The organism is Hydrogenophaga sp. A37 (assembly GCF_002001205.1).
In the GTDB taxonomy this organism is placed as follows: Bacteria; Pseudomonadota; Gammaproteobacteria; order Burkholderiales; family Burkholderiaceae_C; genus Hydrogenophaga.
In genome coordinates this window covers 1-45,698 of the sequence record NZ_MUNZ01000051.1, presented here as the reverse complement: position 1 = coordinate 45,698, position 45,698 = coordinate 1, and the positions used below count along the sequence as shown (strand labels likewise).

The 45,698-nt window shown below is 66.8% G+C and carries 44 protein-coding genes; 25 read left to right on the top strand and 19 right to left on the bottom strand.

Annotated elements, in window-relative coordinates; genetic code table 11:
* Positions 1-2: 2 nt before the first annotated feature.
* The 7 genes from B0E41_RS01600 to B0E41_RS01570 form a co-directional block, all read right to left on the bottom strand.
* Positions 3-203 carry a hypothetical protein gene (locus tag B0E41_RS01600; protein ID WP_143433611.1) on the bottom strand — a complete coding sequence of 67 codons (201 nt, stop codon included), beginning with the start codon at positions 201-203 and terminating at the stop codon, positions 3-5.
* A gap of 92 nt (positions 204-295) precedes the next feature.
* Positions 296-1,249: a LysR substrate-binding domain-containing protein gene (locus tag B0E41_RS01595; RefSeq protein ID WP_077328111.1), complete on the bottom strand. Its 954-nt coding sequence runs from the start codon at positions 1,247-1,249 to the stop codon at positions 296-298.
* A 174-nt stretch (positions 1,250-1,423) separates the two neighbouring features.
* A complete protein-coding gene (locus B0E41_RS01590) occupies positions 1,424-1,726 on the bottom strand; it encodes a hypothetical protein (protein WP_077328109.1) in 303 nt (100 codons plus the stop codon).
* 6 nt (positions 1,727-1,732) lie between these two features.
* Positions 1,733-1,987, bottom strand: a complete 255-nt coding sequence (locus B0E41_RS01585; protein WP_077328107.1) for a MoaD/ThiS family protein — start codon at positions 1,985-1,987, stop codon at positions 1,733-1,735.
* A gap of 103 nt (positions 1,988-2,090) precedes the next feature.
* Positions 2,091-3,446: an FAD-dependent oxidoreductase gene (locus B0E41_RS01580; RefSeq protein WP_077328105.1), complete on the bottom strand. Its 1,356-nt coding sequence runs from the start codon at positions 3,444-3,446 to the stop codon at positions 2,091-2,093.
* Between the two features lie 73 nt (positions 3,447-3,519).
* Entirely contained in the window at positions 3,520-5,367 is a 1,848-nt protein-coding gene (locus tag B0E41_RS01575; protein ID WP_077328103.1) for an aldehyde ferredoxin oxidoreductase family protein, read from the bottom strand.
* 28 nt (positions 5,368-5,395) lie between these two features.
* The gene (locus B0E41_RS01570; protein WP_077328101.1) at positions 5,396-5,872 is read right to left on the bottom strand and encodes a 4Fe-4S dicluster domain-containing protein; all 477 of its coding nucleotides are present in this window, start codon (positions 5,870-5,872) and stop codon (positions 5,396-5,398) included.
* 440 nt (positions 5,873-6,312) lie between these two features.
* On the opposite strand from B0E41_RS01570, the gene B0E41_RS01565 reads away from it, so the two are divergent.
* The 8 genes from B0E41_RS01565 (at position 6,313) to B0E41_RS01530 (ending at position 15,465) form a co-directional block, all read left to right on the top strand.
* A complete protein-coding gene (locus B0E41_RS01565; RefSeq protein WP_077328099.1) occupies positions 6,313-6,783 on the top strand; it encodes a (2Fe-2S)-binding protein in 471 nt (156 codons plus the stop codon).
* A gap of 12 nt (positions 6,784-6,795) precedes the next feature.
* Positions 6,796-9,168, top strand: coding sequence for a xanthine dehydrogenase family protein molybdopterin-binding subunit (locus B0E41_RS01560; RefSeq protein ID WP_077328097.1), 2,373 nt, complete (start codon positions 6,796-6,798; stop codon positions 9,166-9,168).
* Positions 9,169-9,182: 14 nt separating this feature from the next.
* Positions 9,183-9,974, top strand: a complete 792-nt coding sequence (locus tag B0E41_RS01555) for a xanthine dehydrogenase family protein subunit M (protein WP_077328095.1) — start codon at positions 9,183-9,185, stop codon at positions 9,972-9,974.
* Between the two features lie 87 nt (positions 9,975-10,061).
* Positions 10,062-10,985 carry a MoxR family ATPase gene (locus tag B0E41_RS01550; RefSeq protein ID WP_077328093.1) on the top strand — a complete coding sequence of 308 codons (924 nt, stop codon included), beginning with the start codon at positions 10,062-10,064 and terminating at the stop codon, positions 10,983-10,985.
* Positions 10,986-11,131: 146 nt separating this feature from the next.
* Entirely contained in the window at positions 11,132-12,325 is a 1,194-nt protein-coding gene (locus B0E41_RS01545; protein ID WP_077328091.1) for a VWA domain-containing protein, read from the top strand.
* 32 nt (positions 12,326-12,357) lie between these two features.
* Positions 12,358-12,969 carry a carbon monoxide dehydrogenase subunit G gene (locus B0E41_RS01540; RefSeq protein WP_077328089.1) on the top strand — a complete coding sequence of 204 codons (612 nt, stop codon included), beginning with the start codon at positions 12,358-12,360 and terminating at the stop codon, positions 12,967-12,969.
* Between the two features lie 39 nt (positions 12,970-13,008).
* The gene (locus B0E41_RS01535; RefSeq protein ID WP_077328087.1) at positions 13,009-14,052 is read left to right on the top strand and encodes an XdhC family protein; all 1,044 of its coding nucleotides are present in this window, start codon (positions 13,009-13,011) and stop codon (positions 14,050-14,052) included.
* 306 nt (positions 14,053-14,358) lie between these two features.
* A complete protein-coding gene (locus B0E41_RS01530) occupies positions 14,359-15,465 on the top strand; it encodes a helix-turn-helix domain-containing protein (RefSeq protein ID WP_077328123.1) in 1,107 nt (368 codons plus the stop codon).
* A gap of 343 nt (positions 15,466-15,808) precedes the next feature.
* On the opposite strand, the gene B0E41_RS01525 is transcribed toward B0E41_RS01530, so the two are convergent.
* Both B0E41_RS01525 and pedF read right to left on the bottom strand, forming a co-directional pair.
* Positions 15,809-16,708 (bottom strand): transporter substrate-binding domain-containing protein, encoded by a 900-nt coding sequence (locus B0E41_RS01525; RefSeq protein WP_171984633.1) that lies wholly within the window; start codon positions 16,706-16,708, stop codon positions 15,809-15,811.
* A 67-nt stretch (positions 16,709-16,775) separates the two neighbouring features.
* Complete coding sequence (gene pedF, locus B0E41_RS01520) at positions 16,776-17,273, bottom strand: cytochrome c-550 PedF (protein WP_077328083.1); 498 nt, start codon at positions 17,271-17,273, stop codon at positions 16,776-16,778.
* 308 nt (positions 17,274-17,581) lie between these two features.
* On the opposite strand from pedF, the gene B0E41_RS01515 reads away from it, so the two are divergent.
* Positions 17,582-19,750, top strand: coding sequence for a sigma-54-dependent Fis family transcriptional regulator (locus tag B0E41_RS01515; RefSeq protein ID WP_253194533.1), 2,169 nt, complete (start codon positions 17,582-17,584; stop codon positions 19,748-19,750).
* A 29-nt stretch (positions 19,751-19,779) separates the two neighbouring features.
* Here the strand turns inward: B0E41_RS01515 and B0E41_RS01510 are convergent, their stop codons facing one another.
* Both B0E41_RS01510 and B0E41_RS01505 read right to left on the bottom strand, forming a co-directional pair.
* Entirely contained in the window at positions 19,780-21,159 is a 1,380-nt protein-coding gene (locus B0E41_RS01510) for a sensor histidine kinase (RefSeq protein WP_077328081.1), read from the bottom strand.
* Positions 21,143-21,823: a response regulator gene (locus B0E41_RS01505; protein ID WP_077328119.1), complete on the bottom strand. Its 681-nt coding sequence runs from the start codon at positions 21,821-21,823 to the stop codon at positions 21,143-21,145. Before B0E41_RS01505 ends, B0E41_RS01510 begins: the two co-directional genes overlap by 17 nt.
* 106 nt (positions 21,824-21,929) lie before the next feature.
* Here B0E41_RS01505 and B0E41_RS01500 point away from each other — a divergent pair, with 106 nt between their 5' ends.
* Positions 21,930-22,982: an ABC transporter substrate-binding protein gene (locus B0E41_RS01500; RefSeq protein ID WP_077328079.1), complete on the top strand. Its 1,053-nt coding sequence runs from the start codon at positions 21,930-21,932 to the stop codon at positions 22,980-22,982.
* A 93-nt stretch (positions 22,983-23,075) separates the two neighbouring features.
* Here B0E41_RS01500 and B0E41_RS01495 read toward each other — a convergent pair whose 3' ends face one another.
* From B0E41_RS01495 to B0E41_RS01480, 4 genes are all read right to left on the bottom strand, one after another.
* Positions 23,076-23,822, bottom strand: coding sequence for a TerC family protein (locus tag B0E41_RS01495; RefSeq protein ID WP_077328076.1), 747 nt, complete (start codon positions 23,820-23,822; stop codon positions 23,076-23,078).
* 74 nt (positions 23,823-23,896) lie between these two features.
* Complete coding sequence (locus B0E41_RS01490) at positions 23,897-25,411, bottom strand: tripartite tricarboxylate transporter permease (protein ID WP_077328074.1); 1,515 nt, start codon at positions 25,409-25,411, stop codon at positions 23,897-23,899.
* A 3-nt stretch (positions 25,412-25,414) separates the two neighbouring features.
* Positions 25,415-25,927, bottom strand: a complete 513-nt coding sequence (locus tag B0E41_RS01485) for a tripartite tricarboxylate transporter TctB family protein (RefSeq protein ID WP_077328072.1) — start codon at positions 25,925-25,927, stop codon at positions 25,415-25,417.
* 22 nt (positions 25,928-25,949) lie between these two features.
* On the bottom strand, positions 25,950-26,930 hold the full coding sequence (locus tag B0E41_RS01480; RefSeq protein WP_253194531.1) for a tripartite tricarboxylate transporter substrate binding protein: 981 nt from the start codon (positions 26,928-26,930) through the stop codon (positions 25,950-25,952).
* A gap of 215 nt (positions 26,931-27,145) precedes the next feature.
* On the opposite strand from B0E41_RS01480, the gene B0E41_RS01475 reads away from it, so the two are divergent.
* The 5 genes from B0E41_RS01475 to phbB are packed head-to-tail and all read left to right on the top strand — an operon-like array spanning position 27,146 to position 35,515.
* Entirely contained in the window at positions 27,146-28,420 is a 1,275-nt protein-coding gene (locus B0E41_RS01475; protein WP_077328070.1) for an ATP citrate lyase citrate-binding domain-containing protein, read from the top strand.
* 10 nt (positions 28,421-28,430) lie between these two features.
* Positions 28,431-31,133, top strand: coding sequence for a CoA-binding protein (locus tag B0E41_RS01470; RefSeq protein WP_077328115.1), 2,703 nt, complete (start codon positions 28,431-28,433; stop codon positions 31,131-31,133).
* 47 nt (positions 31,134-31,180) lie between these two features.
* Positions 31,181-33,499 (top strand): NADP-dependent malic enzyme, encoded by a 2,319-nt coding sequence (locus B0E41_RS01465; RefSeq protein WP_077328068.1) that lies wholly within the window; start codon positions 31,181-31,183, stop codon positions 33,497-33,499.
* A gap of 52 nt (positions 33,500-33,551) precedes the next feature.
* Positions 33,552-34,733 carry an acetyl-CoA C-acetyltransferase gene (locus B0E41_RS01460; protein ID WP_077328052.1) on the top strand — a complete coding sequence of 394 codons (1,182 nt, stop codon included), beginning with the start codon at positions 33,552-33,554 and terminating at the stop codon, positions 34,731-34,733.
* A gap of 29 nt (positions 34,734-34,762) precedes the next feature.
* Complete coding sequence (gene phbB, locus B0E41_RS01455) at positions 34,763-35,515, top strand: acetoacetyl-CoA reductase (protein ID WP_077328050.1); 753 nt, start codon at positions 34,763-34,765, stop codon at positions 35,513-35,515.
* A 56-nt stretch (positions 35,516-35,571) separates the two neighbouring features.
* On the opposite strand, the gene B0E41_RS01450 is transcribed toward phbB, so the two are convergent.
* Both B0E41_RS01450 and B0E41_RS01445 read right to left on the bottom strand, forming a co-directional pair.
* Entirely contained in the window at positions 35,572-36,594 is a 1,023-nt protein-coding gene (locus tag B0E41_RS01450; protein WP_077328048.1) for an MBL fold metallo-hydrolase, read from the bottom strand.
* Positions 36,591-37,703, bottom strand: coding sequence for an alpha/beta fold hydrolase (locus tag B0E41_RS01445; protein WP_171984632.1), 1,113 nt, complete (start codon positions 37,701-37,703; stop codon positions 36,591-36,593). Before B0E41_RS01445 ends, B0E41_RS01450 begins: the two co-directional genes overlap by 4 nt.
* 78 nt (positions 37,704-37,781) lie before the next feature.
* Here B0E41_RS01445 and pqqA point away from each other — a divergent pair, with 78 nt between their 5' ends.
* From pqqA to B0E41_RS01400, 9 genes are all read left to right on the top strand, one after another.
* Complete coding sequence (gene pqqA / locus B0E41_RS01440) at positions 37,782-37,856, top strand: pyrroloquinoline quinone precursor peptide PqqA (protein WP_068167214.1); 75 nt, start codon at positions 37,782-37,784, stop codon at positions 37,854-37,856.
* A 97-nt stretch (positions 37,857-37,953) separates the two neighbouring features.
* Positions 37,954-38,871, top strand: coding sequence for a pyrroloquinoline quinone biosynthesis protein PqqB (pqqB, locus tag B0E41_RS01435; protein ID WP_077328043.1), 918 nt, complete (start codon positions 37,954-37,956; stop codon positions 38,869-38,871).
* Between the two features lie 10 nt (positions 38,872-38,881).
* Positions 38,882-39,613 (top strand): pyrroloquinoline-quinone synthase PqqC, encoded by a 732-nt coding sequence (gene pqqC, locus B0E41_RS01430; RefSeq protein ID WP_077328041.1) that lies wholly within the window; start codon positions 38,882-38,884, stop codon positions 39,611-39,613.
* Positions 39,610-39,876 carry a pyrroloquinoline quinone biosynthesis peptide chaperone PqqD gene (gene pqqD, locus B0E41_RS01425; protein ID WP_077328038.1) on the top strand — a complete coding sequence of 89 codons (267 nt, stop codon included), beginning with the start codon at positions 39,610-39,612 and terminating at the stop codon, positions 39,874-39,876. The genes pqqC and pqqD overlap by 4 nt, the downstream gene beginning before the upstream one ends.
* A gap of 132 nt (positions 39,877-40,008) precedes the next feature.
* Positions 40,009-41,145 (top strand): pyrroloquinoline quinone biosynthesis protein PqqE, encoded by a 1,137-nt coding sequence (gene pqqE / locus B0E41_RS01420; protein ID WP_143433610.1) that lies wholly within the window; start codon positions 40,009-40,011, stop codon positions 41,143-41,145.
* A 1-nt stretch (position 41,146) separates the two neighbouring features.
* The gene (locus tag B0E41_RS01415) at positions 41,147-41,908 is read left to right on the top strand and encodes a MotA/TolQ/ExbB proton channel family protein (RefSeq protein WP_216350718.1); all 762 of its coding nucleotides are present in this window, start codon (positions 41,147-41,149) and stop codon (positions 41,906-41,908) included.
* On the top strand, positions 41,883-42,494 hold the full coding sequence (locus tag B0E41_RS01410) for a hypothetical protein (RefSeq protein WP_077328034.1): 612 nt from the start codon (positions 41,883-41,885) through the stop codon (positions 42,492-42,494). Before B0E41_RS01415 ends, B0E41_RS01410 begins: the two co-directional genes overlap by 26 nt.
* A gap of 23 nt (positions 42,495-42,517) precedes the next feature.
* A complete protein-coding gene (locus tag B0E41_RS01405; RefSeq protein WP_077328032.1) occupies positions 42,518-43,042 on the top strand; it encodes a hypothetical protein in 525 nt (174 codons plus the stop codon).
* A gap of 80 nt (positions 43,043-43,122) precedes the next feature.
* Positions 43,123-43,809, top strand: coding sequence for a hypothetical protein (locus B0E41_RS01400; RefSeq protein ID WP_077328030.1), 687 nt, complete (start codon positions 43,123-43,125; stop codon positions 43,807-43,809).
* A gap of 150 nt (positions 43,810-43,959) precedes the next feature.
* Here the strand turns inward: B0E41_RS01400 and B0E41_RS01395 are convergent, their stop codons facing one another.
* Both B0E41_RS01395 and B0E41_RS01390 read right to left on the bottom strand, forming a co-directional pair.
* Positions 43,960-45,216: a type II toxin-antitoxin system HipA family toxin gene (locus B0E41_RS01395; protein ID WP_077328029.1), complete on the bottom strand. Its 1,257-nt coding sequence runs from the start codon at positions 45,214-45,216 to the stop codon at positions 43,960-43,962.
* Positions 45,216-45,488, bottom strand: a complete 273-nt coding sequence (locus B0E41_RS01390) for a helix-turn-helix domain-containing protein (protein WP_077328027.1) — start codon at positions 45,486-45,488, stop codon at positions 45,216-45,218. Before B0E41_RS01390 ends, B0E41_RS01395 begins: the two co-directional genes overlap by 1 nt.
* Between B0E41_RS01390 and B0E41_RS27305 the strand changes: the two genes are divergently transcribed.
* On the top strand, positions 45,487-45,698 hold a 212-nt coding region (locus B0E41_RS27305; RefSeq protein ID WP_216350717.1), incomplete at its 3' end, for a hypothetical protein. The two genes, B0E41_RS01390 and B0E41_RS27305, sit on opposite strands and share 2 nt — an antisense overlap.

Genomic DNA, 45,698 nt, shown 5'->3' with positions numbered 1-45,698 from the left:
CCTCAAGGGCCGCCAGGCCACCCCCACCGCCACCGCCGCCGTGCGGGCGGTGGGCCGATCAACGCCCGCACGGCGGCGGTGGCGGTGGGGGTGGCCTGGCGGCCCTTGAGGTGGGCCCGGGCTTTCATGCCCTTGCGGGCGCCGTCGGGTTTCGAGGGCGCCGCAACGGCGATGGGGATGGTGCGCAAAGTGGGGATGCTCATCGCCACACTGTGTCGCTTGGCGCCCCCTGCGTCAAATTGCTTTGCCACATGGGTTCATTCACATCTTGAATGAACCCGCGCCAGCAGAATGGTCAGCTGAGCGTGCCACTCAGGGTGGCCAGCTCGGCGCGCCAGGCAGGGTCCTGGGCCCAGGCCAGCGCCGCCGCCAGCACCCGCGTGGATGCCACATCGCGGCGCGTCAGAAAGCCCACGGGCGTCTGCACGTCGGGCCGGGTGAGTGGCCGGAAAACCAGCCCCGGCTGGTCGCGCAAGCTGGCCACGAGCGCACCGGGCATGACGCTGGCCAGCGGGCCGGAGCGCACCGCGAGCGCGAGCGCGAACACCGAGTTGGTCTCCATCACCGGCCGAGCCACGGCGCCCGCGCGCGCAAAGGCCGCGTCCACCACGCTGCGGTTGTGCATGTCGGGCGTGAGCAGGCACAACGGCTGCTGCGCCGCCTCGCTCCAGGGCACGGGCTCGCCCATGCGGCTGGCGGCGGGCGCTTTGGCGCGGCCCGAGCGCGGTGCGCGGGTGACGAGGTAGTGGTGTTCCTGGTACTGGGCGAGCACCTGAAAGCCGCTGTTGCGCGGGTTCACGCGCTCCAGGAAACCGAGGCCGAGGTCCAGCGACATCGCCTTCAACCCGGCCTCGATCTCGCCCGAGGGCAGCGACAACAGCACGGGCGAAACACCAGGATGGCGCGCCTGCAGCAGCGCACAAAAGCGCGTGGCGACCGGCACCGCCGAGGGCACCACGCCCAGCCGCAAGCGCCCCACCGGCTGGTCGGCCTGGCTGGCCAGCGACTGCTGCAGCATCTCGTGCTCGTGCAGCATGCGCCGCGCGCTCGCGAGCACCTGTTCACCCTCGGGCGTGAGGCCGGAGTAGGTGCGGCCACGGCGCACGATGGGCGTGCCCATCTCGCGCTCCAGCGAGCGCAACGCGTTCGACAGCGCCGGCTGGGTGATGTGGCAGGCCCGGGCCGCGCGCTCGAAGTGGCGGTGATCGTGCAGCGCCACCAGGTAGCGCAGGGAGGTGAGCAGGTTCATGGGGTGGTGTGGAGCAGGTGCGCCCGAAGTGGGTGACAGCCTATCACCCAAGAACCGCAGGACCAGACCGGAGCACGAGGTTCCAACCCAGAGGCACCGCCGGGCCGGCTTCGCCGGACGGCCAGTGCCGCCCCCCTTGGGGGGTGACGCGAAGCGGCGCGGGGGGTACTCCGACTACCCACCACCGCGCTGCATGTAGAGATCGAAGCGCTTCATGAAGGCAAAGCGCTGCACTGCGTCCAGCCCCTCAAACACGAAGCCCACGCGCAGCACCGGCATGCGCATCAGCGCGATCACGCGCGGTGGCATCACCTGCCAGCGCAGTTGCAGCGAACCGGGCGCGATCTCGACCAGGGCTGACGCGCCCTCCACGCGCCAGGGGCGCCCCTCGCCCACTGCAGCCGGCAACCAGCGCAGCCACTCGTCCTCGGTGCACCCCATGTCGCGCTCGAAGCGATCAGCGTAGCTCGACTGCATGCGGCCTCAACCCCCGGCGATAGGGGGCCAGATCGCCAGCGCATCCCCCTCGTTGAGGGTGGTGCTCATGCGTTTGTCCGGCTCGATGTATTTGCCATTCACCAGCACCAGGTGCACCAGCTTCGGCGGCAGGCCGAAGGGCTCGATGATCTGGCTGATGGGCGCGTCCGGGCTCACGTCCAGCTCCAGCACGTTGCTGCGCCGAGCCTCGGCGGGCAGGTAGTCGGTGAGCGTGGCGAAGAGTTTGAAGGTGATGCGCATGGGGAGGATTGTGTAGCGATCGATCCGCCGCCGGGCCGCCCCAAGGCGGATCAGCCCCCTCGGGGGGCAGCGACCCGCGCAGCGGCGGAGCGTGGGGGCAAATTCATGCACGTCGACGGTCGTCCGCCGCGCCACTCCAGTGGCCTTGCCCCTGTGCCGCCGACAGGTAAGCGGCCATCAGTTTCGTCGGGTCGTCCATGAGCCGGTCTTTCCACTCGCCCAGCCTCACCTGGCCTTCGACCAAGCCGCGCATCACGCCCACGTGGTCGGTCCAGCCCACGCTGTTGCAACCCACCAGGCGGTCGTCCTTGAACTGCAGGCTCAGGTGGCGGCCGGCTTTCTCATCGGTCAACTCCACGTGTTCCCCGCCGGACAGGCCTTCCCAGTTGCCGAAGCTGGTGGAGATCAGGCCCAGCGTGTCGAGCACGTTGATCTGGGTCACGCCCATCAGCTCGACCTGCTGGCCCACCATGTTGAGCGCGGCCACACGCGCCTGCTCGGCGGCGTTGGGCTGAATGGCACTCACGATGGTCTTGCCCGAGACCTTGTCGAAGGCCTCGGCGCAGTCGCCGGCCGCGTAGATGCCGGGCACGTTGGTCTGCAGGTGCTCGTCGGTCAGCACCCCCACCAGGCAGCGCACGCCGCTGTTTTCCAGGAAGCCGATGTTGGGCCGAACGCCGGTGGCGCTGATCACGAGGTCGGCCTCCAGCCGCTCGCCGGTGGACAGGCGCACCTGCATCTTGCCGTTGGGCACAGCCGATGAGCCGAGGCCCACGGCCTGCGCGATCTTGCCGAGCAGGCCGGGCTCGGCACCATCGCCGCGCTCGATGGCCTCGACCTTGGCGCCGGTGTAGACCTTGACGCCCTTCTTCTCGCACCAGTCCTTGATCATGCCGCCCGCCGTGGGGCCCATCATGCGCGGCACCATGCGGTCGCCCATCTCGACGACGGACAGATCCACACCGCGCTGCTGCAGCGATTCCATGATGATGCAGCCGATGAAGCCGGCACCCATCTGCAGCACCTTGGCGCCGGGCTTGGCCAGGTTGGCGATGGCGCGGGCGTCGGCCAGCGTCCAGCAGCTGTGCACACCGGGGCCGTCGATGCCGGGAATGGGCGGCGTCGCGGGCGAGGAGCCGGTGGCGATCAGCAGCGTGTCGAAGTGCAGCGTGTTGCCGTCGCTCAGCCCGATGCTGCGATTGGCCGTGTCCAGCAGCTTGGCGCGCACGCCGCGCAAGACCTTGATGTTCAGCGCCTCAAAGTGCCCCGGCGTGTGGCGCAGGTGCGTGCCCTCTTCGCCGACCTTGCCAATCAGCAGATAGGGAATGGCCATGCGCGAGTACGGCGCTTCGTTTTCGTCGCCGATGACGGTGATGCGATCGTTCGGCGCGTGCTTGCGGATGGTTTCCGCCGCGATGACACCGGCCGGGCCGGCGCCGAGGATGACGTGGTGGGTCATGAAAGTGTTCTCCAAATGAAAGAAGCGGTCACGGGGACCGCTTCTTCGTTGCATCAGTCCCCGATGCGAAAGATCAAAGGCTCAGACGTGCCCTGGTTTCAGCCGTCGGGCGGCCTTCAGGGTCCCAGCCGCGGGCGGCGTAGTACTTGGGCAGCATCTCGGGCAGCTTGCTGACCATGCCTTTGGAGGCACCGGTCTTGGCCGCTTCGGTGAGCAGGCGCTTGGGCAGGTTGTCGTCCTTGGCGGTGAAGCCGGCGGCGTTGTTGAACTCGCGCTCCATGTTCCAGATGCGCTCACCGATCTTCTCCAGCTCTTCGGTGGTGAATTCTTCGTCGCACGCGGCCTGCAGCTGCGGCGCCAGATCGGCCACGCCCCAGGCGAAGGTGGTGAACACGCACAGGCCCGACGAGTCGAACGCAGCGGTCGCGTCCTGGAACGCCTTCACCAGTTCGGGCTTGCCTTCGCTCTCGACCGGATCGGTCTTGACCGGAATGCCCAGCACTTCGGAGGCGATGGTGTAGCCGCGCAGGTGGCAGGCGCCACGGTTGCTGGTGGCGTAGGCCAGGCCGATGCCTTGAATGGCGCGGCCGTCGTAGGCCGGAAACTCCTGGCCCTTCACGCTCATCGACAGATCGGGGTAGCCGTATTTTTCGGTCAGTCGCTTGGAACCCTGGCCAATCTCCTTGCCGAAGCCTTCGCCCTTGGCGGTGATTTCGGCGAAGTGGGCCAGCGCCTGCGCCGAGCCGAACTTGGCGTCGATGCCGAGCTGCTCAGCGGTGAGCACGCCCATTTCGTAGAGCTCCATCACGGCGCCCACGGTGGCGCCGAAGCTGATCGGGTCGAAGCCCTCTTCGTTGCACAGCAGGTTGGCGTATTGCAGCGCTTCGAGGTCGTTCACGCCGTTGGCCGCGCCCAGCGCCCAGGCCGCTTCGTATTCCAGGCCGCCGTTGGCGCCCCAGTACTGCGGCTTGTTGGCCACGGTGAAGTGGCCTTCGTCGATCTTGCTGATGCGACCGCAGGCGATGGTGCAGCCGAAGCAGGCCTGGTTGGTCACCAGGTGCTTCTTGCCGTCGGTGGCGCGCGGCGTGACCATGGCCTCGGCCGAAATGTCTTTCGCGCCTTCGAACTGCACGTCGCGGTGGTTGCGCGTGGGCAAGGCGCCCATCTCGTTGATCACGTTCATCAGCACCTGGGTGCCGTAGGCCGGCAGGCCCTGACCGGTGACCGCGTTGTCGGCCAGGATTTTTTTCTTCTCTTTGGTGACCTGCATGAAGGCCTTGGGATCGCGGATGTTGCCCACGCCCTTGGTGCCGCGCACGGCAATGGCCTTCAGGTTCTTGCTGCCCATCACGGCGCCCACGCCCGAGCGGCCGGCCGCGCGGTGCAGGTCGTTGACCACTGCCGCGTACAGCACGCCGTTTTCGCCCGACTTGCCGATGCTGGAGACGCGCACCAGCGGGTCCTGCAGGCTGGTCTTGAGCATCTCCTCGGTCTTCCACACGCTCTGACCCCAGAGGTGCGAAGCGTCGCGCAGCTCGGCGGTGTCGTCGTTGATGTAGAGGTAGACCGGCGTGGCCGACTTGCCTTCAAAGATGACCATGTCCCAGCCGGCCATCTTGAGCTCGGCGCCCCAGTAGCCGCCCGAGTTGGAGCAAGCGATGGCGCCGGTCAGCGGGCCTTTGGTGATGACGGTGTAGCGGCCGCCGGTGGAAGCCATGGTGCCGGTCAGCGGGCCGGTGGCCCAGATGATCTTGTTCTCCGGCGACAGCGGGTCCACCTTGGGGTCGATCTCGCTGATCAGGTACTTGCTGCCGAGGCCGCGCGAACCGAGGTAGGCGCGTGCCCACTCCATGTTCAGCGGTTCGGACTTGACGGTGCCCGCGGTCAGGTTGACGCGGAGGATTTTTCCAGCCCAAGACATGTTGAAGCTCCTAAGTGTGTTGGGGGGATCAGGCGGCGGAGGGCTGGTTGCCCAGCTTGTCGGCCCACTGCTTCATCTTGTCGATGCCGGTCCAGTTGGCGTCCACGAAGGTGATCGCCGCGGTCGGGCAGGCGTCGGCACAGGCCGGCTCGCCACCGCAAAGGTCGCACTTCTGGACCTTGCCGGTTTCCTGCACGTAGTTGATGGTGCCGAAGGGGCAGGCGATGGTGCAGACCTTGCAACCCACGCAGGTGGTCTCGTTCACCACCTTGGCGCCGGTGACCTTGTCGACCGTGATCGCTTCGACCGGGCAGGCGTGCAGGCACCAGGCCTCGTCGCACTGCGTGCAGGTGTAGGGGACTTTCTTGCCGGTGTGGTGGAAGTCAAAGACCTTGATGCGCGACTTCGAGGTGGCGTAGGTGCCGTAGTTCTCGAACGAGCAGGCCATTTCGCACTGCAGGCAACCCGTGCACTTGTCCGGGTTGATGTGGAGGATTTTTTGCATTCGTGGGTCTCCGGTTGTGGGTCACACACGGCCGCTGGAGGGATATGCCCATGTGTTCATACGATTGTTGACCTGAAGGTAGGCCTATCGCTCAGGGATAACCCTCAAGCGCCCCGCCCGACGGACACAAAATCTCAGTTTGAGACACCCCCCATTCCCTGAAGTTTGCCTTTGAAACACAAGCCATTTCAAACCCACACAGACCTTTTGTGGACTCCGCTGTCCGCCATCGATCTGCCTGCCATTTCATATGCAACCAATGCAATTTATTTCCTCAAATTCGCTTTGAAATCAATATTTTTCAACCGCCAGAACACCTCAAAAGCTGTCTCAAATTGAGAATGTTTCAGACCGCGATTTCGATCTGAGGGTTAACACGCAATTCGCTCTTTTTTGAGCCATGTTTCACTGATTGGCGACCCCACCAACAGGAGACACAGATGCAGGTTCAGCTCAAGGTCAACGGCAAACCCACCTCGGTGGACGTCGCTCCCCACACATTGCTGGTTCAGGTGCTGCGCGAGCACCTCAAGCTCACCGGCACCCATGTCGGATGCGACACCGCGCAGTGCGGCGCCTGCACCGTCATCCGGGACGGTCGGGCCATCAAGTCGTGCAACGTGCTGGCCGTGCAGGTCAGCGGCTCGGACATCACCACCATCGAAGGCCTCTCCCAGCCCGACGGCACCATGCACCCGATGCAGGCGGCCTTCAAGGAGTGCCACGGCCTGCAGTGCGGCTATTGCACCCCCGGCATGGTCATGAGCGCGGTGGACCTCTGCACCCACCACCCCAAGGCCAGCGCCGGCGAAATCCGCGAGCTGCTCGAAGGCAACCTGTGCCGCTGCACCGGTTACCAGAACATCGTCAAGGCTGTGGTCAAGGGCCAGGCCGACATGGCTTCGTCCTAAGGAGAAACAGACATGGGTGCATCCGATTTCGCCAAGCTGCCGCACATCGGCGAGGCCGTCCGCCGCAAGGAGGACTACCGCTTCCTCACCGGTGCCGGCCAGTACACCGACGACATCACGCAGGCCAATCAAACCTACGCGGTGTTCGTGCGCAGCCCGCACGCACACGCCACCATCAAAAGCATCGACCTGACCCGCGCCAGGGCCATGCCCGGCGTGGTGGAAATCTTCACCGGCAAGGACATCGACGGCAAGATGGGCGGCCTGCCCTGCGGCTGGCTGATCACCAGCACCGACGGCACGCCGATGAAGGAGCCGCCCCACCCGATCCTCGCCATCGGCAAGGCGCGCTACGTGGGCGACCAGGTGGCGATGGTGATCGCTGAAACCCTGGAACAGGCCAAGAACGCCGCCGAAGCGGTGGACGTGGACTACGACATGCACGACGCCGTGGTCGACATGCGCACCGCCGCCCTGGGCCCGGCCCTGCATGAAGCCGCGCCCGACAATCACTGCTACAAGTGGGCCATTGGCGACAAGGGTGCGGTGGACGCCGCCTTCGTCAACGCCGCCCACGTGACCAAGCTCGACCTCATCAACAACCGCCTGGTGCCCAACGCCATGGAGCCGCGCGCGGCCATCGGTATGTACAACCGTGCCACCGAGGAATACACGCTCTACGTCGCCAACCAGAACCCGCACGTCGAGCGCCTGCTGATGACGGCCTTCGTGCTCGGCCTCCCTGAGCACAAGGTGCGCGTGATCGCGCCCGACGTGGGTGGCGGCTTCGGCTCCAAGATCTTTCTGTATGCCGAAGACGTGGCGCTCACCTGGGCGGCCAAGCAGATCAACCGCAGTATCAAGTGGACCTGCGAGCGCAGCGAGTCCTTCCTGACCGATGCACATGGCCGCGACCACATCAGCCACGCCGAGATGGCGATGGACAAGGACGGCAAGTTCCTCGCGATGCGGGTGCACACCCACGCCAACCTGGGCGCCTACCTCTCCACCTTCTCGACCGCGGTGCCGACCATCCTGTACGCCACGCTGCTCGCGGGCCAGTACAAGACGCCGCAGGTGTACGTGGAGGTGGACGCCTGGTTCACCAACACCGCGCCGGTGGACGCCTACCGCGGCGCCGGCCGTCCCGAGGCCACCTACCTGCTGGAGCGCCTGGTGAGCCGCTGCGGCTGGGAGTTGGGGATCGGGCAGGACGAGATCCGCAAGCGCAACTTCATCGACAGCTGGCCCTACCAGACACCCGTGGCCCTGCAGTACGACGTGGGCGACTACCTGGGCTGCATGAACAAGGCGCAGGAACTGGCCGAGGTGGCCGGCTTCGAGCAGCGCAAGGCGGCCAGCGCCGCCAAGGGCCTGCTGCGCGGCATCGGCTACAGCAGCTACATCGAGGCCTGCGGCATCGCGCCCAGCAACATCGCGGGGGCGCTCGGTGCGCGCGCCGGCCTGTTCGAGTGCGGCGAGGTGCGCGTGCACCCCACTGGCAGCGTCACCATCTTCACCGGCTCGCACAGCCACGGCCAGGGCCATGAGACCACCTTCGCGCAGGTCGTCGCGGCGCGCTTGGGGCTGTCGGTGGATGCGGTGGATGTGGTGCACGGCGACACGGGCCGAGTGCCGTTCGGCATGGGGACCTACGGGTCGCGTTCCATATCGGTGGGCGGCGCGGCCATCATGAAGGCGCTCGACAAGATCGAGACCAAGGCCAAGAAGATCGCGGCCCATTTGATGGAAGCCAGCGACGCCGACGTGGAGTTCGCCAACGGCGAGTTCACCGTCAAGGGCACCGACAAGAAGGTCACCTTCGGCCAGGTCGCGCTCACCGCCTATGTGCCGCACAACTACCCGCTCGACAAGCTGGAGCCGGGCCTGAACGAAACCGCGTTCTACGACCCGACCAACTTCACCTTCCCCGCCGGCACCTACATCTGCGAGGTGGAGGTGGATCCGGCCACGGGCTTCACGCGCGTGGACAAGTTCAGCGCGGTGGACGACTTCGGCACCATCATCAACCCCATGATCGTCGAGGGCCAGGTGCACGGAGGCATCGTTCAGGGCATCGGCCAGGCGCTGCTGGAAAACTGCGTCTACGACCAGGAAACCGGCCAGCTGCTCACCGGCTCGTTCATGGACTACGCCATGCCGCGTGCCGATGACTTCCCCGAGTTCAAGATCGGCACCATCTGCACGCCCTGCACCCACAACCCGCTGGGCACCAAGGGCTGCGGCGAGGCCGGCGCCATCGGCTCGCCGCCGGCGGTGATCAACGCGGTGCTCGACGCGCTCAAGCCGCTGGGCGTCACGGAATTCGACATGCCCGCCTCGCCCGGTCGCGTGTGGGAAGCGATTCAATCTGCCAAGGCCTGACCGAGGAGCACACCATGTACGCATTCACATTCGACAAACCCTCGACCCTGGCCGATGCCAGCAAGGCCGCCGCCGGTGGCGCCAAGCCCCTGGCCGGCGGCCAGACCCTGCTGGCTTCGATGAAGCTGCGCCTGTCTGAACCCGGCTCGCTGGTGGACCTGGGCGGCGTCAAGGAACTGGCCGGCATCAAGCGCGAAGGCAACGCCCTGGTGATCGGTGCCATGACGCGCCACATCGACGTGGCCAACAGCGCCGAGGTCAAGGCCGCCATTCCCGGTCTGGCCGATCTGGCCGCCCACATCGGCGACAAGCAGGTGCGGGCGATGGGCACGCTGGGCGGCTCGGTTGCCAACAACGACCCCGCCGCCTGCTACCCCAGCGCGGTGCTGGGCCTGGGTGCCACGGTGCACACCACGCACCGCCAGATCGCGGCCGACGACTTCTTCCAGGGCATGTTCACCACCGCGCTGAACGAGGGCGAACTCATCACGGCCATCAGCTTCCCGATCCCGAAGAAATCGGTCTACATGAAGTTCAACCAGCCAGCCTCGCGCTTTGCCATGACCGGCGTCTTCGTCGCGCAGACCGACAGCGGCGTGCGCGTGGCCGTCACCGGCGCGGGCAGCGGCGGCGTGTTCCGCCACACCGGGCTGGAGGATGCGCTCAACCAGAGCTTCACACCACCAGCCGCAGCGGCCGTAAAGATCGATGCCAGCGACCTGAACGCCGACCTCCACGCCAGCGCCGCCTATCGCGCCAACCTCATCAGCGTGCTGACCCAGCGCGCGGTGGCCTTGCTCGCCTGAAGCGGCTTCCACGGCAATGGGGGCCCCGAGTTGGCAAACCCGGGGCCTTTTTTCTTCAGCGACCCCAGCCCCACACGGCCCACACCCATGACCGCATTCAGCTCCATCGACGCGCTCATCCAGGCGCTGCAGACCGCCGGCTACTACGCCGACCGACGCCTGGCCACGGCGGTGTTCCTCGCGCTCAAACTGCAGCGCCCGCTGCTGCTTGAAGGCGAGCCCGGCGTGGGCAAGACCGAGCTGGCCAAAGCCCTGGCCAAGGTGTTGCAGCGCGAGCTGCTGCGCCTGCAGTGTTACGACGGCCTGGAGCAGCGCGAGGCGCTGTACGAATGGAACTACGCGGCCCAGCTGCTCCACATGCGCGCGGCCCAGGCAAGGCACGACGCGGCCGGCAGCGCGGACGAGGTGGAGCGCATCGAGCGCGAGGTCTACCAGGAGCGTTACCTGATCCGCCGACCGCTGCTGCAGGCGCTGCAGGCGCCAGCACCCGGCGCCTTGCTGCTGATCGACGAGGTGGACCGCGCCGACGAACCCTTTGAGGCCTTTCTGCTGGAGTACCTGGGCGAGTACCAGGTCAGCATCCCCGAGCTGGGCACGGTGCGCGCGCAGATCACGCCGGTGACCATCCTCACCAGCAACCGCACCCGCGAATTGAACGACGCGGTCAAGCGCCGCTGCCTGTACCACTGGCTCGACTACCCCGAGCGCGAGCGCGAGCTGCACATCGTGCGCGCCCAGGTGCCGCAGGCCTCGGCCGAACTCTCGGCCCAGGTCGCCGAGGTGGTGGGCCGGCTGCGCAGCCAGCCCTTTGCCAACGCCTTCCAGCGCGCGCCCGGCATCGCCGAGAGCGTGGAGTGGGCCAAGGCCCTGGTGGCGCTGGACACGCTGGCCATCGACCCCGAGGTGCTGTCCGACACCGCAGGGATCCTGTTCAAGCAGCGCGAAGACGTGGCCGCGCTCACGCGCGACATGGCGGCCGAGCTGCTCAAGCCCGCCGACGCGGAAGCCTGAGATGAAACACCCCCCGCGCCGCTTCGCGTCACCCCCCTCAAGGGGGGCGGCACCAGAGGCCCGGCAAAGCCGGTTCCTCGGTGCCCCCGGGTGGCGTTGTTTCATGCGGTGCGACTGGCGCTCCGGCGCCATGGACTGCTGAAGCCATGGCGATAGCACAACTGGGTGACGCCCGCAGCGGCAAACTCGCCGACAACATCACCGGCTTTGGCCGCGCCCTGCGCCGCGCCGGCGTGCGGGTGGACAGTTCGCGCATCGCGCTGGCGGCCGACGCCGCGCTGGCCGTGGGGCTGGAACGCAAGCAGGACGTGAGCGCCGCGATGGAGGCCGTGTTGGTCAGCCGCGAGCAGGACCGGCTGGTGTTCCGCGAGCTGTTCGACGTGTACTTCCGCAACCCCGAGATCGCGCAGAAGCTGCTCTCGCAACTGCTGCCTAGCGCCGAGGGCAAGGCCGAGCCCAGCCAGCGGCGCCCGCGTGTGCGCGAGGCGCTGTCGCCGCAAAAGACCTTCGGCCACCAGGCCAAACCGAAGGCAGAAGACCAGAAGGTCGAGTTCGACGCCGCCATGACCGCGAGCGACCTGCAGCGTCTGAAACACGCCGACTTCAACGCGCTCTCGGGCACCGAGTACCGGCTGGTCGAGCGCCTGGCGCGCGACATCCGGCTGCCGCTGCCCACCTTCGCCTCGCGCCGCACGCGGCCGGGCGCACAAGGCGCGCAACTGCACTGGCCGGGCCTGATGCAGCGCGCCGTGCGCAACGGTGGCGAGCTGATGGAGCTGCCGCGCCTGGAGCGGCGCGAGCAACCGCTGCCGCTGCTGGTGCTGGTGGACGTGTCGGGCTCCATGGAGCGCTACACCCGGTTGCTGCTGGCCTTTCTGCACGCGGCCACGCGCCACCACCGCCGCCGCGATGTGTTCGCTTTCGGCACCCGGCTCACCGACCTCACACCCGCCTTCCGTCAGGCCGACACCGACGACATGCTCGCACACGCCAGCGCCGCCATTGAGGACTTCGCGGGCGGCACCCAGTTCGGTGTTGCGTTGCAAACCCTGCGCCATGAGCACGCGCGCCGCCTGGTTGGCCGCCGCACCCTGGTGCTGATCGTCACCGACGGGCTGGACACCGGCGAACCGAAGGAACTCGGCGAGGCCCTGGACTGGCTGCGCCGCCGCTGCCGCCGCCTGCTCTGGCTCAACCCGCTGCTGCGCTTCGACGGCTATGCGCCGCTGGCGCGCGGCGCCGCCGAACTGCACAGCCACGCCCACGGCATGCTGGCGGTGCACAACCTCAGCAAGCTCGACGACCTGGCCGCCAGCCTGGCGGCTTTGCTCAAACGCTGAATACCCACACCACTACAAGATAGGAGAACACCATGGACATGCAAGGCAACCGCTCCCTCGCCATCACCCAGCAGCAGGCCTGGGATGCGCTCAACGACCCCGAGGTGCTCAAGGCCTGCATCCCCGGCTGCAACAAGTTGGAGGCCACCGGCGACAACCAGTACGCCGTGGGCATGGCGCTGAAGATCGGGCCGGTCTCGGCAAAGTTCGCCGGCAAGATCCTGCTCAGCGACATCGTCGCGCCCGCGTCGTACAAGATCAATTTCGAGGGCCAGGGCGGCGTTGCCGGCTTTGGCAAGGGCGCGGCCGAAGTGAAGCTCAGCCCCAACGGCAGCGGCTGCGGCTGCGAGCTGGACTACACGGTGCACGCCACCGTGGGCGGCAAGATCGCGCAGCTGGGCCAGCGCCTGATCGACGGCACCGCCAAGGCCATGTCGGAGGACTTCTTCAAACGCTTCGACGAAGCGATGCAGAAGGCCCACCCCGAGGCTTATGCGGCGCGGGATGCCGTCACTGCGGCGGCAGGCGACAACACGGCCGTGGTGGCCGCATCGACCAACCCCGTGCCCAGCGGCGGCATGCCCGCCTGGGTGTGGGTGGCCGGTGCCGTGGTCGTCGCTGTCATCTGGTGGCTGAGCCGCTGAGGCGCAACACCGGCACACTCCACGCACTGGAAACCACACATGGAAAACCTCGACATCACGGTGCTGCGCAAGCTGCTGCAATGGCGGCGCAGCGGGCAACGCGCGCTGCTGGCCACGGTGGTCCGCACCTGGGGCTCGTCGCCGCGCCCGGTGGGCTCGATCATGGCGCTGTGCGAAACCGGCTCGGTGGTGGGCTCGGTCTCGGGCGGCTGCATCGAAGACGACCTGATCTATCGCTACAGTCGGGCCAACACCCCGGCGGGCGCAGAAGTCTCAGCGGCAGGCATCACGCACGACATTCCCACCGGCCCGCCCGAGCGGGTGACCTACGGCGTCACCGCCGACGAGGCCCATCGCTTCGGCCTGCCCTGCGGCGGCACGCTGGAGCTGTTGCTCGAATTCAACCCCGATGCCGACACGCTCGCGGCGCTGGTGCAGGCCCTGAGTCAGGGTCGGCTCATGCAGCGCGACACCGAGCTCGCCACCGGCGCCGTCACGCTGCAGCCCTGCGACAAACCCACGGGCCTCAGCGACGACGGCGTGACGCTGCGCAACACCTTCGGCCCCGAGTACCGCATGCTGCTGATCGGTGCCGGCCAGCTCACCGAATACCTCTCGACCATGGCCCTGTTCTGCGGCTTCGCGGTCACGGTCTGCGACCCGCGCGAGGAATACCGCAGCAGCTGGACGGTGGCCGGCGTGACGCTGGCCCACGGCATGCCCGACGACGTGGTGCGCGAATTCAACGTCGACCGCCGCACCTGCGTGATCGCGCTGACGCACGACCCCAAGCTCGACGACCTGGCCCTGCTCGAAGCCCTGGGCAGCGAGGCGTTCTACGTCGGCGCCATCGGCTCGCGGCGCAACAACGAGGCGCGCCGTGCCCGCATGATCGAACACTTCGACCAGACCGAACACAGCCTGGCCCTGCTGCGTGGACCGATCGGCATCTACATCGGCAGCAAGATGCCCTCCGAGATCGCGGTCAGCATCATGGCCGAGGTGCTGGCGGTGAAAAACGCGGTGCCCTTGCCGCGCGACACGCAGGTCGGGCCGGCCAAGGAACGGCTGAGAGCGGGGTAATCACTCCCCCCCGCAGCGCTGCGCGCTACCCCCCAAGGGGGCGGCACTGGCCGTCCGGCAAAGCCGGCCCGGCGGTGCCCTGGTTCATCGGCGACCCTATCACCGCCATGGAGCACTGAGCGTGCCGGCATCGCAGCCCGACGGAGCTCTGGGTTGCATCCCCTCACGTCCCCGGGTTTGCCCCGGCACCATGGCACGTGATTTGCGCAGATGCTCCTCAGACGCTCAGACCGGGGGTGAGTTGACCCATGGCTGTCGCAATTTGCAACACTTGTGTTCCAGAGCCCACCGACCGCAGAGGCAGACGTGATTCCCCACACACCGAACCCCACGCCATCCGACCAGCGCCTGGCCTTGATCAAACGGGCACGGCTGTCCGTGCTCGAAGCCCGCGACTCGGCGCCTTCGCCTTGGCTGGCTCCCACCATCGAACGCTCCTGGCGGCGCTGCCTGGCGCAGGGGAAGGACCCTCGGCAACGGGTGAGCTTCGAGCCCGTGTCGGCCGGGGCCATGCAGCATGCGCTCGACGCCAGCCGCCCCTTGGTGCAGGCCGCCGCGCCGGTGATCCGCTCGCTCTCGCGGGCCATGGTGCACACCCGCTACTTCGCGATCCTCACCGACGCGCGCGGCACGGTGATCGGCGTGGACGGTCCGGTGGACCGCAACAACCCGCACGCCGCCGCCATCGCCCGCCTGGGCGTGAACCTCTCGGAATCCGCCGTGGGCACCACCGCCATCGGCGCCACGCTCGCGGAACACGAGCCCGTGTGGCTGCACCGGGGCGAACACTTCTTCAACGACACCAGCATCTTCAGCTGCGCGGGCGCGCCGATCTTCGGACCCGACGGCCTGTGCGTGGGCATGCTGGACCTGACCGGCGTGGACGTGGCCGAACAACCCGCCCTCAAACACCTGGTCACCCAGTCCGCGCGCAGCATCGAAAACGCACTGACCACCGCCCGCCCCCACCGCCTCCTGCTGCGCCTGAACTGGCCAGGCCGGGTGCTGGGCGACGACAACGACGGCCTGGTGTGCGTCGACAACGACGGCGCCATCACCGGCGCCAACCGTGCTGCGGCCGACATGCTGGGGCTGTCCACGCAACGCCAGCCGCTGCACTGCGGCGAGGTGTTTGCCGTGCCCACGGACACGCTGTTTGATGCCGCCAGCAACCACCGCACGGCCATCGAGGTGCCGCTCTGGTCCGGCCTTCGCCTGCAGGTGCTGGCACAGAGCCCGGGCAGCAACGCAGCGGGCACCGCACGCCCCGCCAGCCACAGCGTGCCCCTCAAAGACGTGGAGACCGCCCTCATCCGCCGAGCTGTCGAAGACGCGCGAGGCAACGTCATGGAAGCGGCGCGCGCGCTGGGAATCAGCCGGGCCACGGTGTACCGAAAAATCGGAAAGAGATAGCCCCCCTGCGCCGCTGCGCGGCTTCCCCCCAGGGGGACCACGCCCTTTGACCGGCAAAGCCGGATGGGCGCCACGCCCACCCCCGTCGCTTGTTCGCTGCGCGTAACCGCTCCGCCCCTCAAGGGGCAACGCGAGTGGCCCGGCAAAGCCGGTTCCACCGCGTTCTGGGTGAAGGCACGCGCCGGAGACGCCACAGGGCGGAAAGGGATGGACACCTGCTGCCGTCAAGCACACACATGTCCGGAGAGGATGCATTCACCGGGAACGCGGCGGAACTGGCTCCGCCAGGCCGCTCGCGTTGCCCCCTGGGGGGTGACGCGAAGCGGCGCGGGGGGTACCACAGTCAGGGCGCGGTGAGCGTCAAGCCGTTCTGCTTGAAGATCGCCAGCATCTCGCCACTGTCGCGCAGCGATTTCATCGCGGCCTCCAAGCCCTGGGCCAGCTCTTTGTTTGCGGTCTTGACCGCCATGCCCACGGGCCAGCCGGTGTCGGCGATGCCGTTGTTGAAGTTGATCTTGCTGATGCGGAAGTGGGCCGCGGCGCCCGGGTTGCGGAACAGCGTGGCTTCGGCCTGCGCCCGCGTCACGAAAGCGGCAACGGCCTTGCCGTCCACCGCCGCCTGCGCGGCTTCGATGCCCGAGTTGAAGATGGACACCTGGTTGCGCAACAAGCCACCGCCATACCCCATCAACACGCTGGCCGCACCCGCGCCGCGCTCGGCCGCGAGCGCCAGGCCTTTCAAATCTTCGGGCACCGCTGCGTCGGCCAGCTTGCGCGTGTCGTGCATCAAGATCACCGACTGGCGCATGTAGGGCGCGAAGATCATCACCTGCGGGTTGCCCTGCGCCAGAAACTTGTCGGCCGGCACCTGCAGCATCACGTCGGCCGGGCCGTAGCCCAGGTAGTGACCGCGCCAGACCATGTTGCGCAGGTCGTCGTTCATGTTTTCGCCCGCGTCGAAAGGCAGCAGCGAGAGCTTGAGGTTCATCTGGCGCGCCAGCCCCTCGGCCAGCGCCACGTCCAGGCCTTTCATGTCGGCCGCAGGGCCGTCGGAAAAGGGCGCGTTGTCCTTGTACACCGCGACCTTGAGCATGCCGTTGGCGCGGATGCGCGCCAGGTCGGTGAGCTCGGTCTGCGCCAGCGCCGGCCAGGGGGCGGCCAGTGCGGACAACAAGGCCAGCGCCTCACGGCGGCGCAGCGCGCCGGTGCGGGCGATGGCGGTGGTCGAGGGAGTCTGTGTCATGGGTCTTGTCTCTGGAGTCGTTGTGGTGATGTGGCGCTCTGGCACGTCCCCGTGGACGGCCCCATGTTCACGGCTCGCGGCGCGTCTCGATGTAGGTGCGGATCGACCAGATCGCTTCTTGCGAGAGCGTGCCTTCGAACGGCGGCATGTAGACGCGGCCATCGCGCACACGGCCGCGGCGCACGGTGGCGATGAAGTAGTCGTCCATCTCCTTGAAGCACGCGGCCTTCTTGCCCGCGTCGGCCATGCCGGTGCAGTCGCTGTCGATCTTGCGCAGGTCGGGCGAGATGCCGCCGGAGATGGCCTGGAGGCCGTGGCAGCGCGCGCAGTTCTGGTTGTAGGCCGAGGTGCCGATGCGCAGGGCTTCGCCGCGCGCCGGGCTCGCGTCGTTGTAGGGGTTGGCGTCGAGCCACTTGGCGCCGAGCTGCGGCAGGGTGTGGGTGTCGACGGCTTGTGGCGTCACGTCGCCGTGCGCCATCACGGCGGCAGCGGCCAAGCTGCAGGCGGCGAGGGCGAGCAGGCGCAGGTGAGAACGCGCTGGGAGCTTGAGGAATGGGGTTTTCATGGGGCTTGTCTCCAGGTTCCAAAACAGGGGGTTGGAAGCCTTAAAAGCAATAAGCAGGCCACTGGAAACCCACGCCCGTGCAGGCCACGGCCACCGTGCAGGCCCGTGCTCCAACTGTCCCAATTTGCATCACACACCTGTTCCAGAAGGGTCGACTGGGACACCTCGCGCAGGGTCGCTGTGCCAGAAAGCCGGTGGATCGAATGGCCGGCTACTTGCTATGTACCAGACGGAGGCACTTGGCCACACACTGTTTCACTCGGGGAATACCCAGTGTTGATTCGTGGCACAGATATGAAGAGAATCACATGAGTCACACCGAACACGAACATTCCCCCCCCCAGGGCACGCCGGACGATCCCAACTGGACCATGGACTTCTGGGGCGGCTTTCCCCCGGACCCAGGAGACGACATGAGTGCCGCCATGTACACGCCACCCGGCGGTGAGCGAGCCGACACTCCGCCGCCGGCCCACTCGCCTGCCGGTCATGACCTGATCGGTCAGTCGCAGCAGCGTTCGCGCGCCTACGGCCTCACCGAGCAGAGTGAGCCCGATTTCTCCAGCCCTTCGCGCGGCGTCCTGACCGAGGCACTGGACGAAAACCGGTTTTTGTTCCAGCACGCCGCGCCCGTGATGGAAACGCTCTACGACCAGATCGTCAACACCCACAGCATGGTGCTGCTGACCTCGGCCAAAGGCATGGTGCTGCACTCGCTGGGCGACACCGACTTCTTGGAGAAAGCCTCGCGCGTGGCGCTCACGCCGGGCATGGACTGGTCGGAGCAGAACAAGGGCACCAACGCCATCGGCACCGCGCTGACCGAGGAAGAAGCGCTCACCGTGCACGGCAACCAGCACTACCTGAACGCCAACAAGTTCCTCACCTGCTCCGCCGCGCCCATCTTCGACCCCTACGGCCAGGTGATCGGCGCGCTCGACGTGACCGGCGACCACCGCAGCTTCCACCAGCACACGCTGGCGCTGGTGCGCATGTCGGCACAGATGATCGAGAACCACATGTTCGCCGACATCTTCCCGAAGGCGATCCGGGTGCATTTCCACACCCGCTCCGAGTTCCTCGGCACGCTGGTCGAGGGCATCGCGGTGTTCTCGCCCGAGGGGCGTTTCATCTCCGCCAACCGCAGCGCGCAGTTCCAGATCGGCCTGCCGTTTGCCGCGCTCAAGGCCCACACCTTCTCGTCGCTCTTCGGCATCTCGATGTCGTCGCTGTTCGAGCTGTTCAGCGGCGCCATGCCCAACCCCAAACAACTGGTGTTGCACAACGGCGTGTCGGTCTGGTGCCGGGTGAAGGTCAAGACGAGCAACCCCTGGTCGGCGGGGCGACCCATGGCAGCCAACCCGCAGCAGGCCGAAGAGCAGCACACCGCCACCCCATCGGCGGCTTCGGCGCCAGCGCTGCTGAAACAGACCGGGCGCAAGATGCAGCTGTCGTCGCTGCAGTACCTGGACACCGGAGACCCCCAAGTGGCTGCGGTCATTCACAAGCTGCGCAGGGTCTCGGGCAAGGACATCCCGGTGATGATCCTGGGCGAAACCGGCACCGGCAAAGACCTGCTGGCCCAGGCCATTCACGGCGACTCCACGCGCTCGGCTCAGCCCTTTGTTTCGGTCAACTGCGCCTCGATTCCCGACAACCTGATCGAGTCGGAGTTGTTCGGCTACGAAGAAGGCGCCTTCACCGGCGCGCGCAAGAAGGGCTCGATCGGCAAGATCCTGCAGGCCAACGGCGGCACGCTGTTCCTCGACGAGATCGGCGACATGCCCAAGCATCTGCAGGCGCGGCTGCTGCGCGTGTTGCAGGAGCGCAAGGTGAGCCCACTGGGCGCGGGCAAGGAAGTGGACGTGGACGTGGCCGTGGTGAGCGCCACGCACAAGAACTTGAAAGACATGATCGCGCGCGGCGACTTCCGCGAAGACCTGTACTACCGCCTCAACGGCCTGGTGGTGCGCCTGCCGGCGCTGCGCGAGCGCACCGACTTCGACCTCGTGGTGCAGAAGATTGTGAAGGCGCTGTGCGAGAACAGCCAGCAAGTCGGCATCTCGGCGCGGGTCATGGACATCTTCAAGCGCTACCACTGGCCGGGCAACTTCCGCCAGTTGCACAACCTGCTGCGCACGGCCGTGGTCATGGTGGGCTGCGACGGTGTGATCGACATGGAGCACCTGCCCGACGACTTCCTCGAAGAGCTGGAACACGGCCTGCCCAACCCGATACCGAGCCGCCTGATGGGGTCCATCGCCCCGACGGAGTCCGAACTGCCCGAAACACCCAGCTCACCGCCCATGCCCGAACCGGCGGTGGACGGCCAGCGCCTGCAGGACGTGGCGCTGAGCGCAATGGCGCAGATGCTGCGGCTGCACAAGGGCAATGTGTCGGCGGCCGCCAAGGCGCTGGGGGTGTCGCGCAACACGATCTACCGGAAGAAGGATCAGCTGCCGCCGGGGCTGCTGTAACCCCCGCGCCGGGTTTTTGCACAGCCTCGTCAGGCGTGGGGTGGATCTGTCGGCGGCCAGATGAGTTGAATGGACAGGCCTTTGCCGCTCGGGTCGTCCACGATCGTGATCTCGATCTGGTGCCGATCGCAGATTTCCTTCACGATCGCCAGGCCGAGGCCGGTGCCGTGCGCGCTGGTGGCCGCGCCACGGTAGAAGCGCTCAAACACCCTGGGGCGTTCCTCGGGGGGAATGCCCGGGCCATTGTCGATCACGCCCAAGTGCGCTCGCCCGTCGCACTGGGACACCCGCACTGTCACGTGGCCGCCCGGCGGGGTGTAGCTGATGGCGTTGTGCACCAGATTGTTGACAAGTTCGCGCAGCAGCACCGGTTCACCGCGCACCGGCACAGGCAGTTCACCTTCGAAGCCCAGGTCGATGGATTTCGCCCGCGCCAACGCCAGCATGTCGAAGGTCTGCTCGCGCGCCAGAGCGGTGAGATCAAGCGCCTCGATGTCCAGCGGTCGACCGGGCTCACTGCGCGCCAAGCTCAGCAGCTGGTTCATGACGCGCTGAGTCGCCTGGGTGGACTGGTGAACGCTCTGGACCACCGTGCGCATGGCTTCGTGGTCGTTCTGCTGCAGGGCGTGATCGACCTGGGCGCGCAGCACGGTCAGTGGCGTCTTCAGCTGATGCGATGCGTTGGCGATGAAGCGCGCCTGCGCGTCGCTGAGCTGGCGTTGCCGTTCGGTATGGACGTTGATCGCGTTGATCAGCGGCACCACCTCGCGCGGCACACGGTGGGTGTCGATCGACGTCAGGTCGTTGGCGTCGCGCGCGCGCACGTCGTCGCGCAACCGCTTCAGGGGCGCCAGGCCGCGCCGAACACCGAGGCCGATGAGGCCGGCGGCGGCGGCGATCAGCAGCAACTGCATCACCGCGGACTCGGAGACGATGCGCCGCGTCAGCTGGCGCCGCGCATCCATCGTCTCGGCGACCTGCACCGTCAGGGTCTGCGGCTGGCTATCGCCGACCACCGACCAGGCCAGCGCGACGACGCGTATGTGCTGACCTTTATAGGTTGCGTCATAGAACAGCGGCTCGCTGCCGAGAGGCGTGGAAGGGGGAGGCAGGTCGGCATAGCCGGTGATGTGGCGGCCGTCCGCCAGCGTCGCCACGCGATAGAAGATGCTGTCCTGCGTGTCGGTGCGCAGCATGGCGAGTGCGGCGTAAGGCAGGTCCACCACGATCTGGCCACTCTGCACACTCAGGCGCTCTCCGATCACCAGCGCGGAGCCGAGCAAGGTGCGGTCGTAGGCTTCGTGTGCCAGTGCCAGGCTGCGCAAGTAACCCACCGTGGCCGAGATCAACCACAGCGCCAGCGTCGGGACCAGAAGCCAGCGCAGCAGCAGGTCACGCAGGCGTGTCATCGGCCGCCACCAGCACGTAGCCGAGCCCGCGCAAGGTCTCGATCTTCGCCCCGCTGCCGTCGAGCCGGCGTCGCAGGCGATGCACGTAGATCTCCAGCGCCTCGTTGCTGAGCACCGCTTCGCAACCGCTCAGTCGCTGGGTGAGCACCAGCTTGCTGACCGGCCGGCCGGCGTGCACGATCAAGGCCTCCAGCAGGTCGTGTTCGCGTGGCGGCAAATCAAGTGGGTGTGTGCCGATCGTGAAGCGGCGTGTCACCGTGTTGAACACCAGCGTGGCCACGCCCACCGCCGAATCCACGGCACCGATCGAGCGCCGGTACAAGGCCCGCAGGCGGGCTTCCAGTTCGGCCAGGTCGAAGGGCTTGGCCAGGTAGTCGTCGGCGCCCGCATTCAAACCTTGAACCCGGTCATAGGTGTCGCCGCTGGCGGTGAGCACCAGAACCGGCACCTTGTCTCCGCGCTGGCGCAGGCGGCGAAGGACTTCAATGCCGAGCATGCCCGGCAATGCCAGGTCGAGTATCACGATGTCGAACGCATGCTGGTGCAAGGTGGTGTCGGCCAGCAATCCATCGGCGCAAGAGCTTACCTGAATGCCGAGCGCACCGAAGGATTGCGTCAGCGTTTGCGTCAGCGGCAATTGATCTTCAACCAGCAAGATATGCAAGGTGGCGGACAGAAAAATTTGGTTGGCCGGCCCATCAGCGACAGGATTCCGCGTCGGGGTGGACACGCGAAGAGCATGGTGATAATAGCGTTTTGGAGTTCCACCCATGCCATTGCGTCGGAGACAAATCGGAGCCGGCTTGCTGGGCCTTGCCGTCGCCAGTTCCGTGGCCGCCCCGGCGCTGGCAGCCACTCCATTGAGAGCGGCGAACACTCGGCGCGTGCGGGTGCTCTCGACCACCGACCGGCACACGGTGCAGCCACTGATCGAACACTTCGAACGCCGCCATGCCGACCTGCGGGTGGACTACGTCGAGCTGGGCAGCCTGCAGCTGTACCAAAGTTTCCTGCAACAGGACGAAGCAGCGTCCAACGCCGACGTGCTGTGGAGCTCGGCGATGGACCTGCAGATCAAGCTGGTCAACGACGGGTACGCCCTGCGCCATGAAAGCCCGCACGCAGCCGGGCTGCCGAAATGGGCGAACTGGAGGCACGAGGCCTATGGCACCACGCTGGAGCCGGTCGGCCTCGTCGTGAATCGGCAACTGCTGGGCGCCGGCGAGGTGCCACAGACGCATGCCGCGTTGACGGCGCTGTTGCTCGCCGACGTGCCGCGTTGGCGCGACCGCGTCGCCACCTACGACATTGAACGCGCCGGCCTGGGTTTCCTGATCGCGGCCCAGGATGCGATGGCAACACCGCGCTACTGGGAGCTGGCGCATGCGCTCGGCCGCTGCCGCGCCAGTCTGCATGCCGATACCCAGAGCATGCTCGACAGCGTGGCCGCCGGGCACACCTTGCTGGCCCACAACGTCCTGGGCAGCTATGCCGAAGTCTTCGCACGCAAGCGGCCGGAACTCAGCGTCATCTACTTGCAGGACTACACCCTGGCCGTGTCGCGCGTGGCCTTCGTCGCGCGCTCGGCGCCCAATCCGCAGGGTGCACGCTTGTGGCTCGACCACCTGTTGTCGGCGCCGGGCCAGCGCCTGTTGGCCGAGGCCGGCGGCCTGCAGGGGGTCCGGACCGACACCGCCCGGTCGCCGCGCCCACTCCCCTCGCTGCGGCCGATCGCGCTCGGGCCGGGGCTGCTGGCGCACCTGGACCAAAGCCAGCGCCTGGCCTTCCAGAGGCGCTGGAACCAGGCGCTGCGCCCGAGTTAGCGCGTTCACGGACGCGCCTGACCAAGCGTTCACCTCAATCTGTGCTTTCGCGAAGATGGACAACGCAGCCATGGGTGTGAAGGCGCGGGTTCACTAGGCAGCCTGCCTGGCAAGCGCGCGCTTGGTGCGTGCACGGATATTCAATGCTTCAACACCCAATGAAAACGCCATGGCCACATACACATACGCCTTGGGCACGTGCACATCGAAAGCCTCGGCAACCAGAAGTGTTCCCACCATGGTCAAAAAGGCCAAAGCCAAGACCTTGATGGAAGGATGCCGGTCCACAAAGTCTCCAATGGGTTTTGCAGCAAACAGCATGACGCCGACAGCGGCAACAACGGCAGCCACCATGACCGACAGGTTGTCCACCATGCCGACCGCAGTGATCACCGAATCGAGTGAGAACACGATGTCCACAACACCGATCTGTACGATCGTCCCCCAGAACACGGAGGCTCCCGCTTTCACGGACTCGACGCCTGCGCTCTCCTCCTTGGTCTCATGCACCTCGACTTCCAGAAAAATTTCATGGGAGGCCTTCCACAGCAGGAACAGTCCGCCGCCCAGCAGGATCAGGTCGCGTCCACTGATGGCCTGCATGAACACCGTAAAAAGGGGCGCGGTCAGCGTCATCACCCATGCCAGACTGAACAAGAGCGCAATGCGCGAGACCATGGCAAAGCCCAGCCCGAGGCGGCGCGCAAGATCGCGTTGCGCGGCAGGAAGACGCCCCACAAGAATGCTGATGAAAATGATGTTGTCGATGCCCAGCACGATCTCGAGCGCGGCGAGCATGAAGAAGGCGATCCAGATATTGGGATCCGAGAGCAGTTCCATGATGTCTCTCCTCTAGCGTTTCAGGATGATCTGGCCGTCCGACAGCCAGCACGCGGGGTTGGAGATGTCTATTTTCATGGCGCACCCGTTGACAAGGGCGTGGAGGCCGGCGCCCGGCGGCGCTTGAGCAGGCGCGGCACGATGAGCACGGCGGCCGTGATGGCCAGCACCGTGGCCGAGATCGGCTGCGTGAGGAACACCGTTGGGTCGCCCTGGCTGATGGCCAGCGCACGGCGCATCTGGGTTTCGGCCAGAGGCCCCAGGATCAAACCGACGATGGTGGGCGCCACCGGAATGTCGTAGCGGCGCATCGCGAAGCCGATCAGACCGATGCCGTACAGCAGAGCCAGGTCGAACCACGAGTTGCGCAGGCCATAGGCGCCCAGCGTGGCGAACACCAGGATGCCGGCGTACAGCAGCGGTCGGGGGATCGACAGCAGCTTGACCCACAGCCCGACCATCGGCAAATTCAGGACCAGCAGCAGCACGTTGCCCACATACAGACTTGCGATCAGGCCCCACACCAGTTGCGGCTCGCTGGCGAACAGCAGCGGGCCGGGCTGCAGGCCGTATTGCTGGAAGGCCGACAGCATGATCGCCGCTGTCGCGCCGGTGGGCAGACCCAGGGTCAGCAGCGGCACCAGCATGCCGGCGGCGGCCGCGTTGTTGGCGGCCTCGGGCCCGGCCACGCCTTCGATCGCCCCCTTGCCAAACTCTTCCGGGTGCTTGGTGAGTTTCTTCTCCGTGGCGTAAGACAGAAAGGTCGGGATCTCAGAGCCACCGGCCGGCATGGCGCCAAACGGAAAGCCGATGGCGGTGCCGCGCAGCCACGGTTTCCACGAGCGCGCCCAGTCCGACTTGCTCATCCACACCGAGCCCTTCACCGATTCGATCTTGTCGACGATGCGGTTCAGGTAGGTCGCGACGAACAGCGTCTCACCGACCGCGAACAGGCCGACCGCGACGATCACGATGTCGATGCCATCGAGCAGCTCGGGAATGCCCAGCGTCAGGCGCGGCTGACCGCTCTGGCTGTCGATGCCGATCAGGCCCAGCACCAGGCCAAAGAACAGGCTCGCCAGACCGCGCGCCGGCGAGTTGCCCAGGACGGCCGAGACGGTGACGAAGGCCAGCACCATCACCGCGAAGTACTCGGCCGGGCCGAACTTCAGCGCCACCTCCACCATCGCAGGCGCCGCCATCGTGAGCATCACCGTGGCCAGCGTGCCAGCCACGAACGAGCCGATCGCCGCCGTGGCCAGCGCCGGGCCGGCGCGGCCCCGCTTGGCCATCAGGTTGCCTTCCATGGCGGTGATGATGGTGGCCGATTCGCCCGGCGTGTTGAGCAGGATCGAGGTGGTCGAACCGCCGTACATGGCGCCGTAGTAGATGCCGGCGAACAGGATCAGCGCGCCGGTCGGCTCGAAGTTGGCGGTGGCTGGCAGCAGCAGTGCGATGGTCAGCGCCGGCCCGACGCCGGGCAGCACGCCGATGGCTGTGCCCAGCGTCACGCCGAGCAGGCCGAGCAGCAGGTTCTGGATGCTGAGCGCGACGGTAAAGCCGTCCATCAGGGCGGTAAAAGTGTCCATGTTTCAAGTCCCCCAACTCAGCCAGCCGGCCGGCAGGTGAAGGCCCAGCCCGCGCGTGAAGATGAAAAACACCGGCACCGCGAGCAGCACCGCGATCACGATGTCGCGGCCCGGGCGGTGGCTGCCGAAGCCGCGCGCGATCAGCGCGTACAGCAGCGCCGAGGCGATGATGAAGCCGGCCCAGCCGATCAGCACCATGTGCAGCAGCACCGCCAGACTGATCAGGCCGAAGGCGCGCCAGTCGGCGCCCTGGTGCGTGGTCTCGTCGTCCGGCATGGCCCGCCAACCGCCGGTCAGCGCTTGCCAGCCCAGCACCAGGCCGATCAGCGACAGGCCGCTGCCGATCAGGGTTGGGAACAGGCCCGGACCAACCCCGGAGTAGCCGGCCGCCGCCTTGACCAGGTTGCCCTGCCAGACGACGAAGGCGCCCAGCAGCACCATGCCCAGCGACAGCAGCGCCTCACCGCCCAGGGCCGGGCGGCCCGAGGACACGGGAGCCATGGAAGATGAACTCATGTTGAGCCTCTCGATCAGCTTCTTATTTCTTGGCCAGGCCAAGCGAGTTCACGATCTCGGTGATGCGCGGTTGCTCGGTGTCGAGGAATTTCTTGAACGCGTCACCCGACAGATAGAGGTCGGTCCACTCGTTCTTGTCCAGCGTTTCCTTCCACGAGGGCGTCTTCACGGCCTTGTCGATGGCCGCCACCAGCTCGGCCTTTTGCGCCTCGCTGATGCCGGGTGCGCCGAACAGCGCGCGCCAGTTGGCCATCACCACGTCGACGCCTTGCTCCTTCAACGTCGGCACATCCTTCACATCGGGCATGCGCTGTTCCGACGAAATCGCCAGCGCGCGCAGCTTGCCGGCCTTGATCTGGGGCGCGAACTCGCCCCAACCACTGACGCCGACCGTGACATGGCCGCCCAGAATGGCCGACTGCGCCTCGCCGCCACCGGCGTGCGCGATGTAGTTGATCTTGGTCGGATCGACGCCCGCGCTTTTGGCGATCATGGCCGCCAACAAATGGTCGGTGGCGCCGGCCGAGCCGCCACCCCAAGACACCGCGCCCGGGTTGCTCTTGAGCAGCGCGATCAGGTCCGACAGCTTCTGGATCTTGGACGACGCCGACACCACGACCACCTCGTACTCGCCGGTCAGGCGTGCCAGCGGCGTGACTTGCGTCAGGTTCACCGGCGAGCCGTTCACCAGGATGGCGCCGATCATCACCATGCCAGTGACCATCATGGCCTGAGGGTCGCCCTTGGACGAGGTCACGAACTGCGCCAGCCCAATGGTGCCGCCAGCGCCGGGCTTGTTGTCCACCGTCACGCGCTTGACGATGTCGCCGCTTTGCAGGGCGCGCTGCATCGAGCGGGCGGTCTGGTCCCAGCCGCCGCCGGGCGCGGCCGGGGCCAGGATCTTGACGGCGTCCAGCGCCATGGCGCAGGGGGTGGTGAGCAGCAGTGCGCTGCTGGCGATGGCGGCAAAAAGCTGCCGGCGTGCAAGAGCGATTTTCATCATGTCTGTCTCCATGTCATTGTTTTCGAGCGAATTCATTTTGTGGACGACCCGCGCGGGCAAGCTTTCGAAGAACTTTCAAACGGGTTGCTTTGAACTCGGTACTTACCCGGGTAGGGAAATCGATAGGGTGCGATGAAAGAGTTTCGAAAGCCGCCGCGCGGGGCCGCCTCCTAGCATCGCCAACACATTTGATCCACCCCGCACCAAGGACCACTATGAACATCACCGGCATGCTGCATGGCGCCCGTCTCCTCAAGCTGGCGGGCTTCCCGACCCCGGAAATTCTCGGCCCCGACGCGAGCGAATCCGAGATCAAGGCCCTGATCGTCAAACACGGCCAGGTCTTCATCAAGCCGGTGTTCAAGGGCGGCGTCGGCAAGAAGGGCAAGGCCGGGCTGGTCGGTCGCGCCACCGATCTGAAGACCGCGCTGTCCGAGAAGGAACGCCTGTATTTCTGCGAGCACCGTCACGGCAACCAGGTCGCCAAGTCCAACGGCGTGACCTTCGAGGCGGGCGTGCCGGCCGAGCACGAGGTCTACTTCTCGCTCACCGACAACACGCAATACCGGGCGCCCACCATGACCTTGACGCATCACGGCGGCATGGACATCGAGGAACTCGACAAGACCCAGATCGTCAGCGTGCCCTTCAACCCCTTGACGGGCCTGAAGGCCTTCATCGTGGCCAACGCGCTGTCGGAACTGAAGGCGCCCAAACAGATCATCTCGCCGCTGGTGCAGTTCCTGCCCAATCTGTGGGACCTGTTCCACGACTACGGCATGACGACGCTGGAGCTCAATCCGATCCGCCTGCGCCCCGACGCCAAGGGTCGGTTGACGCCGGTGGCCTGCGACTTCAAGTGCGGGTTTGATCGCGACGATCCGCGTTGGCAGCGGCTGAACCTGCCGGCCGACCTGTTCGCCGCCGACTACTCAGACTTCGAGCAGGAGATCAACCAGCTGCGCACCTACCAGGGCCAGAGCGATGTCTATGTGATCAACCCCAAGGGCACGATCCTCGCGCCGACCTTCGGCGGCGGCGCCAACTCGCTGGTCACGCAGATGCTGGGCGACGACGCCAGCATCTCGTCCGACTTCGGCGGCAATCCGCCCTACGAGAAGATGAAGGCGGTGGCGCGCATCTGCTTCAAGCACTGGCTCAAGCAGAGCAACGTGCTCTTCATCATCGGCGGCAAGAGCAACAACACCGACATCTTCGAGACCTTCCGCGCGATGGCCGATGCGCTGCGCGAGCACTTCGGCACCTACGGCGCGCAGCCGCTCTACCTGGTGGTGGGCCGCGGCGGCCCGAACCTGGTGCGCGGCATGGGCGTGATGCGCGACACCTGCGAGGCGCTCGGCATTCCCTACCGCATCTTTGGCTTCGACTCGGCGATGAGCGAGGTGGTGGACTACGCGCGGCGCGTCGACACCTGGATGAAGACGGGCGGACGCGCCGAGGTGGCGCGTGGCATGAAGCTGGCAGATTGAGGAGCACATGATGATCAGAAAAAGCGCAGGCAATTTCAAGTACTTCACCGGCGTCGAATCGCTGGCCCAGATCGCCACCCGAGAGGACCGGGTGTGCGTGCTCAACATCCTGGGCGGCGAGTCCAGCGAGGTCACGCCGGTCGGCCATGCCTGGAGCGGCGCCAACGTGGTGTTTGGTACCTCGCCGGGGCGGCACGGCCAGGTGCTGGAGACGCCGGCCGGCAACATCCCGGTCTACAACAATGTGCGCGAGGGTCTGGAGGCGGGCCATCGCTTCAATTGCGGCGTGGTCTACCTGCCGCCGAGCGCGGCCGACGACGGCGTTGTCGAGTTGATTCGCGTCAACCCCGAGCTCACCAAGATCTTCATTCCGACCGAAAAAATGAGCGTGCACGACGCGCGCGAGATCCGCGCCATGGCACAGCAGCGCGGCATCGACATCTTCGGCGGCAACAGCCTGGGCGTGGCCGATTCATGGAACCAGGTGCGCATCGGCGGCGCGCTGGGCGGCGACAGTCCGGGCGACACGCTCAAGAAGGGTTCGATCGCCATCCTGTCCAACTCCGGCGGCTTCACCACCACCATCGCGCAGTACCTGCGCATGGGCGGCTGGGGCACGACCACGCTGGTGTCGTCGGGCAAGGACGTCTACATCCACTACGCCGCACCCGAGTTTGCCTTCGCGCTCGGCAACGACGCGCGCAGCAAGGCAGCGGTGCTGTACTGCGAGCCGGGGGGCTACTACGAACTCGACGCCGAGTTCACCAAGCCCGTGGTGGCCTGCGTGGTGGGGCGCTGGAAGAGCAAGCTCACCCGCGCGGTTGGCCATGCCGGCGCGATGTCCGGCGGCGGCGACGACGCGGCGTCCAAGGAGCGCTGGTTCATGGAGAAGTTTGGGGTGAACGCGCTGTTCACGCCCGACAACCCGGTGTGCTCGGCCAAGGGCGCGGTGGTGGTCAACATCGCCGACATTCCAGCCGCACTGTCGGCGGTGATGGCGGCCAATGGCGTGCAGCCCGACTTCGCGCCCGAAGGCACGATGGAGCTGAAAGCCTGGTTCGGCTCCAACATGGGCGTCCGGCTGCCGGCCGAGCTGGACCTGCCGGTGGTGCGCGCGGTCGCGCCCTACGATGCCCAGGTCGATGCGATTGACAAACATGTCGGCACCGTGTTCGCGCGGGAAAGCATGAAGGACGCGTCCGGCGTGTCGCAGATGGATGCCAAGACGCAGGTGACGCGGCTCAACGGCGTGTCGGTGCTGGACGCGGCGCAGTATTCGCTGGAGGCCAATGTCGGCCTGGCCCTGCTCAAGGAGCCCGGCGGCGAGAACGACCGCAAGCTGGTGAGCGTGGCGGTCGGCGCCTGGTTGAACCTGCATGGCGAGGCCACGCTGGTGGCCGCGCAGGCCGCGCGCGATGCCGGCAACGCACCCAACGCCGTGCTGGCGGCGGCGCTGGCCATCGTCGGGCCGCGGCGCACCGGCCCGGCCCGGGCCATCGCCGGCCAGCTGATCGAGCGCTTCTCGGCAGCCGGGTTGAAGGATGCACTGGACGAGGGCTTCCCGCTCGATGGCCTGCCGGACACCCCTGAAGCCGAACTGATGCTGGGTGCGCACGCCGACCCGCTGGCCCAGGCCATGCTCGACGGCTTGCGCGCACGCGGGACCCGCTCGGTGTTCGTTCGCTACATCGAGAGCCTGGGCGGCCACCCCCGTGCCGAGGCCGTGCTGGCCGCCGTCACCACCACGCTGGGCTGGGGCCCTTTGATGCGCAAACGGGTCTCGCGCCTGACGGTGGAATGCCTGCCGGCCTGGATGCAATTGTTCGGCACCGCCATCGGCGCCTCGGTCGATGCCACGCGCCATGAAGCCACGCGTTTTTGCGGCATCGACGAGGTCGACCTGCTCGGCTCTCGCTCGCTCACCGACGTGGCCTTTGTCGCGCTGCTGCATGGCCAACCGAGCGCGAGCGACCTGTTCGCCTTCCAGACGCTGGTCGGCCTGTTGCTCTCCAATGGCCCGGGCACGATCTCGGCGCAGGGCGCCAAGGGTGCGGTCTCGTCCGACGGACCCGAGCAACCGGAGCGCGTGCAGCTCAACAAGGGCCTGATCGGCTTTCTCACGCACTGCGGCTACGCGCACGGCGGCAACGGCTTTGAAGGCGTGGCCTTTCTGCTGGAGCAGTTCAAGGACAGCGGCCTGAGCAACCCGGGCAGCGCGGCGCACGGTGTCGACATCGACGCGCTGGTGACGCGCTATGTCGAAGCCTATGCCCGCTACAAGAGCGACAAGAAGGTCAGCGGCAACCTCGACATCATGAAGATCCCCTGCGTGAACCACCCGGTGTTCAAGGACAAACCGGTCAACCTCGATCCGCGCGAGGTCTTCATTGGCGAGCTGATGAACAAGCGCGGCGAGCACAACGTGTTCCTGGCCTTCTACAAGGCCCTGGTGCAAAAGCTCTATGACGCGGGCGTGTCGCGCAACGTGTATTGCGTCAACGTCGATGCGGTGATCGCCGCGCTGCTGCTCAAGACCGTGTGGCCGGCCTACCGCGCCGGCACCATCCAGGCCGACGCGCTGGAGACGGCGGCGTTCACGGTCTTCCTGTACGCCCGCATGCTGGGCTGCGCCGCCGAGATCGACGACCACCTCAACCGCGGCCGCAACATGGACACGCGAGCCCCCGCCTCGGCCTGCCGCTTCATCGCCTGATACGGCTTTGCGCCGTCCGGACACGAACAACAAAGAGTGAGACCCTCATGAGCAACGACCTGAAGCAAGCCGCCCTCGACTACCACCGCTACCCCACACCCGGCAAGATCTCGGTGACGCCGACCAAGGCCATGGTGACCCAGCGCGACCTCGGGCTGGCCTACTCGCCCGGCGTGGCCGAAGCCTGCCTGGCCATCGTCGAAGACCCGCGCGAAGCCGGCAACCTGACCGCGCGCAACAACCTCGTGGCCGTCATCACCAACGGCACCGCCGTGCTCGGCCTGGGCAACATCGGCCCGCTGGCGGGCAAACCCGTGATGGAAGGCAAGGGCTGCCTGTTCAAGAAGTTCGCCGGCATCGACGTCTTCGACATCGAACTCGACGAGCTCGACCCCGACAAGCTCATCGACACCATCGCGCGCATGGAGCCCACCTTCGGCGGCATCAACCTGGAGGACATCAAAGCGCCCGAGTGCTTCTACATCGAGAAGAAGCTGCGCGAGCGCATGAAGATCCCGGTGTTCCACGACGACCAGCACGGCACTGCCATCGTCGCCGCCGCGGCCATCCTGAACGCACTGCGGCACGTCGGCAAGGACATCGCCTCAGTCCGGCTGGTCTGCTCCGGCGCGGGCGCCGCCGCGCTGGCCTGCCTGGACCTGATCGTCAGCCTGGGCCTGCCGATGCGCAACGTGTTGGTGTCCGACAGCAACGGCGTGGTCTACACCGGGCGCAAGGAGCAGATGGACCCGAACAAGGCCCGCTACGCGCAAGACACCTCGGCGCGCAAACTCGCCGACATCATCGAAGGCGCCGACATCTTCCTGGGCCTGTCGGCCGGCGGCGTGCTCAAGCCCGAGATGGTCAAGACCATGGCGCGCGACCCCATCATCCTGGCGATGGCCAACCCGACGCCGGAGATCCTGCCGGAGGAAGCGCTGGCGGTCCGGCCGGACGCGATCCTGGGCACGGGCCGCTCGGACTACCCGAACCAGGTGAACAACGTCTTGTGTTTTCCCTTCATCTTCCGCGGCGCGCTCGATGTCGGCGCCAGCACCATCAACGAGGAAATGAAGCTGGCCACGGTGCGCGCCATCGCGGCCCTGGCGCACGCCGAGATCCCGGAAAGCGTGGCCAAAGCCTATGGCGCCGCCGGCCTGCGTTTCGGCCGCGATTATTTGATCCCCAAGCCCTTCGATCCGCGCCTGATCGTGGCCGTGGCGCCGGCGGTGGCGCAAGCGGCGATGGACAGTGGTGTGGCCACGCGTCCGATCACCGACATGGACGCCTACCGCGCCGGCCTCACACGCTTTGTCTACCACTCCGGCTCGGTGATGCAACCGGTGATCGACGCGGCGCAGAAGGCGCCCAAGCGCGTGGCCTACGCCGAGGGCGAGGACGAGCGCGTGCTGCGCGCCGTGCAGATCGTCATCGACGAGGGCCTGGCCACGCCGATCCTGGTGGGACGCGCTGGCGTGGTGGCCCAGCGCATCAAGGACTTCGGCCTGCGCCTGGTGCCCGGGCGCGACTTTGAACTGGTCGACCCAGACACCGATGCGCGGGTGCCGCAAGCCGCCCAGGTCTATTACCAGCTCACGCGCCGCAAGGGCGTCACGCCGCTGGCCGCCGAGTCCACCCTGCGCCGCAACGCCACAGCGCTGGCCGCCATGCTGGTGTACCGTGGCGACGCCGATGCGCTGCTGTGCGGCGTGACCGGCGGCTATCGCGCGCACCTGGACGTGGTGGCCGATGTGATCGGTCTGCGCGAGGGCGTCGAGACGCTGGCGGCCATGAACCTGCTGATGCTGCCCGAGCGCACGCTGTTCATCTGCGACACCTACGTCAACGCCGACCCGAGCCCCGAACAACTGACCGAGATCGCCGTGCTGGCCGCCGACGCGGTGCGCCGCTTCGGCATCACGCCGCACATGGCGCTGTTGTCGCATTCGAGCTTCGGCAGCGAGGACACGGCCAGCGCGCACAAGATGCGCCGCGCGCTGGCGTTGATCCGCTCGCTCAAGCTCCCGTTCGAGGTCGAGGGCGAGATGCACGGCGATGCGGCGCTGTCCCTGGAGGTGCTCAACCAGGTGTTCCCCGGCTCGGCCCTCACGCGCGAAGCCAACCTGCTGGTGATGCCCACGCTGGACGCGGCCAACATCACCTTCAACGTCCTCAAAGCGGTCTCGGGCCACGGCATCACGGTCGGTCCGATCCTGCTCGGGCTGGCGCGACCGGCGCACATCCTGACGCCGACCGCAACGGTCAGGCGCCTGGTCAACATGACAGCGCTGGCGTCGGTGGACACCGCCTCCAAGTGGTCCAGCCACTCGGCCACCTCGGTGCTCGCGCAGATCCGCGCGGGATGACGCCGTCGCTTCACCGTTCCGTTTCCCCCGCATTCACACCGAAGGAGTTTTCATGTCCGATATCGTCATCGTCGCCGCGGCCCGCACTGCCGTCGGCAAATTCGGCGGCACCCTGGCCAAAACCGCCGCGCCCGATCTGGGCGCCCATGTCGTGCGCGGCCTGCTGGCCCAGGCCGGCGTGCCCGGCGACGCCGTCAGCGAAGTCATCATGGGCCAGGTGCTCACCGCCGGCGCCGGCCAGAACCCGGCGCGCCAGACCGTCATCAAGGCCGGCCTGCCGCAGGGCGTGCCGGGCCTGACCATCAACAAGGTCTGCGGCTCGGGCCTGAAGGCCGTGATGCTGGCGGCCCAGGCGATCAAGTGTGGCGACGCCGAGATCATCGTCGCCGGTGGGCAGGAGAACATGAGCGCGGCGCCGCACGTGCTGCCGGGCTCGCGCGACGGCCAGCGCATGGGCGACTGGAAGCTCATCGACACCATGATCACCGACGGCCTGTGGGACGTCTACAACCAGTACCACATGGGCACCACGGCCGAGAACGTGGCCAAGCAATACGGCATCACGCGCGAAATGCAGGACGCGCTGGCGCTGGCCAGCCAGCAAAAAGCCGCCGCCGCGCAGGACGCGGGCAAGTTCAAGGACGAAATTCTGCCGTTCACCATTCCCCAGAAAAAGGGCGAGCCCATCGTCTTTTCGGCCGACGAATTCGTCAACCGCAAGACCAGTGCCGAAGGCCTGGCCGGCCTGCGCCCGGCCTTTGACAAGGCCGGGTCGGTCACCGCCGGCAACGCCTCGGGTTTGAATGATGGCGCCGCCGCCGTGCTGGTGATGAGCGCGCAACGCGCCGCCGCGCTGGGCCTCACGCCGCTGGCGGTGATCCGCGCCTATGCCTCGGCCGGCCTCGACCCCAGCCTCATGGGCATGGGCCCGGTTCCGGCCTCCAGGCTGTGCCTGCAAAAGGCCGGCTGGTCGGCGCACGACCTGGACCTGATGGAGATCAACGAGGCGTTTGCCGCGCAGGCCTGCGCCGTGAACCAGGAGATGGAGTGGGACACCGCCAAGATCAACGTCAACGGCGGCGCCATTGCGATTGGCCACCCCATCGGCGCGTCCGGCTGCCGCATCCTGGTCACGCTGCTGCATGAGATGCAGCGCCGCGGCGCGAACAAGGGCCTGGCCTCGCTGTGCATCGGCGGCGGCATGGGCGTGGCGCTGGCCGTCGAACGCGCCTGAACGAAGTATTCACAACGAGGAGACACAACATGACACAAGCAACAACACGCGTGGTTCTGGTCACGGGCGGCATGGGCGGCCTGGGCGAGACGATTTCAACCAAGATGGTCGATGCCGGCTACAAAGTGGCCGTGACCTATTCGCCCGGCAACGCCAAACACGCCGACTGGGTGGCGCAGATGAAGGCCAACGGCTACGACATCCTCGCCGTGCCCTGCGATGTGACCGACATCGACTCCTGCGCCGGCGCCGTGGCCCGGGTGCAGGAGCAGCTCGGCCCGGTCGATGTGCTGGTCAACAACGCCGGCATCACGCGCGACATGACCTTCAAGAAGATGGACAAGGTGAACTGGGATGCGGTGCTGCGCACCAACCTCGACAGCCTGTTCAACATGAGCAAACAGGTCGCCGACGGCATGGTCGAGCGCAACTGGGGGCGCATCATCAACGTGTCCTCGGTCAACGGTTCCAAGGGCGCGTTCGGCCAGACCAACTACTCGGCCGCCAAGGCCGGCGTGCATGGCTTCACCAAGGCGCTGGCGCTCGAAGTGGCCAAAAAAGGCGTGACCGTCAACACCATTTCACCCGGCTACATCGGCACCAAGATGGTCACGGCGATTCCGCAGGAGGTGCTGGATTCCAAGATCCTGCCCAACATTCCGGTCGGCCGCCTGGGCAGACCCGAAGAGGTGGCCGGCTTGATCATTTACCTGGCTTCGGAGGAAGCCGCGTTCGTGACGGGGGCCAACATCGCCATCAATGGGGGTCAGCACATGCAATAGGGCATGGCCTGGATCAAGCGAGGAATTGATCAGCTTCGGGCACTTCGCGCCGGAGGCTACTTCGCTGGCGTGGCCCGGTCCATCCAGACCGGTTCGAGTTCGCGCCAGGCGCGTTGCACGTTGAAGCCGTGCCGCGCCGAATAGCCTTCCCAGTGCTGGAACGCTGGCAGGTTCACGCGCTCAATCTCCTGGGGCTGGGCGCCTTCGTCCATGGCTTGCAAGATGCGTTCGCGCAGGGACTGCAGGTAGTCGCGCGTGGCGGCCAGCGCGGGGGGCGGAACACCCTGACGCCCCTTTGACCACACCGTGGACAGCACCTGCTTCGGCTTCAGTGCGTCCAGCCGCGTGAGCGCCGCCAGCCAATCGTCCACCCTGCCCTGCGCCAACTCGGGCACGCGCCCCTGGTACACCAGCCCGCCGGCCCAAAGCAGGCGGTGGTGCGGGTTCCAGAGCACGAGGTCGCCTTCGGTGTGGCCCTGCTCCACGCGCATCACGCGCAGATCAAAAGCACCCACGCGCAGCCCATCGCCCTCGGCCAGGGTCCGGTTCGGCAGCACGATGTGGGTGCCGGCCATCGCCGCTTCGCCCACGCGCTGGGTGAGGCTGGCGAGGCAGTCCGGGCAGCGCTGCGCCATGCCCTCGCGCGTGGCGGCTGTGGCGAAGATGTCGACTCGACCGTCGGCCACCAGATCGGCAAAGGCCGAGTTGGCGAGCACGTTTTCCGAGTGAGCGTGGGTGTTGACGATCCAGCGCACGCGCGCCTTGAACCGGCACTCGATGGACCGGCGCAGCCGCAGGCCGTGGCGCTGGCTCGGCCCGGGGTCGATCACCATCGCCTCCCGCCCGCCCAGCACCACGCTGGTCGGCACCACGTGGCCCGCGTTCGCCGCAGACACGTCGCCCGCGCCCGGCGGCAGCCAGACCCACACGCCGGGTGCCACCGCCTGCCAGGGCACGGGCTCCAGAGCGCGGCAATCGGCGGCGGTTGGCGCGGCACGCGCGGCAACCGCGCCGAAGACCAACGCCAGCAGCGCCAGGCCACGACCCGCAGTTCGCCACCCGGTGGACAGACCGCTCATGTGCCACGCACCTCGCGGCGCAGGGCCGCCAGCATCAGCGGCTCAAGCCCCAGGTGGCCGCTGAGCGGCAGCGCGAGCGTGGCCGATCCCGGCGCGAGCCGCTGCCCCAGCGCCGCCCAGCCGCGGCTGTTGGCCGGCGGGCAGATGGCGTCGCAGCGCCCGTGCACCCAGGCCACGGGCACACCGCGTTGCGCCAGCGTGCGCACGGCCCGGTCCAGCTCACCGGGCCGCACGAACCCCCGGTGCAACAGGTAGTGCGACTGGACGCTGTATTGGCGCTGCAAGGCCAGGTCGTCGCGCCCGGCAGGGCGCTCCAACGCCGCTGCGCGCTGGCGGGCGCCGCGCCGAAGCGAGGCCCATGCGCCGCGCAACGCAGGCGCCGATTCGGGTTGCTGCAGTGCCACATGAACCAGGGCGCGCCGCAGGCCCCGCTCGGCATCTCGCATCTCAAGCAAGGCCCACCGCCGCGCCGCGCGCAGCGATGCAACAGCGGGTGTACCAGTTTGAAGCAACTGTCGCAGTCGGCTGAGCAAGGCGGGCAGCGACGTGCCCGGCGCGGTGGGCCATGAGCGCGGCGCAGGCCTCATGGTTTTCCCTGACCTGCGGGCGCCTTGCAGCAGCCCGCCGACCTCGCGACGGCGCAGCGCGAAGGCGCCGCGCAACACCAGGCGCTCCACCCGCTCGGGATGGCGCTGGGCATACGCCAGTGCCAGCACCGTGCCCCAGGAACCCGCAAGGATGGACCAGCGCTCCAGCCCCAGATGCACCCGCAGCGCCTCCACGTCGGCCACCAGCGCGTGGGTGTGGTTGTGCACGGCGCGGCCCTGCGGACGGCTGTTGCCGCAGCCGCGCTGATCGGGCGCGATGGCCCAGTGCCGAGCGAGATCGAGCGGCGAAAGCATGCCGGGCTGACAACGGCCGCCCGGGCCGCCGTGCAACAGCAACCACGCGCCGCCTTCGGGGTTTCCCCTGAGTCGAAACGCCATGTGGTGCGGCGCGTCCAGCGGCAGGTACAGGGGTCGGTGCCAGGGACGCTGCGCGGCCTGAGCCCACCGGTCGCTGGGGCTCCAGGTCGCAGGCTGTTTCGTGGCATCGATATTGCTATTCATGGTTGCGACTTGAGGTGCAGTGGTGCAAACAAGTCGGCAGACATGTTTCATGCCAACCCACTCTATCGGAGACACACCATGCAATGGACCACCCCCGCTTTCACCGACCTGCGTTTCGGTTTTGAAATCACGATGTACATCGCCAACCGCTGACCACCGGCGGTTCCGCTTCAAAGCGCACGGGTGCACAACGCGTGCGCTTTTTTTCTTCCCTTTTTTCCTGAACGTCTGACACGTTCCGGCTCAGTCTATGCGCATCCGTGTCCTGGGTTCTTCGGCCGGTGGTGGCTTTCCGCAATGGAACTGCAACTGCCCCAACTGTGATGGTCTGCGTCGGGGCACCGTCAAGGCTACGGCCCGCACGCAATCGTCCATCGCCATCAGTGCCGACGGCACCGACTGGCTGCTGGTCAACGCCTCGCCCGACATCCTCCACCAGATCCGCGACAACCCTGAACTGCAGCCCGCCCGCACCATCCGCGACAGCGGCATCGCCGCCGTGCTGCTGATCGACGCGCAGATCGACCACGTGACCGGCCTGCTGATGCTGCGCGAGCGCCGGACACCGCTGCCCCTGCTGGCCACGCCCGAGGTGTTCTCGGACCTGTCCGACGGTTTTCCCATCACCCGCATCCTTTCGCACTTCTGCGGCGTGGACCGCCACGAGCTGCCCATCGACGGCCGCACGCTGACCGTGCCCGGCCTTCCCGATATGCAACTGCAGTGCGTGTCGCTCTCGTCCAAGCCGCCGCCGTATTCACCGTTTCGCGGCAACCCGCGCCCGGGCGACAACATCGGCCTGGTGATCACCAACCCGCTGAACGGCCAGCGCGCGTTCTACGCGCCCGGCCTGGGCGAGGTCACGCCCGCGTTGCTGGAGCTCATGACCAGTTGTTCGGTGGTGTTGGTCGACGGCACCTTCTGGACCAACGACGAAATGCAGCGCATGGGCCTGCACAGCAAGAGCGCCACCGACCTGGGCCACCTGCCACAAAGCGGGCCGGGCGGAATGATCGAGCAGCTCGACAAGTTGCCCACCGGCGTGCGCAAGGTCCTCATCCACATCAACAACACCAACCCCATGCTGGTGGAAGACTCCGACGAACGCGCCGAACTCACGGCCCACGGCATCGAAGTCGCCCACGACGGCATGGACATTGTTTTTTAAAGCCCGCACCATGGAAATCGCCCAAGCCATCCACACCAACAGCCACCTGCCCGCCTGGAGCCCAGAGGTCTTCGAGGTCCAACTGCGTGAGAAGGGCCGCAGCTACCACATCCACCACCCGTTCAACGTGCGCATGAACACCGGCGGCTGCACGCCCGACGAGCTGCGCTGCTGGGTGTCCAACCGCTTTTATTACCAGATCTGCATCCCGCGCAAGGACGCGGCCATCCTCGCCAACATGCCCGACCGCGCGCACCGCCGGCTGTGGATTGAGCGCATCCTCGACCACGACGGCCACGGCGATTACGAGGGCTCGGCCGCGGGCGGCATCGAGACCTGGACGCGGCTGGGCGAGGCGGTCGGCATCTCGCGCGAAGACCTGTGGTCTTTGCAGGGCGTGGCGCCCGCGGTGCGCTTTGCCTGCGACGCCTACGTGAACTTCGCGGCCAAGGCACCGTGGCAGGAAGCCGTGTGCTCCTCGCTGACCGAAATGTTTGCGCCGCAGATCCACAAGGACCGCCTCGCCACCTGGCCCACGCACTACCCCTGGATCGAGGCCAGCGGCCTGGCCTATTTCCGCAGCCGCATCCCGCTCGCCACACGCGATGTGGAACACGGCCTGCAGGTCACGCTCTCGTACTTCAATACCCGCGAAGCGCAGCACCGCGCGCTGGACATCCTGCAGTTCAAATTGGACATTCTCTGGACCATGCTGGATGCGATTGAAAAGGCCTGTCAATGAGCAACGCGTTGCCCGAGCGCCCCAAGCTCTCGCGCCGCTTCCGCCTCCAGTACGAGGAAGCGCAGAGCCGGTGGGTGCTGCTGTACCCCGAGGGCATGGTGCAGCTCAATCCGAGCGCGGCAGAGATATTGAAACGCTGTGACGGCGAGCGCACGATTGACACCATCGTGGGCGAACTTGAAGCAGCCTTCAACGCACAGGGCCTCGCCCCAGAAGTCCGCAACCTCCTCGAAGAAGGACAACGCCGTGGCTGGATTGAATAGAGCGACACCCCCGCCGTGCTTCGCACGACCCCCTCAAGGGGGCCACGCTGGCGGCCCGGCAAAGCCGGTTCCGCGGCGTGCTCGGTTGTGCTTCCAACAACCCCAAGCCTGTGCCTTTCAACCATGACCTTGATGGCTGAAAACCCCATCGCCGCCGGCCCACCGCTGTGGCTGCTGGCGGAGCTGACCTACCAGTGCCCGCTGCACTGCGTGTTTTGCTACAACCCCACGCAACACGCCAAGGTGACGGACGAACTGAGTACCGCGCAGTGGGTGGACGTGATGACGCAGGCGCGCAAGCTCGGCGCGGCGCAGTTGGGCTTCTCGGGCGGCGAGCCGATGCAACGCGACGACCTCGAAGAGCTGGTGCAGGAAGCGCACCGCCTGGGCTACTACACCAACCTCATCACCTCCGGCGTGGGCCTCACGCCTGCGCGCGCGCAGAAGCTGAAAGACGCCGGGCTCGATCACGTGCAGCTCTCGTTCCAGGACTCCACCAAAGAGCTGAACGACTTTCTCAGCCACACAAAAACCTTCGAGCTCAAGCAGCGCGTGGCCAAGCTGATCAAGCAGCACGACTGGCCGATGGTGATGAACTGCGTGCTGCACCGGCACAACCTGCCCCACGTGCGCAAGATCATCGAGATGGCGGTGGCGCTGGAAGCCGAGTACCTGGAGCTGGCCAACACGCAGTACTACGGCTGGGCCTGGATCAACCGCGACCACCTCATGCCCACGCGCGAAGAACTCGTGGAGGCCGAGGCTGTGGTCAACGCCTTCCGTGCCGAGCAGGACGCAAAAGCCACGGGCCAGAAATGCCGCGTGCTCTTCGTCGTGCCCGACTACTTCGAAGAACGCCCCAAGGCCTGCATGAACGGCTGGGGTGCGGTGTTCCTCTCCATCGCACCCGACGGCCTGGCCATGCCCTGCCACAACGCGCGCGACCTGCCCGGCCTGCAACTGCCCAACGTGAAAGACGTGTCAATTGCCGACATCTGGCAGCGCAGCAACGCCTTCAACACCTACCGCGGCGACGCGTGGATGAAGCCGACCTGCCGCAGCTGCGACGAGCGCCACAAGGACTTCGGTGGCTGCCGCTGTCAGGCCTTCCTGATCACTGGCGACCCGGCCGAGACCGACCCGGTGTGCAGCAAGTCGGCCCACCATGAAAAGGTGGTGGCGGTGGTTCGAGACGCACCCAAACGCCGGAACATCCCCATCGTGTTCCGTAGCGACGCAGAGTCGCGGGCATTGCATCCGTTGCCATGAGATGAGTTCGCCTCCATCGCCCCAGGCCAACGCCACCCACCGCATGTTCGGCGCCCTGCTGGTGCGTCACCTGCCGGGCAGTCGGCACGCGCCGCTCTCCATCGAGCGCGCCGACCAGGGCCTGTTCCTGCTCTGGCTGGCCTTCATGGGGCTGCTGGCCTTTGCAGCGCTGCTGCTCTGGCAGGCGGGCGCCTGGCACCGGCTGATCGAGGCCGACCCGACGCGCCTGACCGTTGTGATCGTGCTGATGTTCATCGGCTGCTCGGGCTGGGCCGGGCAGCGCGCCTGGGTGCTCGGCCGCCAGCGCACCGCGCTCGACCTGGCGCAACACACCGGCCAACACGCCGGCAGCTGGAGCGGCGAGTTCCTGCACGGTACGGCGCAGCCCGGCGCCGACCGCGCCTCTTGGCTGCTGGTGTTGGGCGAACGCGCCCATGGCGCGCACGAAATGGCCTGGTGGCTCAACGGCATCCAGCTCAAGCTCGGCCTGCTCGGCAAGGTGATCGGCTTCTCCATCCTCGCGCTCAACCTCGGCCAGCTGGAGAGCTTCGACCCCAGCCAGAGCGCGCAGCTGCTCAAGAGCCTCACCGGCGGCCTGGGTATCGCACTGCTCACCACGGTGACCGGGCTCACCGGCAACATCCTGCTCGGCCTGCAACTCATGCGGCTGGACCGTTTTGCCGACGCGCTGGTGGCCGATGCGCTGGCGCTTTCATTGGCGTCTGACGGAGCGAGCGATGGCCATCGGCCGACCGGTCCGTGACACCGAGACCGATCCGTTCTACGACATGTTGTTCAACATGTTGATCGCCTTCGTCTTCTGTTTCGTCATCGCCATCCTCGCCTTCAACCCCAACGCTCGCAAGGCCGGCGATGTGCCGGCCAAGGCCGAGTTCATGGTCACCGTCTCGTGGCCCGACAACAACCCCAACGACGTCGACGCCTGGGTCATGGAGCCCGGCGGCAAGACGCTGTGGTTTCGCCAGCGCGACGCCGGCCTGCTGCACCTGGACCGCGACGACCGCGGCGCCAAGAACAGCAGCGTGCTGGTGAACGGGCGCGAGTTCAGCAGCCCCATCCGGCAAGAGATCGTCACCCTGCGCGGCATCGTGCCCGGCGAGTACGTGGTCAACGCCCACTACTACGACAGCAAAGACCAGCAGCCGGTGGACGTGAGGGTGGCGGTGGTCAAGGTCAACCCGCAGGCCGAAATCGTCTTCACCGGCACACAGCAGATCCCGCGCAAGGGCGACGAGCGCACCCTGGTGCGCTTCACGCTCGACGAAAGCGGCCGCGTGACCGACCTCAGCACACAGCCCAAGACCATCGTGCAGCGCACGGGACTCTGACTCACCGACAACAACAAGCACCCATGATCCCCGCCGTTTCCTCGCAGCTCTTGCTGCTCGCCCTCGTCTACGCGCTGCTGGCCTTTCTGCTGCTCGCCCTGTGCCTGGGCACGCGCTGGCACTGGGGCCTCAAAGCCGCAATGGTGCTGCTGGTCAGCGGCTTCTACGCCTTCGGGCACCAGACCTTCAAAGGTGTTTCGGGCTGGCCGGCCGAAGATCAACTGCCCCAGCGCTTCGTGCTGCTTTCAGCCGTGTTCGACGAACCCAGCCCCGGGCGCGGGCACAAGGGCGCGATCTACCTCTGGGTCAACCCCATGAAAGACAACCAGCCGCTGGAGATGCCACGCGCCTTCAAGCTGCCCTACGAAAAAGACCTGCACCGCATCCTAGGCGACGGCATCAAAAAAGCGCGCGATGGCAACACGCAACTCGGCGAAACCGAGCCGCGACGCGGCCAGGGTGGCCTGGCCTGGCTGCTGCCCGCCAGCAACGACAAGGTGGAAATCAAGCTGCGCGATTTGCCACGCGCACAACTCCCCGAAAAATGAACAGCGCCGCCAACAAGCACCTCCCCGCATGGCTCCCTCTCCCCCTGGGAGAGGGCGGGGGTGAGGGCCCGCGAGCCCACATGCCACTCGTCATCACCATCGCAACCCTGCTCCTCTCCGCCTGCAGCGGCAGCAATCAGGGCAATGAATGGTTCCCCCTGCGCGAAGGCGCTGAGCAGACCCTTGCCGTGACCTACACGATGGACGAACCGCGCGAGCCCGAGCAGTGGACGATGCGCGTCCAAGCGCCCGAAACCTACCAGGACCAGCCCGTGGCCGTGCGCCACCACTCGGCCGGCGTGAGCTATTACCTGAAGGTGGACGAACAAGGCGTGCGCCGCATCGCCACCCGCACCGACATCGACAATCAGCCCACGGCCGATGCCGAACCCGTCTGGGTGCTCAAGGCGCCCTATCAAGTGGGCACCGAGTGGACCACCGCCACCGTTCCCTACCTGATCCAACGCAAGAACGAGTACCCGCGCGACCTGAAATACACCCACAAGGCGCAGATGACCTGGCGCATCGAAGCGGTGGACGACAGCGTGAAGCTCGCCGACGGCAGCGAACACCAGCCCTGCCTGCGCGTGGTCGGCCAAGCGCGGCTGAACCTCTACACCGACCCGGTCAACGGCTTCACCGACGTGCCGCTGATCAGCCGCGAGTGGTATTGCCAGGGCGAGGGGCTGGTGAAGTTTCAGCGCGAGGAAAAAGTGCCCAGCGGGTTTCTGACTGGGGGAGTGCTCAGCGCTGAGTGGGTGCGGTAGCTGGGGTCGCTCGCTATTGCCATACCCGTCAACATTTTCGGCCAACCCCGTCTGACTTCGAATACCAACATGCCCAACTGAGTTTCCTGGCCAACAGAGCGTGTGGTCGAAATTGTGTCGACAGCGACGACAAAATCGGGAAGGAAACGGCTAAGCAACCGCCAGCCGTGCCGCCGTCTTCGCCGTGTTCGACACCACCCACAAGCGCAGCTTCTCCAGAAACACGCGCCCGCTGGGCGCGAGCAGCGGCGCCAATTCATCGCACGCCGCATGCAGCGCAGCCGGCAACTGACGCGCCAGTTCGGCAGCGGTCTTTTGCAAGAACGGCGCCCCCATGCCCAGCTCGCGCGCCAGCGCAGCCACCTGCTCTCGTCCCACGCTGCCAGGCAGCACTTCACCGCCCAGGCTGAATGCGAATTCTCGCGAGAGGCCGGGGTAGATGCGGGTGCACATGAGGTCGTAAAACGGGGTCAACCGTGTTCCAACACCGAGCAGTTCGTAGATGGACAGGTTCTTGGCGTGGCTGTCGTTGTTGCCGGTGTAGAGGTTGAAGAACACCCACTGCACGAGGTGGCGCAAGTCCACCGCCGGCTGGCTGCTGGTGCGGCGCACGATGGCGGCGCACGCGGCGAGGCTGGGGCCGCCTTCTTTCTCGTACTTCTTTTCAGACACGGTGCCGGCGAGCTGGCACAGGTCGTACTGGATCAGGCGGTCCAGCCCGCCGTCGGCGCGCGCCACGCGGTCGAAACGTCGCACCACGCAGGCGCGGGTGAGCGGCTCGTAGAACACTTCAGCGGTGGGCAGGCCGCAGCGCGCGGCGGTGCGCATGATCACGGTTTCGTTCACCGCGGATTCGCGCACCTTGGCCAGGCGGCGGATGTCGGGCTTGAGGATGTGGGTGGACGGCGCGGTGCCGCGTGGCAGCTGGGGAACGCCGTCGGCAAAGAGAGCGATGCTGGCCTTGTCTTGTGCGCCCGCGAGCGAGATGCGGGCGTCGCCGCCCTGCAGATCAATGGCCGCCGCGGACTTGGCCTTGAGAACGACCGCCAGCGCTGCCCATGTGGTGGCCTCGTAGCGGGCCGGCTGCTGCGCCTGGCCGGCAGGCAGCAGCACGAAGCCCCCGGCCGTATCACCCGCCACCTCCAGCAGCATGGCAAACAGGGTGGAGGCTTTGCGCTGCGCAGAAAGGTAGACGCGCAACTCACCTTCGGGCAACAGGTTTTCAAAGAAGGCCTGCACGGCATCGGACTGCTGCGGGCCGGACATCAAGGGAATGGCGGCCACGGGCCGGGGCGGGGCGCGCTGCAGCCAGGCGGGTGCGTATTCAAAAACGAGGGGCGAAGCGTCGCGCACCGCGCCCACGCGTTCGGTGCCGAAGAATACGTCCAACGTGTCGGGCCGGGCCATCAGGATGCCTGCTGCGACTTGGGCCGCACCACCACCTCCAGCCCCAGCAGATCCAGCAGATCCAGCACCTTTTGCAGCTGCACCGTGGGTTTGCCGTTTTCCAGATCGACGATGAAGCGGTTGCCGGTGTTGCCGAGGCCAGCCACGTCGAGCTGACGGAGGGCAAGCCGGGTGCGCTGGCTTCGCACGAGGGCACCGAGCTCGGTCGAGGTCTTGACGACCGCTGCCCGATCAGCCGAATGACCGACCGGGACTTTAGGGGAGTTGGGCATGGGTGCACACCTGGTTGATTACCTATCGGTAATTCTGTGTGCACAACCTCATTGGGTCAAGGAAAAAATGACCGAGCGGTCATTGATGAACAGAGCCACGATGGAAGGCGGGCTGTGCTGCGCATGGCAGACCCCCGCCCCATTCCATCCAAGCGGCAACGCATCACATCGCGGGCATGCACCCCGCGCGGCGCGTCACCGGGCCGGATC

Excerpts from the sequence above, each read along its gene's own strand:
- B0E41_RS01600 (WP_143433611.1), bottom strand. The coding sequence starts at position 203 with ATGAGCATCCCCACTTTGCGCACCATCCCCATCGCCGTTGCGGCGCCC.
- B0E41_RS01595 (WP_077328111.1), bottom strand. The coding sequence starts at position 1,249 with ATGAACCTGCTCACCTCCCTGCGCTACCTGGTGGCGCTGCACGATCAC.
- B0E41_RS01590 (WP_077328109.1), bottom strand. The coding sequence starts at position 1,726 with ATGCAGTCGAGCTACGCTGATCGCTTCGAGCGCGACATGGGGTGCACC.
- B0E41_RS01585 (WP_077328107.1), bottom strand. The coding sequence starts at position 1,987 with ATGCGCATCACCTTCAAACTCTTCGCCACGCTCACCGACTACCTGCCC.
- B0E41_RS01580 (WP_077328105.1), bottom strand. The coding sequence starts at position 3,446 with ATGACCCACCACGTCATCCTCGGCGCCGGCCCGGCCGGTGTCATCGCG.
- B0E41_RS01575 (WP_077328103.1), bottom strand. The coding sequence starts at position 5,367 with ATGTCTTGGGCTGGAAAAATCCTCCGCGTCAACCTGACCGCGGGCACC.
- B0E41_RS01570 (WP_077328101.1), bottom strand. The coding sequence starts at position 5,872 with ATGCAAAAAATCCTCCACATCAACCCGGACAAGTGCACGGGTTGCCTG.
- B0E41_RS01565 (WP_077328099.1), top strand. The coding sequence starts at position 6,313 with ATGCAGGTTCAGCTCAAGGTCAACGGCAAACCCACCTCGGTGGACGTC.
- B0E41_RS01560 (WP_077328097.1), top strand. The coding sequence starts at position 6,796 with ATGGGTGCATCCGATTTCGCCAAGCTGCCGCACATCGGCGAGGCCGTC.
- B0E41_RS01555 (WP_077328095.1), top strand. The coding sequence starts at position 9,183 with ATGTACGCATTCACATTCGACAAACCCTCGACCCTGGCCGATGCCAGC.
- B0E41_RS01550 (WP_077328093.1), top strand. The coding sequence starts at position 10,062 with ATGACCGCATTCAGCTCCATCGACGCGCTCATCCAGGCGCTGCAGACC.
- B0E41_RS01545 (WP_077328091.1), top strand. The coding sequence starts at position 11,132 with ATGGCGATAGCACAACTGGGTGACGCCCGCAGCGGCAAACTCGCCGAC.
- B0E41_RS01540 (WP_077328089.1), top strand. The coding sequence starts at position 12,358 with ATGGACATGCAAGGCAACCGCTCCCTCGCCATCACCCAGCAGCAGGCC.
- B0E41_RS01535 (WP_077328087.1), top strand. The coding sequence starts at position 13,009 with ATGGAAAACCTCGACATCACGGTGCTGCGCAAGCTGCTGCAATGGCGG.
- B0E41_RS01525 (WP_171984633.1), bottom strand. The coding sequence starts at position 16,708 with ATGACACAGACTCCCTCGACCACCGCCATCGCCCGCACCGGCGCGCTG.
- pedF (WP_077328083.1), bottom strand. The coding sequence starts at position 17,273 with ATGAAAACCCCATTCCTCAAGCTCCCAGCGCGTTCTCACCTGCGCCTG.
- B0E41_RS01515 (WP_253194533.1), top strand. The coding sequence starts at position 17,582 with ATGAGTCACACCGAACACGAACATTCCCCCCCCCAGGGCACGCCGGAC.
- B0E41_RS01510 (WP_077328081.1), bottom strand. The coding sequence starts at position 21,159 with ATGACACGCCTGCGTGACCTGCTGCTGCGCTGGCTTCTGGTCCCGACG.
- B0E41_RS01500 (WP_077328079.1), top strand. The coding sequence starts at position 21,930 with ATGCCATTGCGTCGGAGACAAATCGGAGCCGGCTTGCTGGGCCTTGCC.
- B0E41_RS01495 (WP_077328076.1), bottom strand. The coding sequence starts at position 23,822 with ATGGAACTGCTCTCGGATCCCAATATCTGGATCGCCTTCTTCATGCTC.
- B0E41_RS01490 (WP_077328074.1), bottom strand. The coding sequence starts at position 25,411 with ATGGACACTTTTACCGCCCTGATGGACGGCTTTACCGTCGCGCTCAGC.
- B0E41_RS01485 (WP_077328072.1), bottom strand. The coding sequence starts at position 25,927 with ATGAGTTCATCTTCCATGGCTCCCGTGTCCTCGGGCCGCCCGGCCCTG.
- B0E41_RS01480 (WP_253194531.1), bottom strand. The coding sequence starts at position 26,930 with ATGATGAAAATCGCTCTTGCACGCCGGCAGCTTTTTGCCGCCATCGCC.
- B0E41_RS01475 (WP_077328070.1), top strand. The coding sequence starts at position 27,146 with ATGAACATCACCGGCATGCTGCATGGCGCCCGTCTCCTCAAGCTGGCG.
- B0E41_RS01470 (WP_077328115.1), top strand. The coding sequence starts at position 28,431 with ATGATCAGAAAAAGCGCAGGCAATTTCAAGTACTTCACCGGCGTCGAA.
- B0E41_RS01465 (WP_077328068.1), top strand. The coding sequence starts at position 31,181 with ATGAGCAACGACCTGAAGCAAGCCGCCCTCGACTACCACCGCTACCCC.
- B0E41_RS01460 (WP_077328052.1), top strand. The coding sequence starts at position 33,552 with ATGTCCGATATCGTCATCGTCGCCGCGGCCCGCACTGCCGTCGGCAAA.
- phbB (WP_077328050.1), top strand. The coding sequence starts at position 34,763 with ATGACACAAGCAACAACACGCGTGGTTCTGGTCACGGGCGGCATGGGC.
- B0E41_RS01450 (WP_077328048.1), bottom strand. The coding sequence starts at position 36,594 with ATGAGCGGTCTGTCCACCGGGTGGCGAACTGCGGGTCGTGGCCTGGCG.
- B0E41_RS01445 (WP_171984632.1), bottom strand. The coding sequence starts at position 37,703 with ATGAATAGCAATATCGATGCCACGAAACAGCCTGCGACCTGGAGCCCC.
- pqqB (WP_077328043.1), top strand. The coding sequence starts at position 37,954 with ATGCGCATCCGTGTCCTGGGTTCTTCGGCCGGTGGTGGCTTTCCGCAA.
- pqqC (WP_077328041.1), top strand. The coding sequence starts at position 38,882 with ATGGAAATCGCCCAAGCCATCCACACCAACAGCCACCTGCCCGCCTGG.
- pqqD (WP_077328038.1), top strand. The coding sequence starts at position 39,610 with ATGAGCAACGCGTTGCCCGAGCGCCCCAAGCTCTCGCGCCGCTTCCGC.
- pqqE (WP_143433610.1), top strand. The coding sequence starts at position 40,009 with ATGGCTGAAAACCCCATCGCCGCCGGCCCACCGCTGTGGCTGCTGGCG.
- B0E41_RS01415 (WP_216350718.1), top strand. The coding sequence starts at position 41,147 with ATGAGTTCGCCTCCATCGCCCCAGGCCAACGCCACCCACCGCATGTTC.
- B0E41_RS01410 (WP_077328034.1), top strand. The coding sequence starts at position 41,883 with ATGGCCATCGGCCGACCGGTCCGTGACACCGAGACCGATCCGTTCTAC.
- B0E41_RS01405 (WP_077328032.1), top strand. The coding sequence starts at position 42,518 with ATGATCCCCGCCGTTTCCTCGCAGCTCTTGCTGCTCGCCCTCGTCTAC.
- B0E41_RS01400 (WP_077328030.1), top strand. The coding sequence starts at position 43,123 with ATGCCACTCGTCATCACCATCGCAACCCTGCTCCTCTCCGCCTGCAGC.
- B0E41_RS01395 (WP_077328029.1), bottom strand. The coding sequence starts at position 45,216 with ATGGCCCGGCCCGACACGTTGGACGTATTCTTCGGCACCGAACGCGTG.
- B0E41_RS01390 (WP_077328027.1), bottom strand. The coding sequence starts at position 45,488 with ATGCCCAACTCCCCTAAAGTCCCGGTCGGTCATTCGGCTGATCGGGCA.